The sequence below is a fragment of the Kamptonema sp. UHCC 0994 genome (assembly GCF_029167235.1).
In the GTDB taxonomy this organism is placed as follows: Bacteria; Cyanobacteriota; Cyanobacteriia; order Cyanobacteriales; family Microcoleaceae; genus Kamptonema.
Map to the genome: position 1 here is coordinate 1 of NZ_JARFTR010000171.1, position 57,671 is coordinate 57,671.

Consider the following 57,671-nt stretch of genomic DNA (forward strand, 5'->3'; position numbering starts at 1 on the left):
TCTTAACCGCCCAGAGGGCGGCGTTACGTGAGTCGTGCGTAAGTTATAATTAATACTTTCTCTCCTGTGGTTCAAACATCGTAATCGCCACAGGTCGATATGACAAATCAATCCCCGCAGGCGAATAATAAGCCATTGTATGCTTCAAGAAACTGCCATCATCCCGCTGCGGAAAATCCTCCCGCGAGTGAGCACCGCGACTTTCTTGACGATTCAAGGCCGAAGTTAAAATCAACTGCCCGACAATCATTAAACTCCGCAACTCCAAAGCTTCTACTATTTCCGTATTCCAAAGCTTACCCTTATCATCTAAGTAAATATTTTGATATTGCTGCTGCAACTGGGCTAATTTACTCAAACCATCCTGCATCACTTCCTGAGTACGAAACACGCCACAATGTGCAGTCATAGTATCTTGAAACTGCTGCCTTAATTGGTCAATTCTGATTTTTCCGGGTTGATCGATTAGCGATTGAATTTGCTCTTGAGCCTCCTGCACATAATGTTGTTCATTCACAACTGGTAACTTGCGATTTTGCACGGATTGTGCTATAGTTGCACCAGTAATTTTTCCATAAACTACGCATTCCAATAGCGAATTACTGCCTAAACGATTCGCACCGTGAACTGAGACGCAAGCAGTTTCACCCGCCGCAAAAAAACCGTCTACCAAACCATCCGCACTGCTGCGAACTTGGCCGCCAGTATTAGTCGGAATTCCGCCCATTGAATAGTGAACTGTTGGACGCACAGGCATGGGTTGATTTACGGCATCAATTCCTAGTAAACGGTGCGCTTCTTCCCAGGCAAAAGGAATTTTGCTCATGATTTTTTCCCGGCCTAGGTGTCGCAAATCCATGTAAATAAAAGGGCCGCCTGCACTACCATCGGTATTGATACCACGTCCGGCACGAATTTCTAGTGAAATTGCCCTTGATGTAATATCTCTTGGTGCTAACTCCATTCTGCTAGGGGCATAATTCGCCATAAAGCGATCGCCTTCTGAATTAATCAAATAAGCGCCCTCACCCCGCACAGCTTCGGAAATTAACACTCCCACTGGATACAAACCAGTCGGGTGAAACTGCACAAATTCCATATCCTGCAAGGGTATTCCCGCCAAGGCAGACATTGCCAAACCGTCCCCCGTTGAAGCATAATCATTGGATGTCGTATTGTAAGCCCGACCATAACCTCCCGTAGCAAACATCACCGCCTTAGCGCGGACAACTTCAATTTGACCATCGACAAGATGGTACATTACTAATCCCTTCGCCTGACCTTCTTCTAAAATCAAGCGCATTACATACCACTCTTCGTAGATGTGAACTCCGTAGCGGCGCAAATTGTTGACTAATTCGTGGAGGATGGCGTGACCGGTTTTGTCAGCGGCGTAGCAAGTACGGATGTGAGAATGTCCGCCAAAAGCGCGTTGGGCAATTCTCCCATCTGGGAGGCGGGAAAATAATACCCCCATGTGTTCCAAATCTATGACTACATTTGGGGCCTCGCGGGTCAGAATTTCGACTGCGTCTTGATCTGCTAAATAGTCGGAACCCTTTACTGTGTCGAAGGCGTGGGCTTTCCAAGTGTCTTCGGCATCTACATTATTGAGTGTGGCGGCCATTCCCCCCTGGGCGGCGACTGAGTGCGATCGGATCGGGTGAGTTTTGGCAACGACAGCGACTTTTAAGCTGGGGTCGGTGCGAGCAATTTCTACTGCGGCGCGGCAACCGGCTAACCCGCCACCTACTATAATTATGTCGTGTTCTAAGGTCATACCAGATACCGATACTTTTAGCGATTTATATAATTTTTTTACCGCCTTTCTAAATAGTATGACGAAATCTTGGGAAATGATGGGTTGGGTGCGAGAAATTCTGGGGTATCGAGATGTTAAATACCGTCACGGCTATCTAATTTGGGATGTTAGCGCTTTGGGGAGGGAAATTAAAAATTAAAAATTAAAAATTAAAAATCGGGAAGAGAAATTTACTTTTTAGAAGACAACTTAATATTAATTAATGGAATTTTATAATTCAGAGGTGTTTCATTTCAATTTTATTGTGTTATAGTCTTAGTCTAAGGATTGAGTTCGGTTGCGTAGTGTGTTTGTATTTATGTACAGGCGTCTCTCCGAATCTAAATCTCTACAACCTCTGATTCTGGAGAAGTTCATCAATGTCTATTTACGTAGGTAATCTTTCCTACCAAGTCACGTCAGAAGACCTGACCGAGGTATTTGCCGAGTACGGCACCGTCAGTCGCGTACAGTTGCCCGTAGACCGGGAAACTGGACGGATGCGCGGTTTCGGATTCGTGGAAATGGCCAGCGAAGCGGAAGAAGCGGCTGCGATCGCAGCTCTTGATGGCGCTGAGTGGATGGGTCGCGACTTGAAGGTGAACAAGGCTAAGCCCCGCGAAGACCGCCGTTCCTCTGGCGGTGGTGGATGGGGTAATAACAATCGCTCTTCTCGCCGCTTCTAAGATTTGGGACTGAAATTTTCAGTTTGAGTGAAAGAGGGTAGATGTGGAGTCTGCTCTCTTTTACTCGCGATCGCAACTATCGCAACTGTTTAATGAAGCCAATTTAGCGTAAATTAATAATTGAGTCAGTGTATTGAGGATATAGAATGACACAAGTTGTAATAGGCGAAAATGAAGGGATTGAGTCAGCCCTGCGTCGATTTAAGCGGCAAGTTTCTAAAGCAGGTATTTTTCCAGACATGAGAAAGCACCGTCACTTTGAGACTCCCCTGGAAAAGCGCAAGCGTAAAGCGATCGCCAGACGGCCTAAGAGACGTTTTCAGCGTTCCAACTAATTGTAGAACTCGCTGGATGGCAAAATAGCACAGATGCCTAAAGCCATAGATTTGCGTTCCCAGGTAGAACCTGGGAACGAGGTATAGCTAGGGAAGAAGGGGCTAGGGGCTAGAGGCTAGGGGCTAGGGGCTAGGGAAGAAGGGAAGAAGGGAAGAGAATTCAATGGTTTCAGGAAATCAGAACGCCCTAAGCGCCTTGGCAGTTGCTATAAGTGTTAATTTTAGAAGCTTATTTAATTGTTAATTTTGCTGTTAATTTGGCTGGTGGCTATTCCTTGAGATTCTAGCATCGCAGCGACTCGGAGGATGAGAGATTCGTTATAAGGCGCAGCAATAATTTGAACTCCTAATGGCAAAGCATTAGGCCGCTGGATGGGTACGGAGGCGATCGGTAAACCAATAAATGATAGGGGTTGAGTAAATATACCCAAATTGGGGCGAATTACTACTTCTTCTCCAGCTATTGTCATCTTTTCCAGGCCGATGGGTGGGGCGACAATGGGGGTTGTTGGCGCGAGAATAATGTCAACATTCTGGAAGATTTCACGAACGCGATCGCGATACCACTGCCGGAAACGCTGTGCTTGAATGTACCAAGTTGCGGGAATGAGTGCGCCTGCGAGGAAGCGATCGCGAGTGGCGGTATCGAAGTCTTGGGGGCGCGATCGCAAATTGGCTAAATGCAAATTTGCCCCTTCCGAGGCCGTAATTACAAAAGCCGCCGCCCTAGCTCGGTGAGCCTCTGGTATACTCACAGTAGCCGTACAATTTAAAGCACGGGCAACAGTTGCAACGGCTGCTAACGCCTCTGGTTCCGCGCCTTGGGCGAAATAGCCATCAGCAACAGCAATGCGTAACCCTTCAATTCCCCGGCTTAATTGGGGCAAGCACAATTCTGGGGGGCGGTTGGTACAAACGGGATCTGCCGGATCGCCACCTTGTAATATATCATAAACCGCAGCAATATCTCTAACCGATCGCGCAAAAGGCCCGACATGATCTAAGCTTCCCACAAATGGGTACGCACCGGCCCTTGACAAACGACCATAAGTAGGCTTTAACCCAAAGATACCACAGAGAGCAGAGGGTACGCGGATGGAACCGTTAGTATCGGAACCCAAGCTGAGGGGTACTAAACCGCCAGCGACAGCAGCAGCGGAACCACCACTAGAACCGCCAGCAATGCGGGTGGTATCGTGGGGGTTGCGTGTGGGGCCATAATGGCTGTTTTCGGTGACGAAGCCGTAGGCGTACTCGTCCATGTTCTGAGCGCCTACCAGTATAGCACCAGCTTGTTTAAGTCTGGTAACTAAGGTTGCGTCGCTGGTGGCTGGGGGGTTTTCCTGGTTAATTTTAGCACCGGCGAGGGTGGTGACTCCGGCGATGTCGAAGAGGTTTTTGACAGCGAAGGGTACGCCTGCTAAGGGGCCAGGGTTTTGATTGAGTGCGATCGCTTTATCAATTTTATCAGCATCAGCTAAGGCTGTATCAGCGGTGACAGCAGTAAAACAGTTGAGGGTTTTATCCTTGGCGGTAATGCGTTCTAAAGCGGCTGTTACGACTGCTTTAGCTGTGATTTTACCAGTTTTGACGGCTTCTGCTGTAGCGACGGCATCATCTAGGTTTGACATATCTGGGCTCATCTGCGGTTAAAAAAATTAAGGCTCAAACACTGGTGCAGATTCTATTTCTTCTGGTAGGCTAAATTCTGTAACAATTTGTGCGATCGCGGTTATTCTTTCAAAATTAGCGATTACACCGGGACGGTGTTCGGGGTTTAACGGCAATTGGATTAGTTCGGCTGTGCGATCGACGTATTCTTCTATATTATTCATGGTTTAGTTATCCTCATCTTATTTATACATTAACAGTTTCCCGCACCTGCTCATCTGCAACATCCAAGGAAGGCAAAGATAAAGCCTCAGCATCCATCAACTCTTTAACCTTCTCAAAAATCAAAACTTCTGCCTCCTCCTGATCCGTTAGTTTATCGTAAAAATTAGCATCGGTAAACCATTGATCGAAAGCTATTCTTAATACACCATTCGCGTCAAACATCAAACGCCAATACTTAGAAACTCGGTTATCAACAACTTCAAACAATGGTGCAGGAGTTTGAATAGGATAATAGCTGTAGTTATTATCGCAAATATAGTACCAAACTTTCCCCTGCCATTCTCGCATAGCATAAACAATATATTGCTCACCAACAGTCAAAGGTAACTCAATCTTTCTTGTATAACCTCTTGCCGGATCGAGATAATTGTCAGGAAGAAATTCACCTGTATTCGCTATACACCGAACTTTCATAACCTTACTACCTACAAATTTTATTGAAATTAGCACAATGATGTAAAAAACGCTCTGGAATATGTCTGCTTTCTCCCCAATGTAGGTGGAGATAAGAAGCGTGGACGTTATAGATTTGCCATCCTTCAGCAACCGCTGCACTTTCTCCAAACTTACCGTAACGCCACATTTGATAAAGAGGTATATGAGGTTCTATGGTTAAAGACGATCGATGGAACTCGTGACCGCAAACTTTCATGTTCGCAGATAACAAGGGACTTGCTTGTAAAGCAATCGCTTGATGATACCCCAATGTTAATCTTTTTCCCATTACTGCTGATGTCGGCAAAATCCCTACCATTTGCCAAGAATTGCCATCAAAGTCTACAATATAATTGGACAAGTACATTAAACCACCACACTCGGCATAAGTTGGCATTCCAGCAACGATAGTAGCTTTAATAGCATGGCGAAGTTGAAGATTATCACTCAATTCTTGGGCGAAAACTTCGGGAAATCCGCCCCCAAAATATAACCCTTGAATGTCATCAGGAAGTTGTTCTTCAGCAAGAGGACTCCAGAATACTAATTCAGCACCTAGTTCTTGTAATAAGTCTAAGTTATCTTGATAGTAGAAGCTAAAAGCGCGATCGCGAGCAACTGCAATTCGTACCGAAAAATTTTGCTTTTCCCCCTTGACAAAATCTGGTGAATAAGTTACATTAGCGTTAGGGAGACTGTGTTCATATAAAAGTTGCTCAGACCCCTCACCCCGCCCAAAATTATGATATTTCTCTGCATCTTTGTTAGCGAGTAACAAAGGCAAAAGTTGCTCCCAGTCAAAACAAATAGCCGCCAAATCAGCTAATTTGTCAATTAAAGAATTAAAATTACTCAATTCCTCGGTAGGAATTAAACCCAAATGCCGAGCTGGGATAGTAATATTGTCTTGACGACGCAAAACGCCTAAAACAGGTAAATTGAGTGGTTCTAGAGCATCTTTAAGTAATTCTAAATGGCGATCGCTACCAACTCGATTTAATACAACGCCAGCGAACTTAAGCTTAGGGTCAAAAGTGCGATATCCGTGCGCGATCGCAGCAACAGAACTTGATAAACTGCTACAATCTATAACTAATAATACTGGCAAATCTAGCAGTCGTGCAACGTGAGCTGTTGAACCAAAAGAAATCAGATCGTCTTGTTCTTCTTCCTTCTTCCTTCTTCCTTCTTCCTTCTTCCTTCGAGGAACCCCATCAAATAATCCCATCACTCCTTCAACCAAGGCAAATTCTGCATCTTGAACTTGACGGTTAAAGCATTGCTGTACGTAAGATTCAGAAGTAAGTACCGGGTCTAAATTGCGACAAGGACGGCCTGTAATCGAGGTATGAAACATGGGATCAATATAATCAGGCCCAACCTTAAAAGATTGAACTTTTAAACTGCGACGCATTAAAAATGCTAAAATGGCGATCGCGATCGTTGTCTTCCCTGTACCACTGCGTTCTCCCGCAATTACTAAAGCCATTTATTTCTATTTTTTTGATATAATCTAGCTGTGCTTCTCAGAATTAGTATAATATCATGTCCGCTCAATTAACAGCAATTTCTGTAGGGGCGGGTTCGCCTTGATATTCAACACAAACAATAGATATAGAAAACCGCCCCGGTCAGGTATTATGGTCAATCAACCGGACATGATATAATTTATGGTAAAAACAATTAAAATTTGAAAATAAAGCGACCTTTCAGTATTACTTACTAAGCTGCTTTATCTGGTTTTATTTTCGGATGTTGCCATCACTGGAATAAGTCTAAACTCCTTTTTATACCCCCAATAAAACCCCTTTCATCAGTTCCGATCTTCAGGAGTGCTGCTACACGCATACTACACGAAAACCGTCGTTGCCGGCGTAGTGCGCGAAATTGTGGCCGCGACGGTCAGAAGCACAACTATGGTTAAACCAAGCGGCCCCACGCAGTGCCTTGCGGTCTTGAGAACCATTAAAATAGGGACTACCATCTTTAGGTAGCTCCGAGACAATGCTTGTCCAGTTATCACGGCACCATTCCCAAACGTTACCGTGCATATCCACCAAACCCCAAGGGTTCGTATGGGTATCCTCTTTTTCCTTAACGGAATGGGTTTGACTGCCAGAATTATCCTTATACCAAGTGTGTTTTTTTAACTGGCTGTCGCTGTCACCAAACCAGTATTGTGTCGTTGTACCTGCACGACAAGCGAATTCCCATTGAGTTTCACTAGGCAGGTCAATTTTGAGGGTAAAACCTTGTTTTTTCAGGTGTTCGGTGAGTTTTTGACAAAATTCCATAGCCTGATGCCAATTAACATTCTCCACAGGGTGATTTTCCTTGGCACTACCTGAGAACTTAGAAGGATTTGTATCCATGACAGCCTGATATTGGTCTTGGGTAATGGGATATTTACCCATCCGAAACTCAGAGATATTTACCGCGTGTCCTCCCTCCATGTTCAATACCCCAGCGGGAATCCAAACCAATTCTATAGTTTGATTGTTTGGTAAAGGTAAAATCAAGGCACGACGACGTTCTTCTTCCTCCGCAAGTTTACGAGTAGTTTCCGCCTCGTGAAGTTTACGCTCTTCTTCTTCGGCAAGTTTACGAGTAGCTTCCGCCTCGCGAAGTTTACGCTCTTCTTCTTCCGCCTCGCGAAGTTTACGCTCTTCTTCTTCGGCAAGTTTACGAGCAGTTTCCGCCTCGCGAAGTTTACGCTCTTCCTCTTCTTTACGGCGAATATCATTCCATTGCCGTTGCAAAGCATCTCGTTTATTACTGAGGTGCCCTAATGTCACCGCTTGATTATAGTTAGCCAGGGCGATTTCGTAGTTGTTTAATTTCAGGTAAGCATCACCCCGTAAATCGTAATATTCAGCACGATGGGGTTGGAGGGCTGTAGCTTTATCCAAATCGGCAACGGCACTAGCATAGTCTTGTAATCCATAACAGGCTACGGCACGTTGATAGTAAGCATCTGCGTGGGGATTGATGGAAATAGTGCGGTCAAAATCAAGACGTGCTAAGTCATAATGTTGCGCCTGTAAATGTTCCATGCCGCGCTGAAAACATGACAAAGAAATATTTAGAAAATGGGATTCTCCTAAAACTTGTAAACAAGCATTGAGAGATTCGACAAAGGTAGCATCTTCAGGCAGGAGCATTTTACCAATGTCAGTAATGGTATCGGTACTAGAGTTAATACCTCGTTGTTTTAACCAAGTTTGCATAACAGCTTGTACCTGGTTACTAAAACCATAGCGTGAGGGTACAGACTGCAAAATTTTAGCCCAAGCTAGGCGCAATTCCAGCATCGCGGCGGGTTCAACTTGCTCCAAACCATCAAATAGAGCATTACAGTAATCAATTACGGCTGTGGTTAAAGAGACACGCTCTCGATCGGAAAGATTAGCTTCATCAAATAAATCAGGTAATAATGAAGGTAAAAGAGGTAATTGACGTTGGGGAGCATAGATCAAGAAATATTCATCTGTCACCATCCCCACATGAATACAGTGGAGGATTTCCATATAGTGAGTGAAGGCTTCCCGATTGCGGCGACTAAATTCGGCTTTGTCAAAGTCGGTTTGTACTTGTCGCCCTTGCTCTTGCCATTGTGGGAATAATGTTTGGGAAATTTCCCCTATAGCATCTTGCCAACGCAGTTTACGGACAACGGTTTCAAAACGGGCATCATCAAAATCATTATTCCAGAAACCGATATTCATATTGAAAAAAGATTCTTCGACTTCCGTTTCCAAAACTATGACAGGAATAGAAGACAATTCGCTAAAGATTTGATTAACCGCAGACTCAGCACGACGATTTTTTGTCACCCATTCGCCAGCCATAAATTTGACGGGACGTTGATTCAAGGTATATCGTTTGAACAGTTCTCGTAATGCTCCAGAAATGGTGGATTCCATCATGGGAAATTGACTTTGGGCAGTGGCATTGGGTAGGGGATCGTAACGCAATACTGGGGGTGAAAAGAAGACGGTAAGAGGCATTTCTGGGCGATTGTGAACGGTTTGAATGATGTCATCAGCTACGGCAAAAACGGGGCTATTGCGATCGCGTTTAGCATCATCACGGTTTTGTTTATCTCGTTGACGCATAATTTGAGCATCAAGAAAGCGAATTTCTAGGGCAAATTGGCGATCGCTTTCCGTTTTCCAACGTTGAAAGGCGATATTATCAGCTTGGAGAGCAATTTGTACTTCTCTTTTGAATTTTTCGATCGCTTGGATAAATTCCCTTTGTTTTTCTGCTTCTAGGGATTGAAATGCTTGACGCATTTTTTCTTGTCTGATGAGAGTTTCTGCTTCTATGTCTTTTAGAGCTAAACTAAATTCTTTATCTTCTTGACGTTCCTTAGCTCTCACTGTTTGACGCATCATTTCCATTTTAGCATCAAATTCCATGCGTTTAATTGTTAATTCTTTAGCGTCACTTTCTCCTTTTTGAAAGTTTGCTATAAATGCCATTTGGTTGCTGATGGCAAGGCTTTGATTCACTCCCATTAATGCGGGGGCGACTGTACTGGCTATTTTGGCAATACCACCAACTATACTTCCGAGAATGTCCATAAATAAACTCCTGGTTTGCTCTAAAAGTTTATGCGATTATCTGGATTAATTAATTACGGTGCTTGTAAACTAGCATAACCGCATCTTCCTCAGTCGGCGCATATCCTAAATCTTTTCCCCCTGCTGTATAAGCATGGTGATTGCTCGCACAAGCCCAAGTACCAGCGATAGAACCATCCCGATTATAATAAGTATGCCCATTGTAATCGAAGACATGAGAACCATCAACATATATAAAGTGAAACTGACTATCGAAACTCACTTTACATCCCACGTTGTAATCAGCGAGATACCCATCGTCTAACAGTTAACAGCTAACATATCACCAATAGCAACATTACCACTGCTAATAATTTTTGCTAAAATTCCAGTTTGTGCGTGACCAAAATGCTGTTGCAGCAAAGAAAAAAGTGGTAAATCGCGATTTCCCGTATCGGGATTAACCTCAATATTAGCACAGCGACCAATTTTTGCACTCACTAAAATTCGCGCATTTCCTAATTGAAATTCCTTACCCATCCAGTTAAATTCCTCCCAAGCTGAAACCCCATCTATAACAATATTAGGGCGAAAGCGACGAACATCAACGAAAGTGCCAGCAATGTCACTTAAATTATCTAAAGTTGCTTGACTTAATATGGAAATATGTACTGGTTCTCTGTCGGGATAACGGGTTTCACCGCTGCTATCGCCTACTAAAAGTAAAGGTGTTTGTGTTGGATGACGCGCTTCTTTCGTCGGTTCAATTATGCTAATATATTCAGTGAAGAAGCTGCCAATCCGATCGCGCCCCGTAGCAGTTTTTGTTTCTGATTCTAATACTGTAACGCCTTCCAGTTTCACTGTCAAAATTCCTGTTTCTGACTGATAGCGACATTCTAAGGCTGCTAAAAGAGGCCAGTCATTTTGGACAGCAAAATGTTTTTTACTCATCCAAGGTATATTTTCTAATACAGGCCTTTCACCTGTCTCAATACTATCTGTAAACATCAAGGCAAAAGCGCGATCTCCCTTAATCCCATGTCCTTCTGTCAGGAATGCGCGATCGCACTCATAGGGTGTTAACCCCTTAATAGGATGAGAAAATAATTGTTTTACGGTTATAGATGCCATTTGTCTAATTGCAGCTAGAATGAGATTTTTCTTACAAATGAGCTAACTTTGGGCTTTAGGTAACTGAGCCTTATTACCTGATGATACACCACCAGCTAAGTTTTGCAAATAAATGCCGCCGACAGCGATCAAAAACAAGACATAACTCACTGCTTGTACAAGATAAAGTTTATCTCTATATCCAAACAGAGTCTTCAATAGGATACCAGGAAATTTAGCATCAGGCAAGATATTGGTTGCATTCCAAACCATCGGCCCTAAAATACAGGAGTGAACTTCAGCCATTCGATCTGAATAGAAACATAGAGCTTTTGAAGTTTGCTCAATCTCGGCATAAGCATTAACAGCCTTGTCTAAATGTCCTACCATTGATACTACCAAACCTGCGACAATTAAGAGTAAGAACATCCCCATAACTTGGAAAAACTGGCGGAGATTAATTTTCACTCCTAATTTGAACAAAAGCACACCTATTACCACAGCCATTGCTAAACCTGCTAAAGCGCCAAAAGCTGGAACTAAGCCTTGTTGAAATTTGGCAGTTAGAAACAAAACAGTTTCAAAACCTTCGCGGAGGACGGCAATAAAAATTAATGTAAATACCCCCCAACCGGCATTACTATTTTGTGTTAAAGTTGTTGTCACTGCGCCTTCAACTTCAGCCTTGAGAAATCGTGCTTGTTGAGTCATCCAAATTAGCATCCAACTCAGCATTGAAATTGCAATCACACCAAAACTAGCTTCTAGTAGTTGTTTCATCACAGGAGTATAAAGTTGATGAGAGTTAGATACTGATTGCAATAAGAAACTGAATAATACCCCTACTAAACAGCTAGCAGCAATTCCCACTCCCACGCCGCTATACACCCAAGAATTTAGATTACTTTTCTGAGATTTCTGTAAGCAAGCAAGGACAATTCCTACTACTAAGGCTGCTTCAACACCTTCACGTAGAGTAATTACAAATGTTGGTATAGCTTCACTAAGATTCATTTTTTGTTGGTTGTTGGTAGTGATTGATTGTTAATGATTGGTTATTAGTTGTTAGCGGTCAGTATCTTTTTGATAGCAACTAACCACTAACATAGTTAACCGTTAACCGTTAACCGTTAACAATTAACTAAAATCTCGCAACATCTTTTTCAGTTCAACCTGATGCAGTTCTTCTTGACCAATTAGAGTACGGGCAAATTCTTCCAAATAAACGCTGGCATCTGTTACAACATCGAGCAAATCTTTATAGATACTCAGCGCTTTTTTCTCGTGGTTGAGACTCTCCTCTAAAAGGTCTCTAATCGAGTGCTTATAGGTTTCTTCAATGGGAGCAATTTTCTGGCTAGGATGTCCTTCTAAACCTGTAAGAATTTCTCCTACCTGTTGAGCGTGGAGCAAAGATTCAGTTGCTTGGCCCTGAAAAAACTGTACAATGGGAATGCGGTTTGGGCCTGTCACCATCAGTGCATAGTGAGTATAGCGGACAACACCCGCCAACTCACACTCCATAATGGAAATTAGCAGATCGATAGTTTTCTTTTGGTCAAGTTCTCTCATTTTTTGTACTGGGTATTAGAAGGCAAGGAAAGTAAAAAATTGGAGTTCAGGAGTTTCGATTTAAGAGCAATCGGTATTTTTTTCCTGTTTTCTATTATAGTATATCAATTATTAAGCCATTAATAATTTTTTGCGTAATATTTCTACAGATTGTTTTAACAATAACACTGATTTGTCAATAATTTGAGATTGTTTTGAGTGCATTCCTCAATTGTCTTAATCAGAGAGGTGACTAGATTCGGTAGCGATCGCACCGTTAGCCGAACTGTACAGTAAACTTTTAGTCAGTATGACCCATGACACACTAATCCCACTACTAGAGGTTGCGCGATCGCCCTAGCATTATTATGAATTTGGTTGCTTTTTCAAAAGCGATCGATAATGTCTCGAATTTGATTAGCTGGGATGTCATCTCGATCGGACTTGGAGTAGATAACGACGAGTAAGATGTATGTATCGCCTCTAAGTTGATAGATAACTCGGTAGCCACCACTTTTGCCCTTTTGGATGTCGCTGTTTTTGAGGCGGACTTTGAATACGGTGTAGCCAGTATCGGCGATTTGGTCGCCGATGAAGTTGCCAGACTGGAGCTCATCAAGTAGCGGTTGTAGGTCAGTGCGGATGCTGCGGTAGCGTTTAATTAGGGTGCGAAGTCGTGTTTTGAACTCATCGGAAAAGAGAAGCTGGATTTGAGGTGTCTCGTCAGTCATCAATGCCCTCCCACAGTTCGGAAATAGGATGTAATTTGCCTTCTTTAATTTGTTGGAGGGAGGTACGGAGGCTGGCTAAGACAAGTTCGGCGGACTCGTCATCGGGATCTGCGAGTGGGGTGACGATATGGCGGTAGATTAATAACTGGTAGAAGTCGTCCACAGACATTACAGCGAGTTGAGCGGCTCGATCTAGATGGAGGTTGTGCTGCTGATAAAGTACGATTGCCAGTTCTCTCCGCACATCGGCTTCAGTCAGGGGCAAGTTATCGGGAAGGTCGATCGTAATTTGCATGATTTATGGTACTTTTTAATTTCAATTGTCTCTTAAGTGCGATCGCAAAACATAACTGACAAATATATAAAAACTCTGCAATAACCTGTTTGTTTCATTCAAATTTTTCTCTCCTCTGTGCTCGAATGCGCTTGGCTATCTCAAGTTTTACCAAATAAGCTTGACTGGGTGTTCGTAAGAAAACACGATCGCTTTTTCTTTAGTAGATTTAATGCTAAAATCAGAGGGTCATGCTCTTAAAAATGGGGAAAAAGGGAAAATAACCCTTTTTAAGGGGATTGGAGACTCTATCCACAGCCAACCGCCATGAAGGTAGCCGTATTCAGCACGAAATCCTACGATCGCCAGTTTCTCACAGCCGCCAACGAGAAACACGGGCACGATTTAGTCTTTCTAGAACCGCGCATGAACCTGGAAACTAGCGTCTTAGCTGCTGGATTTCCCGTCATCTGCATCTTTGTCAACGATTTACTGGATGCGACAATCTTAGCTGCGATCGCCAGCAAAGGAACCCGCTTAATCGCCCTCCGTTCCGCCGGATTCAATCATGTAGACTTAACCGCAGCACAGGAACTAGGACTTTCCGTCGTGCGAGTACCCGCTTATTCTCCCTACGCCGTTGCTGAGCACGCAGTTGGCATGATGTTGGCACTCAACCGCAAAATTCACCGCGCCTACAACCGGGTTCGAGAAGGCAATTTCGCCCTTGATGGCCTTTTGGGTTTTGACCTACATGGACGAACGGTCGGAATCGTCGGTACTGGTAAAATTGGAGCACTGACAGCCAAAATTCTCAGCGGATTTGGCATGAAACTGCTAGGATATGACGTTTTCCAAAGCCGTGAATGCTTAGACCTAGGAATGGAATACGTTTCCTTGTCCGAACTCTTTGCTTGCTCTGACATTATCAGCCTCCACTGTCCCCTAACCCCTGAAACTTACCACCTGATTGACGATGAAGCTCTTGCTCAGATGAAAAATGGGGTAATGGTCATCAATACCAGTCGCGGCGCTCTGATTGACGCTGAAGCCGCGACAAAAGCACTAAAATCCGGTAAAATCGGCTATCTCGGCTTAGATGTTTACGAGCAAGAGAGCGATCTGTTCTTTGAAAATTTGTCGGAGTACGTGATTCAGGACGATGTATTTCAACGCCTGCTCACGTTCCCCAATGTGCTGATCACCGGTCATCAAGCTTTCTTTACCGAGGAAGCTTTGAGGAATATTGCCGAGACAACTCTCGCCAATATCACGGACTTTGAACAAAATCGCCCTTGTGCTAATGAAATCAGCGTCGAGCGGTTCCGAAAATAAGTCACAGATTACTCTTTTTAATCGTGGTTTTAACCTGGTTAAAAACCTCTGTTTAGAATCATCCCTGTCCTGAGATGGGGGTAGTCAAGTTCGATAATTAACAACAGTTTGACAATGTTGTTGCTATCGGACTAATTTTCGGAAAATTAGATTGCTGGCAATTCTTATTTTTTCAATCCACGTCGCAAGTGAGGAAGTATAAAATGACTCAGGTTGACCCTTCTGGTGAAACTGAAATGAAAACTGCAACGGCTCAAGTAGAGGTGACACTCGAAAAACCGCGTGCCATAGCTGCACTAACTCCCGGAAAGGACTCAGCAGCTCAGTTGCAGCAGATCAAAAAGCAAGTTATCTCTATCTTGTCTGAACTGCCGGCTTATGTATCCAACTTTTTTCAAGAATACCAAAAAGCGCTTATTACTATTGGTTTGATTGCGGCCGGCGGCATCACGATTAAAGTAACTCTGGCGGTGTTAGATTCACTTAATGATATTCCTCTGCTATCGACGACTTTTGAGTTGGTTGGTATGGGATATACTGGTTGGTTTGTTTACCGCTATTTGCTTCGCGCTTCTAACCGTCAAGAGTTGTCTGCGGAAGTTGAATCTCTCAAAGAACAAATTCTCGGTAAATAAGATGACAGTTAACAGTTAACGGTTAACTGTTAACTGTTAACTGTTAACTGTTAACCGCAGACTTGTTGCAAAGTCGCTGTGAAATCTGGGTAGGAGATAGAGGCGGCCTCGGCGCGGTGGATAGCGGTAGAACCAGAAGCGTTCAGAGCCGCGATCGCGAGGCTCATGGCAATCCGATGATCTGTGTGACTGTCAACGTCTGTACCCGTCAAAGCCGTCCCCCCGGTGATTTCTAAACCGTCGGGTAATTCTGTAATCTTGGCTCCCATGCGATTGAGCTGGCTTGCCATCACAGCTAAGCGATCGCTTTCTTTTACGCGCAACTCCGCCGCATCCCGAATTGTTGTCGTCCCTTCGGCAAATACCGCCGCTACTGCTAAAATCGGGATTTCGTCAATCAAGCGAGGGATTAAGTCACCGGAGAGGGTGCAACCCTTCAATTGTCCGCAATTGCGGACAAAAATATCGGCGACGGGTTCCCCAGCTACTACTCGCTGATTTTGTAGCTCAATGTCGGCTCCCATCATTGCCAAAGCTTCTAAAATGCCAGTACGGGTAGGATTAACGCCGACATTCTCAATAGTTAGCTCAGAACCAGGAACAATAGCTCCTGCTACAAGCCAGAAGGCTGCGGAACTGATGTCACCAGGGACGATTACAGCTTGACCTTGGAGTTTCGCTGGGCCCGTTACCGTGACGCTGCAAGTTTCAGGATCGACACTAACTTTAGCTCCAAAAGCTCGTAACATCCGTTCGCTATGATCCCGTGAAAGAGCGGGTTCCGTAACTGTTGTTTCTCCCTCTATCATTAAACCCGCTAGTAAAATGCAGGATTTAACTTGAGCTGAGGCGATGGGAGAATGGTAGTGAATGGGTTTTAGCTGCTGTCCGAGTACGGCCAAGGGTGCGAGAGAATTTCCTTCCCTACCCCAAATTTGAGCCCCCATTTGCAATAGGGGTTTAACAACGCGGGACATGGGGCGCGATCGCAGGGAATTATCTCCCGTAACAGTAAAAAATCGTCCGGGGTGAGAGGCTAAAATCCCCATCATTAGCCGCATCGTCGTACCAGAGTTACCAGCATCTAATATGTCTCTCGGTTCCTGTAACTCGCCGAGTCCAAAGCCTTTGACCCGCACTAATTCAGCATTAAGTTTAGAAATTTCGGCTCCCATCAGCGAGAAACATTTAGCCGTGCTGCGGGGGTCTTCCCCTAAAAGCAGTCCCTCTATAGTAGTTTCTCCAGAGGCGATCGCTCCCAACATCAAAGCTCGGTGAGAAATAGATTTATCCCCCGGAATTCGGATACGGCCTTGTAGCGACAGACCCGATGTAGGTGTTTGAATTATTAAAGTTTCATTTTCAGCGGTTTTCGCAGTGACTATGACTGGTGGCATTGAGATAAACTGGGGTGGGACTGCGTTAGCTATCCTACCGCTTTCCCAGTCATTAGTCAGTTACTATGCCAAAGGAAGAAGGAAGAAAAAAGAAGGAAAAGGCAATCACAGCAAGGGTTTCAGTAATTAAGAATATCTTAATTGTCTTGGTGGTTGCGATCGGTGCATTTTGTCAGTTATCCTTTGCCCGTTGGCGGTTCTCACTAATGACTTTCGATCGATGACTCATAATTAATGGCTAATGACTAATTATCCCCAAGAGCGCTCAAATTTTATGCTGACGCATCACCGCAAGCCTGTAAGTCTTTCCCTAGTATCTACAGATTTACCGCTATGGTCAGTTGTTGAAACCGCTGCCACACTCTATCAAAAAGACCGCGATCAATTCCACTTGCTGTTACACGAACCAGCAATTCTTGACAAGGAACCTCAAGGTTCCGCTTCTGAAGATGTCGCTACTTTGCCAGCAGTCACAAAACCCCGACTTCTGTGGTTAGAGGTTTCGCCTTACCGAGTGATTATGACAATGCAAGGCAATGGCAATTACAGTTATCGTCACCTTTGGGAACGAGAAATGTACGGCCTGAGTCGCTATTGGCTCCAGAGCGAATCATTCATAACTCCGGGACAATTACGGCTCCGTAATTTCACCCGCAAATTGATTTTGACAGGACGGCCTTTACCAGAACATCTACGGTTAGAATATGAGTTATGGTCGGAAAAAATACAATTGGGATACTATGTTTTAAACTTAGAAATTCATCATTGAATTTGGTAATTGTTGATTGTTAGTGGTTAGTGGTTAGTTGTTGGTTGTTCGTTGTTCATTGTTAATGTTAGGTATTGGTTGTCATTGCGAGCGTAGCGAAGCAATCGCAATAGGTCGATATCGCTTCGAGGTGCTAATTGCTAAGAATGATATACCCTTTCTCCAATAGACGAGGTATGTAGTTGGGCTTTAGCCCTCCGATCGTGGTTATATAGAATATATATGGCTAGTCACTCCTATAGCTTGCGATTGCTTCACTTCGTAAGCGCTACGCGCAGGCTACGCCAACGCAATGACAACCAGCAACCAACAACTAACCACTAACAACTAACAACTAACAACTAACAATTACCTATTTACTACAATAAACCGCAAGTTTAGAAGTCAAGGCATCTTGATTCTTGGCAGCTTTATTAGCGGCTTGACCGGCTTTAGCTAAATCTTTCTTAGCTTTTTCGATCTGCTCTCGTCCCTCTGAGGTAGTCGAGGCATTTTTCCCAGTATCTAGAGCTTTAGCCATGTCGTTAAGTGGTTCGCTAAGTTCTCGAAATCCTTTGCTCAATCGCGTCTGAAACCCTTTAAGATTTGTTTCCGTTAAGTCTAAGGTATCTAGTTCTTTTGCCGTCTTATTGAGAGCATTAGCAAGATTTTTTGTACTTGCCACATCGCTGTTATCTTTTTTAGAATCAATCAGAGCGTTTCCTTTGTTGACCACTTGAATGAGTTTATTACATTGGACAACTTTAGTCTCATCGCAGGCAGTTAATAGCAAATAACAAACAAATATTGCTATAATACTAGCCTGTTTGCGAAAAAACGACATGAATTCTATCCTCAAATAATGATAAATTTTAGAGATGGTAATTCTACATGATTTGTAAAACAGACTTTTTTTTGTTACCGTAACGCCGCCCTCTGGGCGGTAATTGACCGCAAGCGAGGGCGGCGTTACGTAAGTTATCTGTCTTCTACTTATATAAGTTGAATTAGAAACTATGGTCAAAAGCAGCAACAATATAGAGAATAGCAGAATTTTGGCGTATCTAACTGTGCTCCTCCCTATTTCCTTCGGCGTGGTTGCTACTTTAGAATCCTGGCGTTTCTTGCTAGCGATCGCAGTTATGGGGGGATTTGGCTGGGCCTGGAAACGCTATCAGCGACAACAGCAGCATAAACTAGCTCATTTGGATGCAGTCTTTTATCAGTTAATTCAAGAAAATAAAGGGCGAGTTACTGTTTTGGATTTGGCTATGAATGCTAAGTTTTCAGGTACACAAGTTCAGCAATATTTAGATGAACGGGCTAAAGAATTTGCGGCTGAATTTGAAATTACTGAGCAAGGCGGAATAATATATTATTTTCAAACTGCCCAATCTCTTAATAAAAGTGAAGAGTATGATTTTGTAGGTGATTTACATCTTACAGTAGATCCACCGTTGCAGGATGCTATGAATCTTTCAGATCGGGCTATTATCAAAGATTTGTCTATAACTCCTGTGGAAGTTAGGAATCAGCAGGAAGAGAAGCGTAAAAGTCCCGAATTGTTCCCACTTTCCCAAGGTAAAGAGGTTGAAAAATCAAAACTTTTGCTGACTCAGGTGGAACTTGCTAATCGGTTAAATGTTCATCCTACTACTGTTAGCAAGTGGAAGGTTAAGACTGAGTTCTCAGAATGGAGTTATCAGAAAGATCCAGAGGCAATCGCATGGCAATATTGTAGGGAAAACAAGCGTTTTTTTCCCAAGAGTTAATTGATTTGACCAAAACCTAACATTAGGTTATTTTGGGTTAATTATAACATTTCTCAAATCAACTCAAGATTAAGCAAAATGCAACAGTATCAGAACAAACAAAATATACTCCTAGATAAAATTTTTCTAGGGAATTGTATTGAACTACTGAGAAGCTTGCCAGATGAATGTGTTGACTTGGTTGTATCCTCGCCCCCCTACAATTTAGGGAAGGAATACGAGGCAAGGCAAGCTCTGGAAATTTATTTGGACGATCAGAGAGTTGTGCTCCGAGAATGTAGTCGTGTTCTTAAAAAATCCGGTTCGCTTTTCTGGCAAATCGGTGCTTTTTCTGAGCGAGGAATGCTAATTCCACTTGATATTCGTTTCTTTCCCATTTTAGAATCTTGCGGGTTAATTCCTCGGAATAGAATTATCTGGGCGAGACAGCATGGACTTCACGCTCAAAAAAAATTTTCTTGCCGCCATGAAACTATACTTTGGTTCACAAAATCTGACACCTATACATTTAACTTAGATGCGATCAGAGTGCCGCAAAAGTATCAAAATAAAAAGCATTTCCGAGGCGATCGCAAAGGTCAACTCTCCTGCAATCCTGATGGAAAAAACCCCGGCGATATCTGGATGTTCCGAAATGTGAAACATAACCATGAGGAACAAACAATACATCCTTGTCAATTTCCAGAAGACTTGATAGCTCGAATTGTTTTAGTTACAACTCTAAAAGGTGAAGTCGTTCTCGATCCTTATATAGGATCGGGTACTGTAGCAGTTGTAGCTAGAAACCACGAACGTCATTTTTTAGGAGCCGAAGCTGATGAAAAATATCATCAAATTGCTCTACGGCGTTTAAGTGGAGAACCAGATGATAACGGTTATTTTCCCAATTTAAAAACTCTTCGTAATTACGTGGAAAAGACAGGTAAACCAATTGATAAATTTCGTTTTGATGTACAAGTAGGTGAAAAAGCAACAGAACGCAGTAAGGCTAAGATATACCCGGAAGAATATCATTTACAAGAGATGGAAGAGCGTTTACTTTATGAAGAATCGGCTTTTGCTGCTGATATTCGTGGCAAAGATAGACCTGTAGATTCCAAACTAAATGGAAATGGTAAGAAAACAAATAATTCACCTCAACAAATAACAGAGTATATCCAACTAGAATTGTGGAGCTAATCTGTGATATTTTAGAGGATATGAAGCCGACATTGACTGTGAGAAAATCGCCCAGCAATTATTTGACATTGCCGTTCTTCCTGGGTTAATATTGTTCTTGAGGTTTGAGCATTGTATACAGTCCATAAAGCATAGTGAGAAAACTGAACTTCGATAATTGCACCTGCTTTACCAAAGTCAATATCTTTTCCCAGAAATCGATATCCATTCAGCGGTACAATAGTTACTGATAACAGTATTAGCCCCGTTAAAATCCGTAAATTCAATAAAAATAGCTAATTCTCCTTTCTTCTATGTCAAAACAAACCCTCCGAGTAGTCGCTCGCCTAGTCGCACTTCCCGACAAAGTAGAAGAACTTAAAACCCTTCTACTCAGCATCATCGAACCCACCCGTAAAGAACAAGGCTGCATCATATACGAACTCTTACAAAATACCACTAATCCCACAGATTTTACCTTTGTTGAAGAGTGGGAAAGCGATGCTTTACTTGACGCACATCTCGCCTCTACACATATCCAAGCAGCATTACCTAAATTAGAAGGTATAGCAGCCGCACCTCCAGATATTCGTCGTTATCAATTGCTGATGTAAGCTATTAATTAATAGTTAGTTATTTAAACTGGTTTAGAAGTCAAAACTAACCGCAACTTAGCATGAACTAAATTCAATTTAGCTAAACCTAAATCTACACTTCCTTCTACCACAACTCCCGTATTCAGCAGTCTATCTAATAATTCTAAAACTGACGGATTACTAGAAGTTTCTCCCGGATAATACCCGCCAGACTTTGGTAGTAAAGTCCCAATTTCTGATAAATCCAAATTTAAGTCAGCAGGATCGATTTCAAATATCTCACACATTTGTAAAACTTGCGCTTCCAACTGCTTCAAACTCTCAGCCGCACGATCTAATTCTGCATCACTTAAAATGCCAGCTTCCATGCGGCGAATTACTTGCGCTTCCATCAATTGACGGATGAGTTCAACTACCGTTAGTAACAGCGGTGCTAAACCAGAATCTTTGCTAGATTTTTCAGAATTGGGGACAAGCATATAGGAGATAGGAAGGATAAGTAAGATCGCGAAGTTAGCAATTAGCAATTAGCAATTAGCCATTAATTTATTATTCTTTTATTTGTAACTCAGCATTCACTGATTCAGCTATTGGCGGCTGACTGGCAACTAGGGATTTCAGCGATCGCATTTCTGCCTCTAACCTCTTCACTTGTTCTAATAACATTTGATTGGATTCCGTCAAAGTCCGCGCCTGACTGCTCAAATAAGGGTCAGTTTCCCACCAATTAATTCCCATTTCCTTAGCTTTATCCACTGAAGCAACCAACAAGCGAATGCGGATACTTAGTAACTCCGTTGAACCAACAGAAATCGAAATATCTCCGGCAATTACAATTCCTTTATCCAAAACTCTTTCTAGCACATCTGCCAAGGTAGAACCTGCCGTTGAAGTAGGCATACTTCGATTTGCAGCACTAGGAGGGCGTATTGATTGCGTCATTACTATTAATTATCTCCCTGAGTTACGAATAAACGGTTTTGCTGCTGTTTTAAAACACCTTTTTTAATTAGCGATCGCAGCGCGTCAATAGTCTGTACTCGATTAATACCTAAAGCCGCTTCAATCTCGCCAACCCTTGCGCCGCGAGAATTTTGCAAATAAGTGTAAACTTCCTCTTCGCAAAGCGCTTGAGCACGATTCATTAATTCCTGCGTCAATTCCTGAGTCTGAGTAACGGCGACTGATTCATCTATTGTATCTAAATTTTGGCTTGTGGTGTTGACATCTTGGTTCCGATCTTCTAGCAATAACCCGTTAGATTGCCATTCTTCCAAAACAGGCCAATCTGCCGAAAGTTCTCTATACAATTCTCCTAGAATAGTTGTAGCAATTTTTAATGGTTTACCGCAGCGAGATAAAAGCACATCTCCACAAATCTCTCGAAAATCTACACTTTCTGCTGTGGCTGCAATTCCATGTTCCTGACAAATTTTAGCAATGATTAAAGCGGGGCGCATACCTGAAGCTTTCTCAGTGCCGATTCGATGGCGAAACTCTCTTGCTAACTGTACAATTCTGCGAGCATATTCTTCATTTATCCCCAGCTTCTGCACTATTATTTCCTGCTGAGTTTCCTCATCTGGATCTGGCATATTCATCGTTACCAACCGATCCATTAAGGCATCTTGGGTATCGTGAACTCCAGAATATTCTTCTGAGTTGGAAGTGAAAATTGCTCGAAATTCTGGGTGTACCTTAATATATTCTGACTTGTTACCGTTAGGTGGCAGCACTAACAGTTTCTCTTCCAAAGCTGAAAGCAATACATTGTTAACTTCTGGACGAGAACGATTGAACTCGTCATAAACTAAAGTAAAGCCTTCGCGACAAGCCAAAGTTAATCTTGAATCAACCCAGTTTTGCCGCAATTCATCTTCTAATTTAATGACGCTGTGGATGTAATTATCGACTACTTTTTTGCGCGTGTAACCTGAGTGATTGCCAATTAAATCGGTACTTTTGAGTTGGTCATCGCCGAACATCAGCACTGTTGGACGTGCTAATAAATCTGCTAAATGCAGTGCCAAAGTTGTTTTTCCCGTACCCGCAGCGCCGCGCAAATGTACGCCAAAGCCTGATTTTAGATACCTCAGAGCCCTGAGTGCCATTTCTTCGGTGGCGTGGGTATTAACAAATCCTTTAGGGCGCGCTCTGAGCACTGTAGTCATAGCAATTTAGTTTTGAGTTTTATGATGGCTGTTAACGGTTAACGGTTAACGGTTAACGGTTAACGGTTAACGGCTAACTTTAGCGTGTGATAGTAACGGGAACTTTAACTGCATCTACACTCAAGTAAAGGCGATCGCGCTGGACAATTGAACCTTTTTGCAGGAGCGATCGCAGTGCATCCACAGTTTGGACGCGACTTAGCCCCGTTGCTGCCTCAATTTCCGTTAGCCGTGCCCCCTTACCCTGACGAATGTAGTTATAAACCTGTTGCTCTTGTAGTACCGTCATATTTGGCTTTACAGCTTCCACAGGCTGAGCTTTAACATTTGTATCTAACTTGATTTGAGCTTCAGCAGCGACAGGTTTAGAGACTACCTTACTGCCTTGATGGTGCTGTTGATGGGACTTGGATATCATCTTACTATGTTCGCCCCAAACCTCAAATTGCAGATTTTGGCGATATAAATGCAATTGAGCTTGAAAACGAGCGTGGCGATCGCGTATTTGTTGAGCCTCTACCAAACGCTGAGCTCTCGATTCCTGAAAAGATTGATGTAACTGTCGTCTCCTGGCTTCACCCATCAATTCCAACTCTTGCAAATAGCTTTGAATATCCGATCGCAAAGCTTCCATCCAGACAGTTAATTGGCGATTTAATTGCGCTTGAGTTTGAATTCGCTGCAAGTAACTTGCCGTTAAAAGTTCTTGCGTCTGGTTTTTGAGCACTTCGATCCGATTTTGGCGTTGTTGGCGCAAATCAGCCAGAGTTGCACTCAGATTTACGTGAAATTCGCGCAACTCTTTAAGTGTCGCCGTTGCCAGTTTTTCTCTATCTGTTGTAATCTCCGCCAAAAACTGAGCTGTTTGCAACGAAAGCGATCGCGCAAATTCATCAAGTTTTTCAGCCAACAACTCAGCTTGAATGCGGCGGTTAGAGCTTGTCGCCGTCAAAAATCGCTGCGTCTGCTGCTGCAAATTTATATATGCCTGCTGTCTCCAATTGCGATCGTGCAATCCTTGAGTCAGACGTACTTCTTGTAGCGAAGCAATAGTAGATCGCACCTCTTGCTGGCGCGATCGCACCTCTTGCTGGCGCTCTTCCCTTTGCGATCGCCACTCATCTAAAAGAGCCATGAGCAGAGTTACCTCCTGATTCAGTTATACCATTTCGTTTTTGCCCAAATACCGGGGCTAATCTGTCAGGACTTACGCACGATTACGTAACGCCGCCTTCTAGGCGGTATTCTAACCGCCTAGAAGGCGGCGTTACGGATAGTTTTGCGTAAGTCCTGTCTGTCTTAAAATTTTTATCCTAATCTGGGTTTTTTAGTCCCCATTATCCCGCATCCAAATCTTTAATCAGTATCGATATCAATTGGGTGCGGGATCAATCAGGCGCGAAGGTCAAAGGAAAGGAAATTAGGAACCGAGCTTAATTCTTGTAGCGTATTATGCACCTCTGCACTCCTATATATTTGCACCCTTAATGTTCAGTTCCCATTTCCCATTCCCCATTTCCCATTCTCTATTCTAGCTAAACAGAAGGAACCGCTGCTTGAGAAGTCAAACCAACAGCTTCAGCATACTTCAGGTAGGTTTCCACCGAAGCAATCACGATCCGAGCTTCGATAGCTATCAATTCGATACCAACGAGAGAAATACGTACCCACGCATCAATCACAATCCCCTTGTCCAAAATGCGGTCAACCACTTCAGCCAAGCTAGAGGATGAGTTTACTTTTTCAACAGCCATGATTCAATTCCCTCAAGTTCAGTTTAAGGCGCGTTGTTCTGCACATTTTCGGCCTTTCACCCATCATACTCAAGTTTCATCCCATCGAAATCAGTAAATCTACCTTAATCTAGATCACATCCATTTGATTTTTGGGTATATAACCGCTTTTAAAAATCTAGGTAAACCTAGCAATACTCAGCAGTGTAAGTTTCTTAAGCAATCTTTCCTATCGCTTACGCTTCCTCAATGTCGAGGTTGCCCAGGAAATCCCAGTTAGAGTTAGAATAGTAACTATGTCTATTAGTTATTATTCCAGATTGCTTGATTTTTTTATTCAGTTGATGCCACAGGCTCCAAACGTGCTTTGTTGAATTCACCTCAACAAAGCACGTTTGGAGCCTGGTATCTTTTCCGACAATCTCATTCCCCTGCGGCCGATAACTAACACAGAACGCGATACCTGCTCAACCTCTGACGCTGTAAAACTCACCGCAACACACCATTTATCATCCTTGTAGTAGAAGTGCCAAGTTTTAGCACCCGTAGCAGGTAATCTGTTAATATTGCGAGGGAAGTTGCCAATCTGAGAATCTACATTTTTACCAAACTTAGATTCTAAACAAACTGGCACTCTAAATCTTAAATTGTCACCATTCCACTGACACACCTGATTGCCGTAAGATTCATCCTTAGAGCCAACAATCAAGGCTTGATTATTGGGGACTCTAACCCTTACAGGGATTGACTTTAAGACGGATAATATTTGCCGATACCTGGTCAGCTTACGTTTTTTGTTGTGTATCTGAAAGCGTAAGTTTTGCCAGTTAGTTTGACGATCCTTTAGGGAACTAGACAACGGAAATACACAGCCACTTTTACTGTTTTGCCAGTTCTTTTTAGCGTAAAACTTACGAGCTAATTTGAGTTTTCTCTCAGCCCTTTTCAGCCAAGCTTCGCAAGATTTAGCTTTGCCTTCTAAGGTTTTTATGTGTGAAATACGGCATTCCTTAGCACCATCAACAGCACCCTTAGCCGATGAAATTACACCATTGGCATGACGTTTATTAATACCGTAAGTTTTTTGTAGGTGTGTGTTCCATTGCGACTTATTAAATCCTTCTCCTAACATCATAAAGTTGACGGTTTCACATACTGAAGAGTGAAATATTGGTGTGTAAGCACTCAAAAACATTTCTAGCTGAGTTTTACCTATGGCATTCAACTCATCTATAGGTGTCGGGATTGCTTTGCAGTATGTAAGCGTCATCTGATTATAGAGCCTGGTTAAATCTTACTTTATTTACTGCTTTACCGAGAATTACCTGTTTAAAATATAGGTAATTCTCGGTATTTTGTCAACTGCCGTTAACCCCTTTAAGAAGCTTTTGGCGTATCTTTCTCAGACTGTGCGATCGCAGCATCAGGTAAACGGTAGCCGAAAAAATCGATCCGATAGTCCGCGATCCTAACACCAGTTTGCTGCTCGATTTGCTCAATTAATTCTTTAGGCAATTCTACGTTAACATCTAAAATTTGTCCGGTATCAAGACAGTTAACGTGAGAATGGGAGTCACTAATATTGCCATACAACCTTCCCTCCGAACGCTCAATGCACTCTATAATCCCCTCTCTTGAGAGCGCTTCTAAATTTTGATACACAGAAGTATGACCGATTGCCTTACCTTGCTGATTTAATCGGTCGTAAATTTCGCGAGCCGAGAGGTGTTCCCTTGCTTGCCATAGGAGTTCCAGTACAAAGCGGCGCTGGCGGCTCAGACGCATACCCATTGTCTGACAGCGGTTCAAAGCATCTTCTAAAGAACGAATTGGTTTCACGACCGTCGCCTCAAATTTAATTCTATCTTAAGACTTTCCACCAAGGTAAGGGAGCGGGGGAGGGAGATGAGGAAGTTAAATCTTTCCCATTATCCCTGCCTCCCTGCTCCCCATTTCCTCCGTTCCCAATTAGGGAGAAGCCTTGATAGCTTGAACCAGTAACTTAGCAATTTCTGACAGTTGCTTTTTATCAAAGGTTTGAAGCAAAACCTTAACTACCGCCTTCGGTTCTGCGGGGATAGCGATCTGCTTAGAAGCTGATGCTGGGGGTGCGGCGGTGGCTGATGGTGGTACCGATGCTGTAGTAGCGGGGGCTTTTGACTGTAAACCCGCTAATTGCTGCAAATTTTTAGAAGGCGCGATCGCTTTAGCTTTACCACCTTGTACTAGATCCCCTGCGTCCTTAAGTTCCTTGATAATTAGAGGAGCAAGAATTTTGTAAGAGTTCTTGGGATTGGCGATCGCAGCCTTTGCAATCTTGACTAAACTTTGCCAAGTCTCGATCCCTCCTCCCAAGGGTTCAAGGCGAGTACAGGCCGTCACCAACTGCTTGCGAGAAGCAGGGGATTCTGGCTGTTTAAATAGTTGCAACATGACTTTGAGTACAGCCATCACCTGAGCCGCAAAATTCGCAGGTACAGCCCCAGCCTTCGCCGCAGGTGCAGCCTTCGCCGCAGGTGCAGCCTTCGCCGCCGCAGGTACTTTTCCACTCACCAAAGCGTTGAGATGATTTTCCAGTTGAGCAAAAACTGGCATCACCTTCTGCACAATGCCATTAGCCTCTTCATTCCTCAAGCCAAAAGGCCCTTGCAGACGCTCAAATAATTCCTTAAGAGTATCAACTCCCTTGAGAAATAGGGATACTGACGTTTGGTCTACCTTCGTAGCGGGTTCGTCTCTGAGAATCTTAAAACAATCCTCTAGGCGGTGAGCAGTTGTCTTAATGCTGTCAAGGTTAAGCATGGCCGCGCCTCCTTTGACCGAATGGGCGGCTCGAAACATCTCTGTTATATTTTCGGGGTCTTTCATGGTTGCTGGCAAATCCACGAGTCCTTGTTCCAAGGTATAGAGGTGTTCTTTAGCCTCTTCTATGAATAAACCCATAATTCGGTCTTGCTGGTCTGACACAAGAGTCCTCCTAACAATCTGTGCACCCTCAAGAAAGCACCCTGTGGCTGGAAACGCGACTGATGCTTGGTCGCTATTCGCTCATCTTGACACTATATTTTATCCTTTATAGCTCCGTACACTCCCACTACTAAAAAAAGTCTCTAAGGCTACTCTGTGCAGTTGGGCGGCTGATATTAAGGCGGATGAGCCGTTTTAGCGGGTGTAGCGTTACCCAATTCTATTTAATGAAAACTAAAAACTGAAAATTTAATTTAAATTGAATTTATAGCAACCGCCACAACGGTTAGGACATTCTTGATCGCCCAAACCCTTATAGTTCTGAGGGAGTATCTGGAGCCACCTCAATTCCCAGACCTTCTTTGATAGTTTGCTGATCGGTGATTAGGTCACTTAACTCCTTGATTTCTACGCCGATATTCTGGCAAGCTAGTTTGAGTTCGCGCCCAAAGATGTTGAGTTCAGAACCGTAGCCACACAAATGCGCGGCTGTTTCAATTCCCTGTTTGGCGTTAGCTTTAGCACAATCGATTAATTCAATGCCTTTGAGTGGTTGAGAGGAAGCCATAGCACAAAAATGTAATTAATTTTTCCTACTATACTAACGAGATTGATAATAACTCATCTATCTTAGGAGGTAACTCAAAGGAAGAAGGAAGAGGAATTTAGTTATATTGGATCGAGTAAGCTTTAACGCTTTCTAAACCATTTACTACGCTTATGCTCATACATTAGTTCATCAGCCTCTACCACCAATTGTTCTAGTGAAACACTCTTATCTAAAACACATTCCTTCACACCAATACTCATAGATAGTTGATAGGAGCGAGCCTGTTCTTGGTTAAAGCGATCGATAGCTGCTTGTAGCCGAGTTTGATAATTATCTGTATCGACAGAACAGACAGGAATGAATATTACAAATTCATCACCTCCTAAGCGAGCAACTATATCAGAATCACGAAAGGTTTGCTTTAATATATAGGCTGCATCAGCTATAATTCTATCTCCAATTTCGTGACCGAAAGAGTCATTAATCTTCTTTAAACCATCTAAGTCAGCAAACAAAATACAGCATGACATTTGTGTACGCTGGGCAATTTTTAGCTGTTGATTTGCTAATAAAAAAAATCCTCTTCGGTTATATATACCTGTTAATTCATCAGTCATAGATAGCTGCCTTACCTCTGCTTCAGCCCTCAAACGCTCCTGAATTTCCTGCTCTAAAAGTTGATTTTGTTTAATGAGTTGGTGGTATTGCTGTTGAATGAGCAATTGGTTTCTGACTCGCATCAATACTTCTTGCTCTTGAAAGGGTTTAGTAATATAATCTACAGCACCCATTTCAAAAGCCCGAACTTTATCATTTACCCGATCGAGCGCACTAATAAAAATAATTGGAATGTCTTGTGTAGCTTTAGATTCCTTGAGCTGCTTACAGACTTCATAGCCATTAATATCCGGCATATTGATGTCCAATATAATCAAATCAGGGGGATCGCGATGGGCAGCTTGTAGTGCCATTTTACCATTAAGAGATTTACGAACAATGTAACCCCGATCCTCCAATATTTTCGATAATAATCGCAGATTGTCTGGGTTATCATCTACGATTAAGATATTTGTTTCATCAGGAGAGTTTAGTAAAATATTCATATTTATCTCCTTAAGCCTCAGTGAGAACTGCAATCGCCTCTAACTGAAAGCGATCGACCAGATTGGTCAAGGCTTCTACTAGGAATTGATTCTCACTAGGAATTTGAGCAATCAGTTGGCGGAGCCTCGTATCGTTAAGATCCAATGCTGCTTCATTGACTTGAGTAACCCAGTTTAACGGCATTATTTTCAAATCTTGTGGAGAGAGAGTTTTTTGTTGTAAAGTTACAGACTGTGGCTTTAACGAGGATGTTTCAGCGTAACAGTAACGGACTCCCAGATAATGTGCAATTTTGTCGAAGAGTACGGTTTCAGTGAACGGTTTGGCAATATAGTCATCACATCCCGCTTGAAGACTAGCAGTGCGATCTTCTTCAAAAGCGTAGGCCGTCAAAGCAACGATCGCCACATTATCCTTTCCACCCTTCGCCCGAATTTGACGAGTTGCTTCATAGCCATCCATCTCAGGCATTTGAATATCCATAAAAATCAAATGAGGATGCCAATTTTGCCAGCGGGCGATCGCTTCAACCCCGTTTGTAACGGCAGAGACTTCAAACCCGACTGACTCCAGCACTGTCACCAGCAATTGCCGATTTACTGGAACATCCTCTGCTACCAAAATTCGGTAGGTTTTTTGTCCAGGTTCCAAACTGATAACATGATGGTTAACTTTAGATTCTATCAGATCGACGGATTCTGGTAGATGTAAGATCGCTTTACAAGTAAAGATTGAGCCTTGATTTAAAGTGCTTTGTACTGTGATATCACCTCCCATCAAACGAGCAAACTGACGACTGATAGATAAACCTAAACCCGTTCCTTGAGCATGGCGACCTCGATCGGTTTGCATGAAAGCTTCAAAGATGGATGCAAGATCGGACAAGGCGATACCGCATCCAGTATCTTCAACTTCAAGATAGAGTGCGATCGCAGATCCTAAAGCTTCTAGTTTTGATGAACTAATCGCATCATCTGTCTCTGGGATGACTTTTATTCTCAAAGTAACACTGCCATTTACCGTAAATTTAATCGCATTGCTAAGCAAATTAATCAAAATTTGGCGGAGTTTTGCCTGATCGCCATAGACATAAGCCGGGACATTAATCTCCTGTTCAATTCTGAGCATCAACCCTTTTTCAGATGCTTTGAGAGCAAACATTTCCTGAATAGAATGGATGAATCGGACAATATCAAAGCAAGATTCCCTCAGCACCAGTTGACCTGCTTCAATTTTGGACATCTCCAAAACATCATTAATTAAGGTAAGTAAATGTTCTCCACTGCGACTGATAATTCCCAGATGCTCTTGAAACTCAGTGGGGATATTTTGGCTGCGACTCATGATCTGAGTAAACCCTAGAATAGCATTCATAGGAGTCCGCAATTCGTGGCTCATCTTAGCAAGAAACTGGCTTTTGGCACGGTTGGCGATCGCGGCACGTTCTGCTGCTTGTTCCAATGCTGCTTGGGAAAATTCTAACACTGATAGCATGAGAGTATTTCGCATTTCAGCAGCAGTTTGAATCTCTTCCATCCGCCAGGGATAAGATTTATTTTGTACTATTTCTTTCCAAAGTTTAAAGGAATTACGGGGAGAGGGTTGCATTTCCCCGACTTCATCGATGGCGATCGCAGCTTGAGGATTACCTGCCCAATTGATCGTTTGAAATTGTTCTGGTCGAAACCAGATTATCTGGTAAGACTTTTGTTTGACTTGGCTCAGGGAAATTGAAATAGCTAGAATACCACTAGCTTTGTCTTTAAACTGCTTTGCCTTGGGATAAATACTAGACAAGAAATTAGTGGCAAATACTCGTTCCATGTTGTTCTGCACTAACCATTCTACTAGATCGGAAACTTCAGATTCAGAAGGTGTTTGCCCTACTAAAGTTAGGTTTCCGTCCATTAAAATTGCCGCTCCATAAGCACGAACTAAAACCAGTAATTGAACCGTATTTTTAGTCAAAACCTGTTCAATAAAATTTGATGCTCGTAATAATTCTCGCTGTAATTCATCCTGAATATTTTTTACCTGCCTTCGGTAAAGATGCAACTCTTTCTCTTGCTGATGCAATAATTCAAGCGAGGCAAACTGTCCTAATAATTCACAGGCTTTGCGAGTTTCATAATCTACTAATTTAGGGCTGTAGTGGTGACAGGCAATTAATCCCCAAAGGCGCTTGTCATCGATTAAAGAAATCGTCATCGAACCAAAAACGCCCATGTTTTGTAAGTATTTAATGTGGCATGGGGAAATTCCTCTTAACACGCAGGCACTCATGTCTAGCAATGTATCTGTTAAAGGATTTTTGCTAGGAATTAGAGCGACCGGAGTGTAATTAATATTGGGGATTTGTAGCACTCTATTGCTACAAAATGACGCTCTAGTTTGCTTAGGAAAGTCAATCGCTGGATAGTGAAATCCCAGATAGCTTTCTCTAAAATTCTCTTTTTCCTCAGCAATCACTACGCCAGAATTATCAGTTTCAATACGGTAGACCATAACGCGATTAAAACCAGTTATCGCCTTTACCTCTCTAGCAATAATCTGAGCTAAATCGGAAAGATTGATGGCGCTGCGAAGACTGACAATTGCTGATTGCAACCGATGAGAAAAATGGTTTGAATAATTACTTTCTTTGACGAAGAGTGGTTCCAGTTCTAATATCAGTTCATGTACTGTTCGATGTAGCACCCCTGTAAAGGTTTGAGTTTTTATTTCCTGCCCTGTTTCTACATTTCCTCGTTGCGTTTTTAGCTCAAATGGATTATAAATTTCTGGGTTGTCTTTGGTCAGAATATCAGTAATTTGATTTACTTGATTGCTGGGAAATAACCATTGTAAATGCTTCCCAACTAATGCCTCCGCTGAAATCCCAAAAAACTCTTTGACATTTTCACTGCTTTGCAAAATTTTCAGGTCTGGTGCTTGCAGTGTTAACAGAATGCCATGAGGTTGAATACAATCGGGATAGTACACATATTCATCGGTATGCTTTTCTAAAGCTATCAGTTGTGAAGGGGTAAGATTTGGTGGTTCGTTGGCATTCAGAGGTTGCATAATTACCGTCAGTATTGTTCTGGAAGAAGGCAGAAGGCAGAAGGCAGAAATTTATTAAGTAAGTAACTAGATGAGTAACAAAAGATATAAGTATGTCATTGCGAGTGAAACGAAGCAATCCCAAGGCTTATGATAGCTTTACATGGGTGACATAGCAAGGTTTATAGCTCTTCCGTACTTAGCTCTATCTAATTAATTGTAGGATGGATGGAGCGATCCCTTGAAAATAATTTCCAAAGTTTTAAGTACCGTTAACTGTTAACTGTAAACTGTTTTTACTCTCATGCTAGCCTCTCAAAGAGTCACATAGCATAATTATCTCAATTGTGACAGCTAGCCACAGGCATATTTCAATTCTTCAGACTGTAGGGGGATGTGTTCCCTCCTAAATCGGAAGATGCTTAGAGCAAGGACTCTGATAGCGGAAACTATACATCTGCTACTCGCGCCACCTTGAAAACTGCGCGAACCCATCTTGTGATGAGGGATATACTATGTATCAAAATTTGCCAATAAATCTGGGACTCTATAACTTACCGTTCTTGGTTGCTCAAACTCCAACAGAGCAAAGCCTCCAAACTGTAGAAGATGCGGCGCTGCTTTATTCTGGGCCGCAATTTTTTATCGCCTTGATTGCAGGATTGGTATTGGCCTGCGCCTTCCAATTGCTGCTAACAAACCTTTCTGTGGCCGCTGGTCTTTCTTACTGGGGGAATCAGTCAAGCGATAGCCACATTTCAGACAGTTCTAGCAGTTCAGTTAACCATATCGGATCAAAAGTGGGGACTTGGACGCTAGTTACAGTCAGTGTCGCCTTATTTTTCGCTTGCTTGCTGGCCGTGAAACTCAGCCTGATTCGCAGTGTTGGCTTAGGCGCAATTATCGGCTTAGTTGTCTGGGGAACTTACTTCTCCATGCTGGTGTGGGTGAGTTCCACAACCGTCGGTTCCTTAGTCGGTTCCGTTGTTAATACTGCGACTGCTGGCTTTCAGGCAATTGTCGGTACAGCGGCCGCCGCCTTGGGTGCGAAAGCTGCTAAAGATCAAGTTGTAAACACAGCTAGAGCCGCCGCTGCTGCTGTTGGTCACGAATTGGGTAGCGCGATTGACCCCGTGACTATGCGGGAAACAGTAGAAGATTACATAGAAAAACTTAAGCCGCCAGAATTAGATTTAAAGGCGATGCGGGGGGAATTTGAAAAACTGCTCAATGACCCGCAACTAAAAGCGATCGCGGGGAGTGAAAATCTGCCTAACCTCGACCGTCAAACCCTTGTAGATTTAGTGAGTTCCCGCACCGACTTATCAAAACGGGATGTTAATAAGATCGTAGACCAATTGCAAGATGCGTGGAAGCAAGTAGGGAAGCAAATGCAGCCCAGCGATAGCATTGGTCAATTAGTAGACTATCTCAAGTCGGCAAAACCAGGGGAACTGCTTTCGGATAAACTTTCCAGCCAAATCGAAGGCGCGATCGCCAAAATCAGCCCCAATCAAGATCAAAATCCCACCATGATGTCCCAAGCGGGCACAATAGCGCTCAACGCCTTGATGGGAGTAGTTTTGGGCCGTACAGACCTTTCCGATCTGGATGTGGAAAAAGTCGTCGGTCAACTCAAAGCAGCCAAGGACAAAGTAACCGACCAAGCTGGTAAACTTAATGCTCAGGTGAAAGGCGAACCCGCTGAACCCTTCAGTCCCATTCGCGCTGACGTAGAAAACTACCTACTTAATGCTTACTCCTGGCAGATGAACCCGCAAACCATAGATCGCGAATTCAGAGAAGCGCTCTATGACCCCACAGCCGATCCTAGAATAGTTCGTCAGCAGTTAGAGAAACTTAAAAAGTCCTACTTCGAGGAACTACTAGCTAGTAGAGGTGTCTTTACTCAATCGAAAATTAAAGAAATCGCCAATCAGCTAGAAGACGTGCGGCAAAAAGTTCTGCATACAGTTAGTCTGGCTGAAGAGCAAGAAAAAGCCCAAGAATTGCGGTTCCGGGTGGAAACTTACCTGAAGTTAACCCCCAAAGATGAACTTACCACCGAAGGTGTTGGTCGCGATTTCAAAGCTTTATTGGAAGATCCAGACGCATCTTACGAACACTTGCGCGATCGCCTTGCTGTTTACGATCGCGACACCTTGGTAAAAATACTCAGACACCGTGAAAACATCGGCTGGCACGAGGTAGATCCGATCGTCAATGAGCTCGAAAGAGCGCGGGATGTGGCTTTAGCAGATGCCAAAGGCCTGCAAGAAGCCGCCCAAACTCGCCTTGATAACCAATGGCAAAGGGTGCAGGAATATCTGCGTTCTACGGGCAAAGAAGAACTCAACCCTGAAGGCATCAAACGCGACTTGCAAAAGTTGCTGGATGACCCAGAATTAGGAATGTGGGCGCTTAGGTCTAGAGCTTCCCATTTTGACCGCGATACTTTGGTGAAACTGCTATCTCAGCGGTCTGACTTGACTGAAGATCAGGTGAATCAAGCGATCGATCAGGTCGAGTCGGCTTGGAATAGCGCACTGCACGCGCCGAAAGCAATTGCAGATAAGGCTAAGGAACAGTACGACTCGACAACGACTGCGATCGCAGATTATCTCCGTAATACTGGCAAGGAAGAACTTAACCCAGAAGGGATTAAGCGCGATTTGAGCAAAATGCTCGCAAATCCGAAAGAAGGGGCCTTAGCAGTACGCGATCGCCTCTCTCACATGGATCGCGACACCCTGGTAAAGCTACTTTCTCAGCGCCAAGATTTAAGCGAAGAGCAAGTTAATCAAGTCATCGACTCCGTACAAGAAACCATCAGCTACGCCATCAAAGCGCCCCGCCGCTTGGCGAAGCGAGTCCAAGCACAGGCGCAAGATTTCCAAGCTACTTTGGAAGATTACTTGCGGAACACTGGCAAAGACGAACTCAACCCCGAAGCCATCAAACGCGATTTACAACTATTGTTGCACGACCCCAAAGTAGGCGCTCAGAGTTTGGGCGATCGGCTTTCTCACTTCGATCGCTCTACCATTGTCGCCCTACTCTCGCAACGACAAGACATTTCCGAAGCAGAAGCTAATCGGATTGTGGATCAAATTTTGTCAGTGCGCGACCAATTCGTGCTCCAAATCCAGAAAATACAAGAGCGAGTTCAAGCTGCGATCGACTCAGTTTTAGATAAAATTCGCGATTATCTCAACTCTCTAGATCGGCCCGAACTCAACTATGACGGCATCAAACAGGATGTTCGCACCTTATTTGATGACCCGCAAGCGGGGTTTGAAGCCTTGCGCGATCGCCTCGGCCAATTCAACCGCGATACCCTCGTAGCGATTATCAGTTCCCGCGAAGACATCTCCGAATCCGATGCCAACCGGATCGTAGACCAGATCGAACGAGTTCGCAACACTACCCTACAACGGGCCGAACGCTTGCAACAACAAGCCCAACTCCAGTTAGAAAGCATCAAGCGACAAGCTGAGCATCAAGCTGAAGAAACCCGCAAAGCAGCCGAAGTCGCCTCCTGGTGGCTATTTTTCACCGCCCTCACTTCTGCGGTAGCATCAGCCGGTGCAGGGGCCTTAGCTGTCATCCGTTAGAAGTTAGACTAGCTAAATCAACTTGAAAAAGCCTCTTAGCCGAGAGGCTTTTTTCTGTCTTGTATAGCAACCGCCAAGGCGGTTAGGGGCTAGGGGCTAGGGGCTAGGGGCTAGGGAAAGAAGGGGAAGAAGGGGAAGAAGGGAAAGAAGGGAAAGAAGGGGCGCTTAGGCTAGGGGCTAGGGAAGAAGGGAAAGAAAGGAAAGAGAATATAAAGTAAGAGCTTCGTCGCGATCGCCTCCCTGAGCAGTAAATTAGGTTTAAATAGTATGTTAGGTAGATATTAGGTTGGATCAAACAAAGTTAAACCCAACGCTAGCTACCACTCTGGTTGAGTAACTAGCGCTCTAAGTAGTTGGACATAAATAAACGTAGTCAGTCGTTGCGAGCGAAGCGAAGCAATCGCAAGGCCTTGAGATTGCTTCGCTCCGCTCGCAATGACATTCTTTATTTTTGTCCAGCTACTTACCTAACTTACTACTACTTTATTTAACTCTCCCTAGGCTGCAACCAAGCTAAATAATTTTCCGCTTCACACTTGATGCTGAGAAAACACAGATAATAAGTCATAGGTCATTGATCACAGATGACTAATAACTAATAACTAATAACTAATTATGAATCTTCGCAAAAAAACACTATTAATAATCGGCGCAGCACTCATCAGTTTAATTGTCCTTCTCTGGGCTACTGCATCAACTATCTTGCTACACGATTTCCATAATTTAGAAGCTCAGTACGTCCGCCAGGATGTAGCGCGGGCTTTGGATGCCCTTGATGACGATCTATCTCACCTACAAGCAAGTGCTCAAGACTATGCTGAATGGGATGATACTTACGCCTACCTAAAATCACCTAACGATGAATATATCAAATCAAACTTCGTAGATGCAACCTTTATCTACTTAAGACTTAACTTATTACTACTTACCGATAACCAAGGTCAAATAGTATTCAGTAAAGGATTCGACCTAAAAACAGAAACTCAAATACCTATTCCAGACAGTATTAAAAAATATCTAACCCCTAACAGCTTCCTCCTTGGTGCAAACAAAGATTCAGCCGACCTCCCCACAAATCCCTCTACCAAAACAGGCATAATCCTCCTCCCCGAAGGCCCCGTACTGATTGCTTCTAGACCTATTATCCCCAGCGAAATCGTCGCACCGCCACGCGGAATATTAATTGTAGGGCGCTACCTCAACGACAATGAAACTAAGCGTTTAGCTGAACTTACACAGTTATCTGTAGATTTTAAATTACCAAGTTTAGATTTTAAATTAGGCCGTGCCAATGCCGATGTTTCCGCCGAACACATTTACAAATTACCTGAAAATCTGCGATCGAAAATTGAAAACCTCCAATCCACAGACATACTCATAGAACCCCTGAACGACAATTCAGTAGCCGGATACGCCTTAATCCGCGACATCTTCGGCGAACTAGGTTTATTGCTTCAAGTTAACGCACAGCGAGTAATCTACCAGCAAGGTCAAACTACCTTACGGTTATTTAACTCATCCCTATTATTTCTAGGTATAGTATTCAGCATTTTAACCTTGCTGCTACTAGAAAAATTGGTGCTGTCTCGCCTGTCAGACTTGAGCACTAGCGTCAGTAGCATTGCTGCAAACGGCAATCTCTCAATGCGCGTCCTGATGCCTGGAAAAGATGAATTATCAAACCTAGCCGAGACAATTAACGGAATGCTAGAAGCATTGCAGAATTCTCAATTTAAGCGGGTTGAAAGCGAAGATCGCTATCGCTTGATGGCGGAAAACTCTACCGACATGATTACCAGACACAACCCCAAAGGGATTTTTATCTACGTTTCCCCAGCCTGTCATGCCTTGCTTGGTTATGAACCCGAAGAAATGATCGAGGGTGTACCCAATGATTATTTTCACCCAGAAGACTTAGAAGCGATCGCCAAAGCTCATTCCACAGTTCTTGCACTCCCAGTAACTTACACTGTCACCTACCGCATTCGTCGCAAAGACGGCCATTATGTCTGGTTTGAAACTACCAGTCGCGCCATCCGCGAACCCAAAACAGGAGAAATTCAAGAAATCATTGGTGTTTCCCGCGACATCACCGAACGCAAGCAGAGAGAACAAGAATTGCGAGAAAGTGAATCTTCGATTAGGGCATTGTATCAAGTAACTTCAGCTCCTTATACAGAATTCGATCAACGCCTCCAAAACTTACTAGCAATGGGATGCCAACAATTTAACTTAGAATTTGGTATTTTATCTCATATTGAAGGGGACGACTATCGAGTGATTGCCGTTCAGTGTCCAGACAATTCTATTACTAAAGGGCAAGTATTTGATTTAGAAAAAACCTTCTGCGTTGCTACTGCAATGGCACAAGAACCTCTCTATTTTGAATCTATTCGGTTTTCCGGTTTGTCCTTCGCACGCAGCGATCCTGCTTTCAATATCGAAGCTTATATGGGAACGCCGGTCATAGTAGCAAGCTTAGTTTATGGCACTTTAAGCTTCTGGAGTTCTAACTCTCTGAACGAACCTTTTAAAGCAGTAGATAAAGAACTTTTAAAACTGATGGCTCAGTGGGTGGGTGGCGAATTGGAACGACAGCAAACCGCCATTGATTTGGCGCAAGCACGCGACCAAGCTCTTGCTGCTACTAGGGCAAAAAGTGAATTTTTGGCAACTATGAGCCACGAAATTCGTACTCCTATGAACGCAGTAATCGGCATGACTGGTTTGCTCCTCGATACTCTACTTACTACTGAGCAGCGAGATTTTGTAGAAACTATCCGCAGCAGTGGCGATGCTTTGCTGACGCTAATTAATGATATTTTAGATTTTTCCAAAATTGAATCTGGTAAACTTGATTTAGAGGAACATCCCTTCGATCTGCGAAATTGTATTGAAGAATCTATTGATTTGGTCAGCACTAGAGCTGCGGAAAAAAACCTAGAATTAGCTTATTTAATTGACCCTTCTGTGCCTAGTACGGTCGTGGGAGATAGCACTAGGTTACGCCAAATTTTAGTTAATTTACTTAGTAATGCAGTTAAATTTACTGCGTCTGGAGAAGTGATAGTTTCAGTTACGGCTCGTAATATCCCTGTTTATAATATCAACAATTCTCTGGCGATTAATAGCAATCAAGAACAATTAGTAAGTGCTAACGAACAATTAGGAATTCTTAAACAATACGAAATTGTATTTGCTGTCAAAGACACTGGTATTGGTATTCCTCTTAACCGGATGGATCGGTTATTTAAATCTTTTAGCCAGTTGGATTCTTCTACAACACGCCACTATGGGGGCACAGGTTTGGGATTGGCAATTAGTAAGCGCTTAGCAGAAATGATGGGCGGCAGAATGTGGGTGGAAAGTATGGGGAGTTTTGCAGGAAATCCACCAGAAGATTTTCGAGGTTCAATTTTAGATTGGGGTTTGCAAGAAACTAAGGATAATCTCAAAGATTTTGATCGCGAAAATTCCGATAATTTGAAAACTAAATTATCCAATTCAAAATCTAAAGGTTCTACTTTTTATTTTACTGTCAATACTCACTGTGATTCCAGTTATTTGAGCTTTGATTTGAATAATATTCAACCTCAATTAGCGGGAAAGCGGCTACTAATTGTAGATGACAATACTACTAATCGCCAAATTCTGACACTACAAGCTCAGTCGTGGGGAATGTTAGTCCGTGCTGGTCACTCCGGTAGGGAGGCGTTGAATTGGCTATCTCAAAGAGAGCAGTTTGATGTGGCTATTTTAGATAGGCAAATGCCTGAGATGAACGGGTTGAGATTAGCGGCGCAAATTCGTCAACAGCCAAACTGCCAAAATTTGCCTTTAATAATGCTGACTTCAATGGGCAAGCAAGATCCTGAGATGTGCGATGATTATGAGATTGATTTTGCCGCATTTTTGAATAAGCCGATCAAACAATCTCAGTTGTACAATGTTTTAATTAATATATTTAGCGACCAACCTGTTGTAGATGGATGGCTAGGTAAAAAGGGGCAATGTCCGCCTCCAAATACACCTTTACTTGCGGAACAATTTCCCCTGCGGATTCTGTTAGCTGACGACCATTTGGTAAATCAGAAGGTGGCTTTGCAAATTTTGCAGCGGATGGGTTATCGCGCTGATGTGGCGGGGAATGGTAAGGAAGTTTTAGAGGCTTTGCGCCGCCTGCATTACGATGTGGTGCTGATGGATGTGCAGATGCCAGAAATGGACGGTTTGGAAGCTTCCCGCCGGATCTGTGCAGAATGGTCTCCGGGTTCGAGACCTCGAATTATTGCGATGACGGCGAATGCTATGCAAGGCGATCGCGAAGAGTGTTTGGCTGCGGGGATGGATGACTATGTGAGCAAGCCGATCCGCAAAGCGCAACTTGTGGAAGCTTTATCCCACTGTCAGCCTTGGGTAGCAGGAGAGCTCTTGAGCGGGGGAGCTCTTGAGCAGGGGAGCGGTAAATCCTTCTCATCTTCCCCATCTTCCTCACCTTCCCCCTCTTCCTCATCCCCTCCCTGTCTTGATGCGAACATCATAGAGAGCTTACGGGATGTGGAAGCTCTCTATGAGGCGATCGATATTTATCTAGAAACTGCTCCGAAGTTACTACAAGATATCGGGATTTCTGTAGCGTCAGCAGATACATTGGCTTTGCGGCCAGCCGCTCATTCTTTAAAGTCAATTAGCGGTACTCTCGGTGCTTTAATTCTATATGAACTCTGTCAAAAACTTGAAATGATGGCCAGAGTTGGTATTAATAATGGTACGCCTTTACCGCTAGAGGCAGTTACAATTCTTCAGCAAATTGAGGCTGAGTATGAAAGAGTAAAAGAGGCTTTGCAAGTCGAAAAGCAGCGCTCTTATACCACTTCTTAAAAGCGAGTTTCAGGAACTCAGAACGTCCTAACCGCCTTGGCGGTTGCTATACATACTTCTGACGTAACGCCGCCGTTTCGGCGGTGCCCTAACCGCCTAGAAGGCGGCGTTACGTTCAACAAATAAAGTTGTCCTAACCGCCCTGGCGGTTGCTATACTTTTTACTATTTTCTAAAAATTGCTGAAATTCACAATTGCCCCCTTCAATCTATTAATTACCTCATCAACAGAAATCATTCCCAACTCCCCAGAAGCACGAGTGCGAATACTCAAACTATTTGACTCAACCTCCTTTGCACCCACAATACCCATCACGGGAATTTTATCCTTCTCAGCATTGCGAATTAACTTACCCAAACGTTCGCTACTCGCATCCGCCTCAGCACGAATTCCTAATATCCGCATCTTCGCCGCTACCTCTTGAGCAAAGGGTAAAAAGTCATTACTAACTGGTAATAAACGAGCCTGAATTGGTGCTAACCACACGGGGAAATCACCCGCATATTCCTCAATTAAAATCCCAATTAATCGTTCTAAAGAACCAAAAGGAGCGCGGTGAATCATTACCGGACGTTTGCGAGTTCCGTCCTCAGCCACATATTCCAAATCAAACCGTTCAGGTAAGTTATAATCTACCTGTACAGTCCCTAATTGCCACTCGCGATCGAGCGCATCGCTGAAAATGAAATCGAGTTTTGGGCCATAAAAAGCCGCTTCTCCAATTCCTTCAAAATAATTCATTCCTAAAGTTTCTACAGCGCGACGAATAGCGCCTTGAGATTGCTCCCAAACTTCATCGGAACCCATGTATTTATCGGAAGTTGGATCGCGGAAACTTAGTCTCGCTTTGAAGTTCTTTAATTGCAGACTTTTGAATACTGACAGAATTAAATCTACCACGCTCAAAAATTCAGCATCCAACTGTTCTGGCGTGACAAATAAGTGGGAATCATCGACAGTAAAGCCGCGAACTCTGGTTAATCCTCCTAATTCTCCCGATTGTTCGTAGCGGTAAACTGTGCCGAATTCTGCTAACCGCATGGGCAATTCCCGATAAGAACGTAATTCGCTCTTATATATTTGAATGTGGAAAGGACAATTCATCGGTTTAAGAACAAAACCTTGTTCTGCTTTGGCCGATTCTTCATCCTCTGCCATCATCGGAAACATATCTTCCTTATATTTCTGCCAGTGACCAGAGGTTTTGAATAAATCTACTCTGCCAATGTGAGGAGTGACAACGGGTAAATAGCCGCGTTTAACTTGTTCTTGCTTGAGGAAATCTTCTAAAATACTCCGCAAAATTGTACCTTTGGGTGTCCACAAAGGCAAGCCTGGCCCGACGACATCGGCAAAAATAAACAATCCTAATTCTTTGCCGAGTTTACGATGATCCCGCCTGATTGCTTCTTCTTTCCGGCGCTGATATTCTTGTAATTGTTCGGGATTTTCCCAAGCAGTTCCGTAGATGCGTTGCAACTGAGCTTTGGTTTCATCTCCACGCCAATAAGCACCGGCGACGCTTTCTAATTCAATGGCTTTTGGACTTAATTCGCTGGTATTTTCTAAGTGGGGGCCGGCACATAAATCCCACCATTCATCACCCAAATGATAGATGGTAATTGGTTCCGTTAGACCTTCTAAAATTTCCAGTTTGTAAGGCTCGTTAATTTCTTTAATTCGGCGTTCGGCTTCTTCCCGGCTGACTTCTTCTCGAATTAGAGGCAATTTACGATTGATGATTTTGATCATCTCTTTTTTGATGGATTTCAAATCTTTTTCTGTAAATGCCTCTGGGATGTCAAAGTCATAGTAAAATCCGTTTTCAATCCAAGGGCCGATTGTTACTAAAGCTTTGGGAAATAGCTTCTGCACGGCCATTGCCATGACGTGAGAGGTGGTGTGGCGAATTTTTTTAAGGGACTCTGACTCGCTGGTGCGAGGAAGGTGGATTTTAGCGGGCTGTTCTGGTGCGGAAAGGGATTCTGGGCTAGACATCGGCTGCTGAACCATTGGAGGATTACTACAAATTGGGACTTAATTTGGTTTTACTGCCTCTATCTTAACTAGAGAAGGGAAAGGGGGAGAGGGGGAGCGGGGGGCGGGGGGGCGGAGGGGCGGGGGAGCGAGGGAGAATTATGAGGGAATCGAAAATTTTGGGATCTAAAATTCAACTTCACTAACTCGAAAAATTTGAAACTTTGTTAAATTAATATTAAAAAATGTGAATTGCGTTAAGCTTATAAATAGATAGATAAGTTGATTTTAATGAATGGTTAATCCCAACTTGCCAGAAACCAAATTGCTCAAAGCTTTACTGCAACCGCTACTGGAGGATTTTCAGTATTGGTTTGAGCGCTCGGTCAATCTCCTGGAAAATGAGGAAATCCTTTTTTTAGGTGCTCAGCAACAATCTGACTTACTTGGCAGGGTTAAACAAGCTCAGCAAGAAGTACGTGCGGCACAAGCGCTATTTCAAGCAACAGGAGGTCAAGTTGGGGTGGAAACGGCTGTGCTCATACTTTGGCACAAACTGCTGACTGAATGCTGGCAAGTTACTATCCACTTTCGCTTAGAGCGGTTTGCTAAACCTGGAAAAAATAGTGAGAGTTGAACTCTGGCCCGCTTGCTTCTAAATTAAGAAGATGGCGATCGCAGATTCAGACAATCTCAAAAATATTTCCAGTTAATAAGTTATTCCTTGCTCAAACACTTTTGTAAATTTTTGTGTGGCTGTTTGGCCCGGAGGAGAATATTATGTTACACCTGCTTTACATTCTAGCTTTCACGATCCTGGCTTTTTTGGCCGTCGGAAACTTATTCCGCAGTCTGCTGACGGTGGGTATGGAGTCTCAGCGCATCCAACCATTTAGGGGTGGTAATCATAACGCATCATCCGCTAGGTTTCAAGCAGTGCCGCATCCAGAATTGTTGGATGATTATGGGAATGTTGTTAATGAGCCATTGTTGGTGATGCGATCGCTGTCAGTACAAGACGCTCGCGAACAATTGGATGCTCTTTATAAGTCTTCTCCGGGTAATAACGACGAGGCCCGCGAGGATATTTAAGACAGTCGAGACCGCAGCTTAAAGATTTACAAAAATTAAAGAAAAGTGCTATTAGCTGTTAGCTGCGAAGCTCATAGCTAATGGCTTATGCTTTTTGATGGTTAAAAACAGTTCACAAAATTTTACCTAATTATTTCCAAACTTACTCATACGAAATGTTAAAATGGCACTATTGAGCAATTTAAAAATTTTAAAATTTAGCTTGCTTATGTACTAGAAATTATTACTATAAGATTAACGCCAAAATTGCCCATCAGAGTCGAGATTTTTTACATCAAAATAAAACCTCCTTTGACACTCTCACCCCAAAAGGGAATGGAATTTTAAGAAATTTATTCGTCATCGGCAAAAATTTACGTCTAAGGCTAGATGATCGTCCCAACTTCCTTACTACCAGAGCTGCTGCAAGCTTTGCCGCAACTGAGATCGCAAATTTATTTCAAGTCTTCGCTGACGGCGCTTTCCCACGCGATGGAAGACCTGGTATTGGCGGGGTTAGACCAGCCGCTAGTGATTGCAAGCTTCCAGCGAGAGCGCTTTTATCGCCAGGAAGCTCACCGCTATCGCCGCATTGCCATGCTCACATCTCAGGTTTATGTGCTGGCGGTACCGGAAACTGATTTCAAAAATTCTTCTGACTGTTACGAGACTGTAGCATTTAAGCCAGAAGATGGGTTGAGTCAAGAGTGGCATTTAGTGGTGATCGGCCAGGAATATTCAACTTGCTTAATCTGTCAAGAACGAAAAGCTACTACTCAAAGTGAGAACAATAGCGCACCGCTGGCGATGATGGATCAAGCTCGTCGCTTTGAAGGGATTTGGACGTTCGATCGCGAAGTGAGCTGTAAAGCTGCTGATTTACTGCTGAAACGAATTCTTAACTATCGGCCGGAGTTAGAACAAAAGATTGAGGAAGCGCAAAATATTTATGGTATTGCCAAGGAATTGCCGAAGCAGCGAAAAACTACTAATGCCAAATCTAAATCTGCCTTGAAAAAGGGGAGTCAAAATCCCAAATTGAATGAGCCGTTTGCTCAGCGGTTGGTGACGTATTTACAGGCGGGTCAACATAAATTACTAAAAGCTTACCGTTCGATCGCGGCCCAAGAGCGAAAAGAGCGGTTAGTTAATTTAATTACAACAGCGATGCGGCGATCGCTCAATCCTGACGAAATGATCGAAGTGGCTGTGCAAGAATTGGGAGAAGCTCTCAATGCTTGCCGCTGCTTGATTTACCGCTGTAAAGCTACAGATGCAGCCGCTAAAATTAATCATGAGTTTTTGCGTCCCGGCACTCGCTCTCTGCGGGGTCAGACTTGGCCGTTGCAAAACAATCCCATGTTTCAGGAAGTCGTAGGTAAGTTAGAGCAAGTTTACGTTGAAGAGGGAGCAGAATATCCTCTGGCGGCTAACACATCAGCGCTGCGGAAACTTGTTCAAGACTGGCAAATTATTTCTTGGCTGATGGTGCCGGTACTTTACCAGGGGCGGGTTTTGGGGATGGTGGAATTGCATCAGTGCCGTTCTGTGAAGCCTTGGGAGGAAGATGAACTGGCCCTAGTGGAGGCGATCGCGACTCAACTGGGAGCGGCCTTGATTCAAGCTGAAACCTATGCCCACTTAGAAGAACTCAATCAACAACTCGAAGCTCTCGATCGCACTCGCAGTAACTTGATCGCGATTACTGGTCACGAACTCCGCACTCCCCTGTCTACTATCCAAGTTTGCCTTGAAAGTTTGAACCAAGACCCCGATATGCCCTTAGATTTGCGGCAAGTGATGCTAGAAACTGCCTTAAGTGACGCTGAGCGAATGCGTAAACTCGTGCAGGACTTTCTCACTCTTTCTCACTTAGAGAGTGGCAGAGTGCAGTGGAACCTGGAAACATTACCCCTGCAAGAGTGTGTCGATCTTGCTCTCAGCAGTATTCGCGCTCGTCGCCAACGTGAGGATTTGCCCCAGATTATCGCACAAGTGCCGCCAGAGCTGCCTTTGGTACAGGCGGATGGGGAATGGCTTGTGGAAGTGCTCTCAAAACTGCTGGATAATGCTTGCAAATTCACCGAGCCCAAAGGTAATGTGACGATTGAAGCTAAGCGCAATAGCGATCGCACGATCGAGGTAGTGGTAACTGATACTGGGCGTGGTATTGAACCTAACCGTTTAGAGGTGGTCTTTGACCGTTTCTATCAGGAAGAAGGTGCTTTGCGGCGGAGTTCTGGGGGTACTGGTTTGGGGTTGGCGATTTGCAGACAGATTGTTAGAAGTTGGGGCGGGCAAATTTGGGCGGATTCAGCAGGGAAAGATCGGGGTTCTCAGTTTCATTTTACTATTCCTTTTGTTGAAAATGACAGAGAGCTAAGGCGATCGTAAACATAATACCAATGCTCCAAAGTTATACAGCAGTAGAGGCAGGAGGAACTAAATCCTTCTTCGTTCTTGCTTCTACCGATCTGGATCGACTTTTTCTTCATCAGATTTTTGTGCATTTTCCTGTTGAGATTCGGCTTGTTTATTTTTCTCTAAAATATCTGAATAAGACCAAGCTGCGCTTACAATTATGCTTTTAAAGATTCCTTTCAAATCCTTTAATTCGTCATTTTCAGAGGGTTGAGACTTTTTATTACCTTCATTAACCATTTTTGCTTCTCCTGTTAAATCCAATCAGTTCTCTATTAATTCTCAAGGCGAAATTGCCAATTGTATAATCCTAGATTACTCCTAAATTCTTGTTTTTGGTTGCAGCGCGTGGGTTCTCCTGTCTCGAATAAGGGGGCATGACCCCGCATACCATAAATGGTATTATATAGTATAGCGAATGCGTGCAAACGATCCGCCGAGGGCGGTATCCGTAACGCCGCCCTCTGGGCGGTGATGGAACCGCTCAGAGGGTGGCGTTACGTAGGTCATTTATCGGAGACAATCAAGGTAGAGGAAGCCGATCGCCCAAATTCTTCAGGAGCGTATTGTAAATGAGCTTCTGCGCCTGGCCAGAGATAGGTTCCGGGGGTGACGGAACGGACAAGGTAATGGAGGCTGTAGGCTCCAGGTTCGAGGCGATCGCTATAGGCGACAACGCGATCGCGATACATCGTTTTATACCCAATTTGCCAGCTATCACCTTGAGCTTCTACCGCCTTTGTAGAGGTTTGGAAACTGTTATCAATTGGCTCGAAACCAGCAGGTAACTGGTCAGTAATTACCACATGATCCACAGGACGATCGGCGATAATTTCTAAACCGATATCAAACACTTGTCCCACTCCCAGAGTCAGCTCTTTAGGAATAGAAAGTTGCTGCTTTCCTAACACTCGATCTTCACCCGCAGGCCGGATTTCTCGCACTACTCGCAACCCGTTTAAGCGTCCCGGTTGATTACCCTGCAAGCGATAGCCATAATTGACGATATAGTGCAGCGTACCTTGACCAGATTTCTGAATGATTAGATCGCCATTTCGTGGTAATTGATCTGTTGCTACAGTGATAAACTGACTGGGATTGCGGTAGCCGTCAAACTGAATGGAATCTAACTGTTTACCAGCCAGTTTTACAGTAGCACTAAACTTAGGCGGTGTCGGCTGAGTCTTGCTGTAATCTACTAAAGCTGTCAGTGCTTCTGCATTGTCATAAGTGCTTTGCCAAGTACCCTCACGCCGCAGATTTAGGAGACTTTGCAATAAGCGATCGATATCTTCTGCTTTACTTTTTTGAGCAATAAATAGGCGTAAAGCTTGAGATTGAATAGCAGTAGGAGAGGCTATCCAGCTTACATTTGGAGGCAGGTTTACCGTAGCTGTGCGACCCGTGATATAGATGCTTTTTTGCAACTCATTGGTTAGCAATTTGGACTCATCTTGCCAGTCATTAAATTGGGAAAGATAACGCGCCAGCTCAATTTGAGTGACTAGATTATATTCACTTCGCTGTTGATAGATATCTGCTAGAAAATCATTGCGTTTTTCACCCAATTCTGCTAGAGAAATTAGAGATGACAACCTTACCTGATTCTTGCAAACTTGCTGTTTGCAAAACTCATATTGTCCGGGGTCAGCAAGAGTTTTCTTCAAGTAGTCTGTCAGGCGAGACCGCATCCCAGAATCAACTGTATTAGGAAAAGCCTTAGATACAGATGCAATTGCACTTGCTGCATAGGGAGTCACAAACGGGTCAGATTGTTCTTGTCCGGGATAGGAAGCAAAACCACCATCGGGACGCTGAAGTTTTTGCAATTTTTCAAGTGCGTTCGCCGCTTCTTTGCTAGGGTTAAAACCTTTCAAACTTTGAGCATACTTTTGAGAAAGAGTTTGCAAATTTGCTGCAATTAATAACTGACTAGCTACTGGTTCCAAAAATGGTAATTGTTCATCCTGTAAAACCTGTTTCGCCGGTGCGATAATTTCTGGTATCAATGTACTTGCTAGAGAAATCTCTAAACCACCGACATCAGACACCACATTTTTATCAACTTTTAGCGGAATTTTTACCTGCTGTCCCCCCCTTTGTAAGGGGGGATTGGGGGGTATTGTTCCCACTTCCACAACGTTTTCTGTAACTTCTAAAGATTTAACCTCTAAAGGCACTTCAAACGCATCTACATTGCCATTTAATTGTGTGGCAAATTGAACTTTAGCATCACCAGCATTACTCGCCAAAATAGGGAAACGGTAAGCATGAGTACCCGATTCAGCCTGAGTTTTTAGATTCGCCGTTGTTGGATTATTGCCTTCAAATTTTACAGCACCAGCCACTTGACCATTAATTGTCAGATTGCCTTTTTGCTGAGTGTTATTAGTCACAGATAAGCCAGCTTGAATGCGATCGCCGGGACGCGCAAACTGCGGTAAAATGGGATTAGAAATTAGCGATTTAGTGGAGATAAATGTCGCCTCTCCATTGCCAAAATCTAAATTGCCATCAGTAGCAACAGCCATCACTCGCCAAGTTGTTAAATCGTCAGGAAGTTTGAATGTAACGCTCGCTTTCCCATTAGTATCTGTAACCGCAGAACCATTGTAATAAGCCAAAGCTTGAAAATCTTTGCGGACGCGAGTATTTGCTGCACCTGTGGAAAATCCACCGCCATAACCCCAACCTTTTGCCAGTGGCGAAGTCATATTTTCTAACACTACATTCGGTCGATTATCGTTAAAGCGGGTAGAAATTGACTGTTCAGCATAGACAGTTTTAACCAAATCTGGGGGGCGATATCCAGTTAGTTGCAGCACGGCTTCATTGACAACCATTACTGTAAATTGTCCCTTGATAGGTTTCCCTTGATTGTCTTGCAATTGCAGTTGTACAGTTTCCTCTGCACCAGGTTGTAATTCTGTTTGTTGGGGAGTGACTTGGACTTTTAAGTATTTAGCGTCTAAACTCGTTTGAAAAGGGGCAAATCCAATTTTTACCAGATTTTCTAGACTGCCAGGTTCCAATTCTTTTAAACTCTTACCTTGACGAACTAACACAGCTTCTACTGCTGCATTTGGCAACATTTCTGGCGTTACTTGGAACTGGATTTGGGGAGCACCTCCCTTAACTTTAGTGACAGTTTGATAGAGGGTTTTATCGCGAACAACTGCAAAGTATAACTCTGCTTCGGGATAAGGTGATTGAATTAACGCTGTTGCGGTTTCACCTGGTTGATAGCTTTTCTTATTAAGTTTGACTTCCAGGCGATTATTCTCGTATCTGTTACCCCAGCTTACGACATTTTCTCCTGTTGCCCAAATCTGTAAATCAGTGGCAGTTACTTCGTTATTGCTATCAGCAAAGTTAGCCCGAATGCGGTAAGAACCAGATTCAGGAGGATTGAGGGATACTGTTTCAGGATTGCTGCTAGATTTTGCCTCGGCTTTTGCTACTGTTTTGTATTCGATTTGATTGCGAGGATTGCGACTACCTTCGAGTACTTGAGTGACGCTACTGTAGTTAATCTTTTGCAATTCAACGCGGACTTTTTGACCTTCTAGTAGTTTTCCTGTAGGATCGGTAACGATGAGTTTAATTGGTAAAGCTTTGCCTGCATCGGCAACGAAATTAGTCTGTAAACCAATTAATCTATCGCTTGGTAGGGCAGTAAATGTTTTAGAATCTGATACAGACAGATTGGAAACATCTGAGACTTCAACATCTATCCGATAATTCATCGGATAGGGCAAATCTTTGCCGACTGTAAATGTTTGATTGCCTTTGCCGCTAGCATCTAATACTGAATTTTGTTGCAGCACATCAGTGGGAACATTCGGACTTTCTTCCGGCCAAAACCATTGCCGCCCAAAGGCAAATTCTTCCCAACCTTTCGGGGTAAATTCTGCTTTGCGGCGAGTGACATAGTATTTAGCTTTTCCACCTTCCACTGGCGAACCAAATAGATAATTACTTTGGGCATTTGCCTCGATTTTATCGTCAATCAGTGCAAATTCTTTATCAATGTTTAAATCTACCTTGAAATTGGGTGGCTTGAATTCAGCAATCCGAAATTGACCGGAAATTTCCGCTCCGTTTCCTGCTTTAGCTAGAATAGAATAGTACCCTAAAGGCAGATTATTTTCGATGGGCAATTCTAGGGAAAATGTGCCAAACTCATTAGTTGTCTGAGTTCCTAAATCAGTCTTAGTGCCGCTGGGAGTTTGCAGCGTGACTGTATAGCTGGCATTTTTATCTTGCTTGATTACTCCATTTTGGAGATAGTAAGCGGTTCCAGTAAACCAAGCTGTTTCTCCTGGTTGATAAAGTTGTCTGTCAGAGAAGATTGTACCGCGCGATTGGGGCTTATTACTATTCCAAGTATCTCCCTCAATCCCGTAGCCATAAGCACCGCTATATTCTTCTGTTCTCGCAAATGCCCAGTCTTTGTTTTCGCGGGCAATTACTAATAAACTTGGTGCTTTTTCAAAGCCTCCTGTTTCAGATTTAATGCACTTCTGTAAATTATCGCGACTGAGTAATAATGTACCATTATTGTCAGTTTTACCCGTTGCACAAGGAGTAGCTTGAGGTCGAGATTTTGCCTGTAATTGAGATTCGTAAATCTCCACTGATGCGGCTACTGGGGAACCATCATCAAGATGATTTACTCGAATTAAACCTGACTCTGGAAACCACTGGGCAAATACTCCCAAATTAGTCAATTGAACTAACCCGTAATTGCCAGGTTCTCGCCATTGCTGTTTACCCTTTTGATCTGAGTAAAGGTTTGTGCGTGCTTGCACTCCATAGGCAAGCATTCCCGTTGCAGAATCCAGTTTTTCTCGCAAGGGAACTGTGATGTCTTTTGCCTGATTTTTCTTGCTTGATACCGGGAAAGTTTGCCATTCCGAAGAATTTGGAAGTAAATCATTTCCTTCGCCTCTGGGATATGCGTCAGCATTATAAACTAAATCAGTGGGTTGAACGACTTTATAAGCTGCTTTGTACTTAGATTCGGGAAGATTAACTGCGGAAATATTCAGTTGTAAGTCCTTACCTGCTGGAAAAATATTTAACCCTGTTGGTGTCCAAATTTCGCCAGAGACATCGCCTGTTTCATACTGCAATGTGACTGGTTTACCCAAGGTTTGACCGAATTTATCTTTGAGGTTAGCACCAATAGTAATAGTATATTTTTGGGCTGGTTCTAAACTCCAGGGGTTGAGACTAACTAAGGGTTCATTGTCATAGGCTTGAACAAGTGTAGGAGATTTTTTGGGCGCGGGATTAACAGTGATATTTTCCTGTGCTGAATCGGCGATTATACCGTTATTAAATTGTAACTGACCGATGCCTTTCACGAACCGCCCATAAGCACCGCCAGCATCGGGTTGTCCGAAAAATTTAATAGCTTTAAATGCCAAAGGTGAATAAGTTTCTACCTGACTGACGAATGGTGTTTCGCTGGGGAGATTACCGCGAAGCGGTAGCAATCCGGGGTCAAATTGTAGACCGTACTGAGTGGCTTTTTCTAGTGTTTGTTGGGGAACTATGGTATAATTAAAAGTGCGAACAGATGGATCGAATTGTTCTTCTTCGGTTTGACGTTCTTCTGATTTTATCTCTGCTTTTTCTAACTCTACTTTAACAGGTACAGTTTTTGTCTGTCCCTCTGGTATTAGTTTCAAATGCTCTTGCACTGAAGCTAAATCTAATTCTACATTTGAGCTGAATTTTAGGGTAGGCTTAATATCAATGGGTTGGAATTCTGAATTCTCTGGTTTAGATGTTGGTAAATTTGAAAGTTGGATGGGTTCTGTGTTAAATGTCCAACCTAAATCTTTGTCAAGGCGATGATTTTTTAAGTCAGTTAAACCTGCTTTAATGGCGATTTGAATACGAGTAGCTTTGGGTAATGCTTGTTCTGGTTGAAATCCCACCATGCGCGGGGTCAAAAAACGAAATTGACCGGGGATAGCAGGTTTAATTTCAAATGATTTGAGTTGGCTTTGCTGTTCGGAACTCTCAAGGCTTTCAAGTGGAATTAATGGTTCTTTAAACCTAATCAGAATTTGGTTGAGAGGTTCAGCTTTTCCAGTAGGACTAATTTCTTCAATCCAGTCTACCAGTTGCGGAGCAATTAGGGGAGCAACTGAGGGAAGTGGTTCAATTTTTGAGGATTTATTCGTGACTCCACAGGTTGTTACTACCAGTGTGAGAATTAGGAGAATTACCGGTCTTATCCATTTTTTGAATTTCATATTGATGTTTTCCTTTACGGCTACTGTATCTACAGTTGACGCGATCGGTTTTCCCGATAAACTTATTGATTTTTTAACTCAGCCATTGCTACGGCTATATAAATGATTAAAGCCTATAATTTTATGGTGTAAAGATTTTGTATTTTTTCTTAATGAGTGCGAAATTTATAGTTTCGGGAAGTAAGGATATTCGCGTTGTAGTCTTGTGAATGAATATGCGTAACGCCGCCCTCTGGGCGGTATATTTAACCGCCCAGAGGGCGGCGTTACGTTATACTTTTTTGTTGATCCGGTAGGGTTGTTTCAATATCGGAAACAGATTAAACCTTTATTGATTGAGGGATTAATTGATGAGAATATTGAGGCTGTGGCTGATTAAAATTACCCAAAAAATTTGGCGCAAAGGTAGAAGTCCTAGACTTCGCCTATTGTTGGTGTTAGTGTTAATTTGCCTAACGGTGCGATCGCTTCCCTATCTCGCGCCTATCCGCGCTGTTGACATCGCACAGGATCGTGAGGCGATCGAATTTAGCGATCGCAACGGACTTCCCCTTGGTACTATTCTCACTCGTGACCAAGAACATACCGCTGCTGTACCCTTAGATCGAGTTTCTTCTCACTTTGTTCGCGCCATTATCGCCGCTGAAGATAGCCGATTTTATCAACATGGTGCCACAGATGTGAGAGCGATCGCGCGATCGCTCCTCGAAGCCGCACAAGCCAAACAGTTAGTCAGCGGTGCTTCCACCATCACCATGCAGTTAGCGCGGATGCTAGACCCCGTACCTCGCACATTACCTAACAAAGTGCGAGAACTTTGGCTATCTTGGCGCATTTTCGCCGGCATGAATAGAGACGAAATTCTCGAATCTTACATCAACAGATTGCCAATGAGCGGCAATATTTACGGCGTAGAAGCAGCCTCCCGCACCTATTTTGGCATTTCCGCCGCCGATCTTAACCTGGCTCAAGCGAGCCTTTTAGCAGCTATTCCCAACGATCCAAATAACCTCAATCCCTACTACCGCTGGCAATCTTTGAAAAAACGGCAAACTTACGTACTCGATCGCATGGTCAAGGACAAGTATATCACGCGATCGCAGGCAAATAGAGCCTTAGCTGAAGAAATTTTGTTAGCGCCGAAAGAACAGGGAATTATTGCCGCACCTCACTTTTTATTCTGGCTATCCAATCAATTACCAAAGCAACATCCGTCTCATATTCGCACCACAATCGATCGTTCTTTACAGCAGTTTGTGGAAGCACAAGTGCAGCAAGTTGTTAACAGTTTATCTCCCCATAATGTCCATAATGCCGCAGCTTTAGTCATAAATAATCATACTGGGGAAGTTTTAGCTTATATCGGTTCTCCCGATTATTTTAATCAAGCAGAAATAGGTCGCAATGATGGAGTACAAGCGCTACGTCAGCCTGGTTCTACCCTTAAACCTTTCTTGTATGAATTAGCATTAGAAAAACGTGCGATTAGACCCAACACCATTTTAGCAGATGTGCCAACTTATTATGCCATTCCCGGTGCAAAACTTTATAGCCCGACTAACTATAACGAGCAAACATTTTTAGGCCCCGTGCGAGTGCGAGTAGCCTTGGCAAATTCCCTCAATATTCCAGCAGTAAGAGTATTAGAAAAGGTAGGAGTTCCTACTTTTCTCAATCGCTTGCATGAATTGGGATTTGAGCATTTAACTCAATCTCCAGAATACTATGGTTTAGGCTTAGTTTTAGGTAGCGGGGAAGTTAGTTTATTTGAGTTAGCTAGAGCTTATGTGACCTTAGCAAGACAAGGGCAATTTACACCGATTGTCACTACATTTAATGATGCCCAACTCCAAAATACTCAACCTGTAATCAATGAAAAAACAGCGGCTTTAATTACTAATATGTTAAGCGATGCTCACGCCCGCGCTCAAGAATTTGGAGTTGATTCTGTGCTGGCTTTACCATTTACTACAGCCGTAAAAACAGGGACTTCTTCTAATTTTCGGGATACTTGGACAGTTGGTTTTACTACTGATTATACTGTAGCAACTTGGGTCGGAAATTTCAATGGCGATCGCATGAAAAAAGTCTCTGGAGTCATGGGCGCTGCTCCTCTCTGGAATCATATTATGTTACACTTGCACGAACATCAAGAACCTGCACCTTTTCCAACTTTAAAAGGGTTAGTCCAGCGCCCTATTTGTGCTATTTCTGGGTGGAAGCCTACCCCTGACTGTCCCTCAGTTGTGCGAGAATATTTTTATCCTGAAGATATTAGTAAGTACGAAACTGAGTCAGGGAGTTTAAAGTTATCTGAAGAGTACAATGGCTGGTTAGCAAAGCAGAGCAAATCTAGTTTTACTAACAGCAATTTCAAAATAGTCTTTCCTCAAAATGATGATTATTTTGTGATAAATCAGAATGAAAAATCACGACTAGAGTTTAAATTAGCGGGAGTAAATACCACCCCGGTTGAGTGGTGGTTGAATGGTAAGAAGTTAACCACCCAGTCATCTAATTCACTATTTTGGCAGCTTCAACCTGGAGAGTGGAATTTGCAAGTTAAATCCGGTAAAATAGTAGATAGTGTAAGATTTCAAGTACAGATTACTGAGAATAAATCCCAGCGGCGCGGCTTTTCATTTGTTAGTAATTCAGTATATTTACCTGCTAAATAAAATCACGTAACGCCGCCCTCTGGGCGGTTTCTTGACCGCCCAGAGGGCGGAATTACGTAACTATTTAGCAGCAGGTAAAGATAACTGCGGTAAAGATTGTGGTTTGTGTCCATTCTCCTCAAAAACAATGGGTTCTCCTGCTAGCAAAAACTCGCGAATTAAACGTGCGATTGCCCTTTGAGCTAAACGCCCCGCTACTTGCTGTCCCATTTGTTGTAATTGTGGTTTAACTAACAACTGTGGCACATATTCTAATACTTTCATTCCATCAAAACCAGGTGTCTCTTGGAGAATACCCCAAATCCTTTTAATATGTTCTAAACTCTGTTGTTCCGCAGGTGTCACCACAGGTGAATCCCCCTTTACACCAAACCATTCGCTCACTACAGCCTTAGCATTAGCAAAAGCAGTACGAGAGAGTACATCTAAACTTTTAACTAATTCCTCCACAATGCGCTCGCGAATGAAATCTCCTCGCTCCGAAAACAAGAAATCTAGCGCCTGATTCAATACTTTACTAATATCATAATCCTCGCTATCCCTAGCATTTTTGAGCAGATTTTCCAAGCGATTCCAGCGGAAATTCCCATCTTTAAATAGCAAATCTCGCAGGGACGCTCTTAACTCTGGAGCGGGATCGCTTAGCAACCGTTTTGCTACATAAGGATAAGCCTTACTAAGGACTTTAAAATTCGGATCGACATTAATTGCAATCCCTTCTAATGTTACTAGCGAGCGAATAATCAAAGCATAATAAGCTGGCACTCGAAACGGATAGTCATACATTAAAGCTGACAATTGATCCGTAATACTTTTGAAATTCAGTTCCGCAACGCTTGCACCCAAAGCATTATTAAATACATTCGCTAAGGCTGGAATAATTGGCGTTAAGTCAGTCTCTGGCGTTAAAAATTCTAACTTCACATAGTCCTTTGCCAAGCCTTCAAAATCGCGGTTTACTAAATGGACTATAGCTTCTAATAAGCCATACCGCTGATAAGGTTTAACTTCACTCATCATCCCGAAATCCAAATAAGCCAACTGACCATTAGGAGTCGCTAATAGATTCCCCGGATGCGGATCGGCATGAAAAAAACCGTGTTCTAGCAGTTGCCTTAGAGAACACTGAACTCCCACTTCTATTAAGTGTGGTGCATCAATTCCTTGGGCGCGTACAGCTTCTAAATCAGTAAGTTTAGTGCCAGTAATCCACTCCATTGTCAAGACGCGGCGGCCCGTTTGTTCCCAATAGATTTTAGGGACGTAAATATCCTTGATATAACCGTAAAGTTTGGCAAATCTTTCAGCGTTATGACCTTCGTGATTGTAGTCCATTTCTTCATAGATCCGCTCCCCAAATTCATCCATAATTCCTACTAGGTCGCTGCGGATGAATTTGAAAGTTTTATGCGACCAAATCGCTAATGTTCGGAGAATATATATATCCAAACTAATGCCCTCAGCTAAATCAGGGCGCTGCACCTTTACTGCGACTGTTTCGCCAGTCTTCAATTTGCCTTTGTAAACTTGTCCCAGAGAAGCTGCGGCTATGGGATTAGGGCTTAGTTCTGCGTAAATTTCGTCTGGAGGAGCGCCTAATTCTTCTTCTATAAATTGATAAGCTAATTCGTTGGGAAAAGGCGGTAATTGGTCTTGTAATTTTGCCAATTCCTCTAAGTAAGTAGATGGTACTACGTCAGGTCGTGTTGAGAGTGCTTGTCCGATTTTGATGAAAGCTGGGCCGAGTTGGCTAAGAATTTCTCGCAGGCGAATTGCTCGCCTTTGCTCATTTTGAGTGACGCGACCCGTTTTTTTGTCTCGCCACAAACTGAAAGCAAAGCTGATAAATGTCCAGACAACGCTCAATAACCGCCCCCAGACTTTAAAGGGGCGCTGGCTATAGTATTCTGCGCTCGCACTTGGGTTGTAGCGAAGGGCCTCTTCTGCCTCGCCAGCCATATCTAGAGCTGATTTCAGACCTTCGGAGTTGGCTGGAATTGGCTTTAGTTCTATTTCTACTGGGCGCACGGAGGGCATTTCTACCACTGAACCATTGGCTAGTGGGGTATGAGTCCCTGAATCTGAATAAACCTGTGGGGAAGCAGGCGATACCGTCTTGACATCCATATAATCTCAGACTGATGAGGAGCACTGTAATACATTGT

At 43.3% G+C, this 57,671-nt stretch carries 46 protein-coding genes; 16 read left to right on the forward strand and 30 right to left on the reverse strand.

Annotated elements, in window-relative coordinates:
* Window positions 1-49 precede the first annotated feature (49 nt).
* Window positions 50-1,780: a succinate dehydrogenase/fumarate reductase flavoprotein subunit gene (locus PY364_RS15725; protein ID WP_275523912.1), complete on the reverse strand. Its 1,731-nt coding sequence runs from the start codon at window positions 1,778-1,780 to the stop codon at window positions 50-52.
* Window positions 1,781-1,838: 58 nt separating this feature from the next.
* Between PY364_RS15725 and PY364_RS15730 the strand changes: the two genes are divergently transcribed.
* The 3 genes from PY364_RS15730 to rpsU all read left to right on the forward strand — a co-directional run bounded on the left by PY364_RS15730 (window position 1,839) and on the right by rpsU (window position 2,822).
* Window positions 1,839-1,961, forward strand: a complete 123-nt coding sequence (locus tag PY364_RS15730) for a hypothetical protein (RefSeq protein WP_275523913.1) — start codon at window positions 1,839-1,841, stop codon at window positions 1,959-1,961.
* A gap of 220 nt (window positions 1,962-2,181) precedes the next feature.
* On the forward strand, window positions 2,182-2,487 hold the full coding sequence (locus PY364_RS15735; RefSeq protein WP_007353850.1) for an RNA-binding protein: 306 nt from the start codon (window positions 2,182-2,184) through the stop codon (window positions 2,485-2,487).
* Between the two features lie 146 nt (window positions 2,488-2,633).
* Entirely contained in the window at window positions 2,634-2,822 is a 189-nt protein-coding gene (gene rpsU / locus PY364_RS15740) for a 30S ribosomal protein S21 (RefSeq protein ID WP_007353851.1), read from the forward strand.
* Between the two features lie 233 nt (window positions 2,823-3,055).
* On the opposite strand, the gene PY364_RS15745 is transcribed toward rpsU, so the two are convergent.
* The 11 genes from PY364_RS15745 to PY364_RS15795 all read right to left on the reverse strand — a co-directional run bounded on the left by PY364_RS15745 (window position 3,056) and on the right by PY364_RS15795 (window position 13,408).
* Window positions 3,056-4,453: an AtzE family amidohydrolase gene (locus PY364_RS15745; RefSeq protein WP_275523914.1), complete on the reverse strand. Its 1,398-nt coding sequence runs from the start codon at window positions 4,451-4,453 to the stop codon at window positions 3,056-3,058.
* A gap of 27 nt (window positions 4,454-4,480) precedes the next feature.
* Window positions 4,481-4,657 (reverse strand): DUF4089 domain-containing protein, encoded by a 177-nt coding sequence (locus tag PY364_RS15750; RefSeq protein WP_275523915.1) that lies wholly within the window; start codon window positions 4,655-4,657, stop codon window positions 4,481-4,483.
* Window positions 4,658-4,679: 22 nt separating this feature from the next.
* Window positions 4,680-5,132 carry a hypothetical protein gene (locus PY364_RS15755; RefSeq protein WP_275523916.1) on the reverse strand — a complete coding sequence of 151 codons (453 nt, stop codon included), beginning with the start codon at window positions 5,130-5,132 and terminating at the stop codon, window positions 4,680-4,682.
* A gap of 7 nt (window positions 5,133-5,139) precedes the next feature.
* Window positions 5,140-6,642 carry a cobyrinate a,c-diamide synthase gene (locus PY364_RS15760; protein ID WP_275523917.1) on the reverse strand — a complete coding sequence of 501 codons (1,503 nt, stop codon included), beginning with the start codon at window positions 6,640-6,642 and terminating at the stop codon, window positions 5,140-5,142.
* A gap of 349 nt (window positions 6,643-6,991) precedes the next feature.
* Window positions 6,992-9,739, reverse strand: a complete 2,748-nt coding sequence (locus tag PY364_RS15765; protein WP_275523918.1) for an SUMF1/EgtB/PvdO family nonheme iron enzyme — start codon at window positions 9,737-9,739, stop codon at window positions 6,992-6,994.
* Between the two features lie 49 nt (window positions 9,740-9,788).
* Entirely contained in the window at window positions 9,789-10,001 is a 213-nt protein-coding gene (locus PY364_RS15770; protein ID WP_275523919.1) for a hypothetical protein, read from the reverse strand.
* Window positions 10,002-10,039: 38 nt separating this feature from the next.
* Window positions 10,040-10,852 carry an MOSC N-terminal beta barrel domain-containing protein gene (locus tag PY364_RS15775; RefSeq protein ID WP_275523920.1) on the reverse strand — a complete coding sequence of 271 codons (813 nt, stop codon included), beginning with the start codon at window positions 10,850-10,852 and terminating at the stop codon, window positions 10,040-10,042.
* Window positions 10,853-10,894: 42 nt separating this feature from the next.
* Window positions 10,895-11,845: an FTR1 family protein gene (locus PY364_RS15780; RefSeq protein WP_275523921.1), complete on the reverse strand. Its 951-nt coding sequence runs from the start codon at window positions 11,843-11,845 to the stop codon at window positions 10,895-10,897.
* Window positions 11,846-11,968: 123 nt separating this feature from the next.
* Window positions 11,969-12,403 carry a ferritin-like domain-containing protein gene (locus tag PY364_RS15785; protein WP_275523922.1) on the reverse strand — a complete coding sequence of 145 codons (435 nt, stop codon included), beginning with the start codon at window positions 12,401-12,403 and terminating at the stop codon, window positions 11,969-11,971.
* Between the two features lie 365 nt (window positions 12,404-12,768).
* Window positions 12,769-13,113: a type II toxin-antitoxin system RelE/ParE family toxin gene (locus PY364_RS15790; RefSeq protein WP_275523923.1), complete on the reverse strand. Its 345-nt coding sequence runs from the start codon at window positions 13,111-13,113 to the stop codon at window positions 12,769-12,771.
* Complete coding sequence (locus PY364_RS15795) at window positions 13,106-13,408, reverse strand: UPF0175 family protein (RefSeq protein WP_275523925.1); 303 nt, start codon at window positions 13,406-13,408, stop codon at window positions 13,106-13,108. Before PY364_RS15795 ends, PY364_RS15790 begins: the two co-directional genes overlap by 8 nt.
* 306 nt (window positions 13,409-13,714) lie before the next feature.
* On the opposite strand from PY364_RS15795, the gene PY364_RS15800 reads away from it, so the two are divergent.
* Together PY364_RS15800 and PY364_RS15805 are read left to right on the forward strand one after the other, a co-directional pair.
* Entirely contained in the window at window positions 13,715-14,722 is a 1,008-nt protein-coding gene (locus PY364_RS15800) for a 2-hydroxyacid dehydrogenase (RefSeq protein ID WP_275523926.1), read from the forward strand.
* Window positions 14,723-14,925: 203 nt separating this feature from the next.
* Window positions 14,926-15,357 (forward strand): CAAD domain-containing protein, encoded by a 432-nt coding sequence (locus PY364_RS15805; RefSeq protein WP_275523927.1) that lies wholly within the window; start codon window positions 14,926-14,928, stop codon window positions 15,355-15,357.
* Window positions 15,358-15,407: 50 nt separating this feature from the next.
* Here the strand turns inward: PY364_RS15805 and aroA are convergent, their stop codons facing one another.
* Entirely contained in the window at window positions 15,408-16,754 is a 1,347-nt protein-coding gene (gene aroA / locus PY364_RS15810; RefSeq protein ID WP_275523929.1) for a 3-phosphoshikimate 1-carboxyvinyltransferase, read from the reverse strand.
* Between the two features lie 65 nt (window positions 16,755-16,819).
* On the opposite strand from aroA, the gene PY364_RS15815 reads away from it, so the two are divergent.
* Window positions 16,820-16,978, forward strand: coding sequence for a hypothetical protein (locus PY364_RS15815; RefSeq protein ID WP_275523931.1), 159 nt, complete (start codon window positions 16,820-16,822; stop codon window positions 16,976-16,978).
* A gap of 50 nt (window positions 16,979-17,028) precedes the next feature.
* The gene (locus PY364_RS15820) at window positions 17,029-17,523 is read left to right on the forward strand and encodes a hypothetical protein (RefSeq protein ID WP_275523974.1); all 495 of its coding nucleotides are present in this window, start codon (window positions 17,029-17,031) and stop codon (window positions 17,521-17,523) included.
* Between the two features lie 352 nt (window positions 17,524-17,875).
* On the opposite strand, the gene PY364_RS15825 is transcribed toward PY364_RS15820, so the two are convergent.
* Window positions 17,876-18,346: a hypothetical protein gene (locus PY364_RS15825; RefSeq protein WP_275523932.1), complete on the reverse strand. Its 471-nt coding sequence runs from the start codon at window positions 18,344-18,346 to the stop codon at window positions 17,876-17,878.
* A 172-nt stretch (window positions 18,347-18,518) separates the two neighbouring features.
* Between PY364_RS15825 and PY364_RS15830 the strand changes: the two genes are divergently transcribed.
* Window positions 18,519-19,274 (forward strand): hypothetical protein, encoded by a 756-nt coding sequence (locus PY364_RS15830; protein WP_275523933.1) that lies wholly within the window; start codon window positions 18,519-18,521, stop codon window positions 19,272-19,274.
* A 78-nt stretch (window positions 19,275-19,352) separates the two neighbouring features.
* Window positions 19,353-20,453, forward strand: coding sequence for a site-specific DNA-methyltransferase (locus PY364_RS15835; protein ID WP_275523934.1), 1,101 nt, complete (start codon window positions 19,353-19,355; stop codon window positions 20,451-20,453).
* 11 nt (window positions 20,454-20,464) lie between these two features.
* Here the strand turns inward: PY364_RS15835 and PY364_RS15840 are convergent, their stop codons facing one another.
* Window positions 20,465-20,719, reverse strand: a complete 255-nt coding sequence (locus PY364_RS15840) for a hypothetical protein (RefSeq protein ID WP_275523935.1) — start codon at window positions 20,717-20,719, stop codon at window positions 20,465-20,467.
* A 27-nt stretch (window positions 20,720-20,746) separates the two neighbouring features.
* Between PY364_RS15840 and PY364_RS15845 the strand changes: the two genes are divergently transcribed.
* Window positions 20,747-21,046, forward strand: a complete 300-nt coding sequence (locus tag PY364_RS15845; protein WP_275523937.1) for a putative quinol monooxygenase — start codon at window positions 20,747-20,749, stop codon at window positions 21,044-21,046.
* 23 nt (window positions 21,047-21,069) lie between these two features.
* On the opposite strand, the gene PY364_RS15850 is transcribed toward PY364_RS15845, so the two are convergent.
* The 11 genes from PY364_RS15850 to PY364_RS15900 all read right to left on the reverse strand — a co-directional run bounded on the left by PY364_RS15850 (window position 21,070) and on the right by PY364_RS15900 (window position 32,616).
* Window positions 21,070-21,507 (reverse strand): gas vesicle protein K, encoded by a 438-nt coding sequence (locus PY364_RS15850; RefSeq protein WP_275523938.1) that lies wholly within the window; start codon window positions 21,505-21,507, stop codon window positions 21,070-21,072.
* Window positions 21,508-21,577: 70 nt separating this feature from the next.
* Complete coding sequence (gene gvpJ / locus PY364_RS15855; protein ID WP_275523940.1) at window positions 21,578-21,970, reverse strand: gas vesicle protein GvpJ; 393 nt, start codon at window positions 21,968-21,970, stop codon at window positions 21,578-21,580.
* A gap of 5 nt (window positions 21,971-21,975) precedes the next feature.
* Window positions 21,976-23,199 carry a gas vesicle protein GvpN gene (gene gvpN, locus PY364_RS15860; protein WP_275523941.1) on the reverse strand — a complete coding sequence of 408 codons (1,224 nt, stop codon included), beginning with the start codon at window positions 23,197-23,199 and terminating at the stop codon, window positions 21,976-21,978.
* A 79-nt stretch (window positions 23,200-23,278) separates the two neighbouring features.
* Window positions 23,279-24,334, reverse strand: a complete 1,056-nt coding sequence (locus tag PY364_RS15865) for a hypothetical protein (RefSeq protein WP_275523942.1) — start codon at window positions 24,332-24,334, stop codon at window positions 23,279-23,281.
* Window positions 24,335-24,734: 400 nt separating this feature from the next.
* A complete protein-coding gene (gvpA, locus tag PY364_RS15870) occupies window positions 24,735-24,953 on the reverse strand; it encodes a gas vesicle structural protein GvpA (RefSeq protein ID WP_007357596.1) in 219 nt (72 codons plus the stop codon).
* A 355-nt stretch (window positions 24,954-25,308) separates the two neighbouring features.
* The gene (locus PY364_RS15875; protein WP_275523943.1) at window positions 25,309-26,202 is read right to left on the reverse strand and encodes a hypothetical protein; all 894 of its coding nucleotides are present in this window, start codon (window positions 26,200-26,202) and stop codon (window positions 25,309-25,311) included.
* Between the two features lie 107 nt (window positions 26,203-26,309).
* The gene (locus PY364_RS15880) at window positions 26,310-26,771 is read right to left on the reverse strand and encodes a Fur family transcriptional regulator (protein ID WP_275523944.1); all 462 of its coding nucleotides are present in this window, start codon (window positions 26,769-26,771) and stop codon (window positions 26,310-26,312) included.
* Between the two features lie 129 nt (window positions 26,772-26,900).
* The gene (locus PY364_RS15885) at window positions 26,901-27,899 is read right to left on the reverse strand and encodes an Hpt domain-containing protein (RefSeq protein WP_275523945.1); all 999 of its coding nucleotides are present in this window, start codon (window positions 27,897-27,899) and stop codon (window positions 26,901-26,903) included.
* Between the two features lie 313 nt (window positions 27,900-28,212).
* Window positions 28,213-28,467 carry a hypothetical protein gene (locus PY364_RS15890; RefSeq protein ID WP_275523946.1) on the reverse strand — a complete coding sequence of 85 codons (255 nt, stop codon included), beginning with the start codon at window positions 28,465-28,467 and terminating at the stop codon, window positions 28,213-28,215.
* A gap of 122 nt (window positions 28,468-28,589) precedes the next feature.
* Window positions 28,590-29,552 carry a diguanylate cyclase gene (locus tag PY364_RS15895; protein ID WP_275523947.1) on the reverse strand — a complete coding sequence of 321 codons (963 nt, stop codon included), beginning with the start codon at window positions 29,550-29,552 and terminating at the stop codon, window positions 28,590-28,592.
* 10 nt (window positions 29,553-29,562) lie between these two features.
* Window positions 29,563-32,616 (reverse strand): response regulator, encoded by a 3,054-nt coding sequence (locus PY364_RS15900; protein WP_275523948.1) that lies wholly within the window; start codon window positions 32,614-32,616, stop codon window positions 29,563-29,565.
* Window positions 32,617-33,110: 494 nt separating this feature from the next.
* Between PY364_RS15900 and PY364_RS15905 the strand changes: the two genes are divergently transcribed.
* Together PY364_RS15905 and PY364_RS15910 are read left to right on the forward strand one after the other, a co-directional pair.
* On the forward strand, window positions 33,111-36,209 hold the full coding sequence (locus PY364_RS15905) for an MFS transporter (RefSeq protein WP_275523949.1): 3,099 nt from the start codon (window positions 33,111-33,113) through the stop codon (window positions 36,207-36,209).
* Between the two features lie 615 nt (window positions 36,210-36,824).
* Window positions 36,825-41,090 carry a response regulator gene (locus PY364_RS15910; RefSeq protein ID WP_275523950.1) on the forward strand — a complete coding sequence of 1,422 codons (4,266 nt, stop codon included), beginning with the start codon at window positions 36,825-36,827 and terminating at the stop codon, window positions 41,088-41,090.
* Between the two features lie 171 nt (window positions 41,091-41,261).
* On the opposite strand, the gene thrS is transcribed toward PY364_RS15910, so the two are convergent.
* Entirely contained in the window at window positions 41,262-43,088 is a 1,827-nt protein-coding gene (gene thrS, locus PY364_RS15915) for a threonine--tRNA ligase (protein WP_343277604.1), read from the reverse strand.
* 274 nt (window positions 43,089-43,362) lie between these two features.
* Between thrS and PY364_RS15920 the strand changes: the two genes are divergently transcribed.
* The 3 genes from PY364_RS15920 (at window position 43,363) to PY364_RS15930 (ending at window position 46,532) form a co-directional block, all read left to right on the forward strand.
* Window positions 43,363-43,704 (forward strand): DUF2605 domain-containing protein, encoded by a 342-nt coding sequence (locus PY364_RS15920; protein WP_275523952.1) that lies wholly within the window; start codon window positions 43,363-43,365, stop codon window positions 43,702-43,704.
* Window positions 43,705-43,847: 143 nt separating this feature from the next.
* The gene (locus tag PY364_RS15925) at window positions 43,848-44,159 is read left to right on the forward strand and encodes a DUF2973 domain-containing protein (RefSeq protein ID WP_275523953.1); all 312 of its coding nucleotides are present in this window, start codon (window positions 43,848-43,850) and stop codon (window positions 44,157-44,159) included.
* A 369-nt stretch (window positions 44,160-44,528) separates the two neighbouring features.
* The gene (locus PY364_RS15930; protein WP_275523954.1) at window positions 44,529-46,532 is read left to right on the forward strand and encodes a DICT sensory domain-containing protein; all 2,004 of its coding nucleotides are present in this window, start codon (window positions 44,529-44,531) and stop codon (window positions 46,530-46,532) included.
* Window positions 46,533-46,604: 72 nt separating this feature from the next.
* Here the strand turns inward: PY364_RS15930 and PY364_RS15935 are convergent, their stop codons facing one another.
* Together PY364_RS15935 and PY364_RS15940 are read right to left on the reverse strand one after the other, a co-directional pair.
* Window positions 46,605-46,799 (reverse strand): hypothetical protein, encoded by a 195-nt coding sequence (locus PY364_RS15935; protein WP_275523955.1) that lies wholly within the window; start codon window positions 46,797-46,799, stop codon window positions 46,605-46,607.
* Between the two features lie 266 nt (window positions 46,800-47,065).
* Window positions 47,066-52,828: an alpha-2-macroglobulin gene (locus PY364_RS15940; protein WP_275523956.1), complete on the reverse strand. Its 5,763-nt coding sequence runs from the start codon at window positions 52,826-52,828 to the stop codon at window positions 47,066-47,068.
* 350 nt (window positions 52,829-53,178) lie between these two features.
* On the opposite strand from PY364_RS15940, the gene pbpC reads away from it, so the two are divergent.
* Window positions 53,179-55,506 carry a penicillin-binding protein 1C gene (gene pbpC, locus PY364_RS15945; protein WP_275523957.1) on the forward strand — a complete coding sequence of 776 codons (2,328 nt, stop codon included), beginning with the start codon at window positions 53,179-53,181 and terminating at the stop codon, window positions 55,504-55,506.
* A gap of 60 nt (window positions 55,507-55,566) precedes the next feature.
* Here the strand turns inward: pbpC and PY364_RS15950 are convergent, their stop codons facing one another.
* Window positions 55,567-57,633, reverse strand: coding sequence for an AarF/ABC1/UbiB kinase family protein (locus tag PY364_RS15950; protein WP_275523958.1), 2,067 nt, complete (start codon window positions 57,631-57,633; stop codon window positions 55,567-55,569).
* Window positions 57,634-57,671: the final 38 nt, after the last annotated feature.

Excerpts from the sequence above, each read along its gene's own strand:
- PY364_RS15725 (WP_275523912.1), bottom strand. The coding sequence starts at position 1,780 with ATGACCTTAGAACACGACATAATTATAGTAGGTGGCGGGTTAGCCGGT.
- PY364_RS15730 (WP_275523913.1), top strand. The coding sequence starts at position 1,839 with ATGACGAAATCTTGGGAAATGATGGGTTGGGTGCGAGAAATTCTGGGG.
- PY364_RS15735 (WP_007353850.1), top strand. The coding sequence starts at position 2,182 with ATGTCTATTTACGTAGGTAATCTTTCCTACCAAGTCACGTCAGAAGAC.
- rpsU (WP_007353851.1), top strand. The coding sequence starts at position 2,634 with ATGACACAAGTTGTAATAGGCGAAAATGAAGGGATTGAGTCAGCCCTG.
- PY364_RS15745 (WP_275523914.1), bottom strand. The coding sequence starts at position 4,453 with ATGTCAAACCTAGATGATGCCGTCGCTACAGCAGAAGCCGTCAAAACT.
- PY364_RS15750 (WP_275523915.1), bottom strand. The coding sequence starts at position 4,657 with ATGAATAATATAGAAGAATACGTCGATCGCACAGCCGAACTAATCCAA.
- PY364_RS15755 (WP_275523916.1), bottom strand. The coding sequence starts at position 5,132 with ATGAAAGTTCGGTGTATAGCGAATACAGGTGAATTTCTTCCTGACAAT.
- PY364_RS15760 (WP_275523917.1), bottom strand. The coding sequence starts at position 6,642 with ATGGCTTTAGTAATTGCGGGAGAACGCAGTGGTACAGGGAAGACAACG.
- PY364_RS15765 (WP_275523918.1), bottom strand. The coding sequence starts at position 9,739 with ATGGACATTCTCGGAAGTATAGTTGGTGGTATTGCCAAAATAGCCAGT.
- PY364_RS15775 (WP_275523920.1), bottom strand. The coding sequence starts at position 10,852 with ATGGCATCTATAACCGTAAAACAATTATTTTCTCATCCTATTAAGGGG.
- PY364_RS15780 (WP_275523921.1), bottom strand. The coding sequence starts at position 11,845 with ATGAATCTTAGTGAAGCTATACCAACATTTGTAATTACTCTACGTGAA.
- PY364_RS15785 (WP_275523922.1), bottom strand. The coding sequence starts at position 12,403 with ATGAGAGAACTTGACCAAAAGAAAACTATCGATCTGCTAATTTCCATT.
- PY364_RS15790 (WP_275523923.1), bottom strand. The coding sequence starts at position 13,113 with ATGACTGACGAGACACCTCAAATCCAGCTTCTCTTTTCCGATGAGTTC.
- PY364_RS15795 (WP_275523925.1), bottom strand. The coding sequence starts at position 13,408 with ATGCAAATTACGATCGACCTTCCCGATAACTTGCCCCTGACTGAAGCC.
- PY364_RS15800 (WP_275523926.1), top strand. The coding sequence starts at position 13,715 with ATGAAGGTAGCCGTATTCAGCACGAAATCCTACGATCGCCAGTTTCTC.
- PY364_RS15805 (WP_275523927.1), top strand. The coding sequence starts at position 14,926 with ATGACTCAGGTTGACCCTTCTGGTGAAACTGAAATGAAAACTGCAACG.
- aroA (WP_275523929.1), bottom strand. The coding sequence starts at position 16,754 with ATGCCACCAGTCATAGTCACTGCGAAAACCGCTGAAAATGAAACTTTA.
- PY364_RS15815 (WP_275523931.1), top strand. The coding sequence starts at position 16,820 with ATGCCAAAGGAAGAAGGAAGAAAAAAGAAGGAAAAGGCAATCACAGCA.
- PY364_RS15820 (WP_275523974.1), top strand. The coding sequence starts at position 17,029 with ATGCTGACGCATCACCGCAAGCCTGTAAGTCTTTCCCTAGTATCTACA.
- PY364_RS15825 (WP_275523932.1), bottom strand. The coding sequence starts at position 18,346 with ATGTCGTTTTTTCGCAAACAGGCTAGTATTATAGCAATATTTGTTTGT.
- PY364_RS15830 (WP_275523933.1), top strand. The coding sequence starts at position 18,519 with ATGGTCAAAAGCAGCAACAATATAGAGAATAGCAGAATTTTGGCGTAT.
- PY364_RS15835 (WP_275523934.1), top strand. The coding sequence starts at position 19,353 with ATGCAACAGTATCAGAACAAACAAAATATACTCCTAGATAAAATTTTT.
- PY364_RS15845 (WP_275523937.1), top strand. The coding sequence starts at position 20,747 with ATGTCAAAACAAACCCTCCGAGTAGTCGCTCGCCTAGTCGCACTTCCC.
- PY364_RS15850 (WP_275523938.1), bottom strand. The coding sequence starts at position 21,507 with ATGCTTGTCCCCAATTCTGAAAAATCTAGCAAAGATTCTGGTTTAGCA.
- gvpJ (WP_275523940.1), bottom strand. The coding sequence starts at position 21,970 with ATGACGCAATCAATACGCCCTCCTAGTGCTGCAAATCGAAGTATGCCT.
- gvpN (WP_275523941.1), bottom strand. The coding sequence starts at position 23,199 with ATGACTACAGTGCTCAGAGCGCGCCCTAAAGGATTTGTTAATACCCAC.
- PY364_RS15865 (WP_275523942.1), bottom strand. The coding sequence starts at position 24,334 with ATGGCTCTTTTAGATGAGTGGCGATCGCAAAGGGAAGAGCGCCAGCAA.
- gvpA (WP_007357596.1), bottom strand. The coding sequence starts at position 24,953 with ATGGCTGTTGAAAAAGTAAACTCATCCTCTAGCTTGGCTGAAGTGGTT.
- PY364_RS15875 (WP_275523943.1), bottom strand. The coding sequence starts at position 26,202 with ATGACGCTTACATACTGCAAAGCAATCCCGACACCTATAGATGAGTTG.
- PY364_RS15890 (WP_275523946.1), bottom strand. The coding sequence starts at position 28,467 with ATGGCTTCCTCTCAACCACTCAAAGGCATTGAATTAATCGATTGTGCT.
- PY364_RS15895 (WP_275523947.1), bottom strand. The coding sequence starts at position 29,552 with ATGAATATTTTACTAAACTCTCCTGATGAAACAAATATCTTAATCGTA.
- PY364_RS15900 (WP_275523948.1), bottom strand. The coding sequence starts at position 32,616 with ATGCAACCTCTGAATGCCAACGAACCACCAAATCTTACCCCTTCACAA.
- PY364_RS15905 (WP_275523949.1), top strand. The coding sequence starts at position 33,111 with ATGTATCAAAATTTGCCAATAAATCTGGGACTCTATAACTTACCGTTC.
- PY364_RS15910 (WP_275523950.1), top strand. The coding sequence starts at position 36,825 with ATGAATCTTCGCAAAAAAACACTATTAATAATCGGCGCAGCACTCATC.
- thrS (WP_343277604.1), bottom strand. The coding sequence starts at position 43,088 with ATGTCTAGCCCAGAATCCCTTTCCGCACCAGAACAGCCCGCTAAAATC.
- PY364_RS15920 (WP_275523952.1), top strand. The coding sequence starts at position 43,363 with ATGGTTAATCCCAACTTGCCAGAAACCAAATTGCTCAAAGCTTTACTG.
- PY364_RS15925 (WP_275523953.1), top strand. The coding sequence starts at position 43,848 with ATGTTACACCTGCTTTACATTCTAGCTTTCACGATCCTGGCTTTTTTG.
- PY364_RS15930 (WP_275523954.1), top strand. The coding sequence starts at position 44,529 with ATGATCGTCCCAACTTCCTTACTACCAGAGCTGCTGCAAGCTTTGCCG.
- PY364_RS15935 (WP_275523955.1), bottom strand. The coding sequence starts at position 46,799 with ATGGTTAATGAAGGTAATAAAAAGTCTCAACCCTCTGAAAATGACGAA.
- PY364_RS15940 (WP_275523956.1), bottom strand. The coding sequence starts at position 52,828 with ATGAAATTCAAAAAATGGATAAGACCGGTAATTCTCCTAATTCTCACA.
- pbpC (WP_275523957.1), top strand. The coding sequence starts at position 53,179 with ATGAGAATATTGAGGCTGTGGCTGATTAAAATTACCCAAAAAATTTGG.
- PY364_RS15950 (WP_275523958.1), bottom strand. The coding sequence starts at position 57,633 with ATGGATGTCAAGACGGTATCGCCTGCTTCCCCACAGGTTTATTCAGAT.